We start from the raw sequence: 57021 nt of genomic DNA, 5'->3' as shown, positions 1-57021 counted from the left end.
CCGACCTTATCAACTCAGGCGGTCAACCGTGAATCACCCGAGGTAATACAATCGGATCAGTACGCCTTGAGTCACGGCTTTGCTTCTTCTTTTTTATCTGTTTCGTTATGAGGTTCTGCGTCAATTCGAGCCTGTTTCTGTGCAGTCAGTAGGCTGATGCAAAAGGGTTATCTGGCAGCAGAAATTAACATACGGGCTAGACGTTCTTTGTACAAAGGGCACAGGCCTGGATCACTCATTGCCTGCCACGTTACAGCGGCAGGCAGATCTGGATTTATTTTTTCAATAAACGTGGCAGTTGATTATCAAGCTCAAGAACACAGGCATCCATCATCTTTTGCGTTTCCTGGGTCACTTTAGCGTAATTGTTGGCCTTCCAGTCACTGAGCGGTGCTGTCGCCGGTTTCGGTGCACACTCTGATACCACATAGGCGCTGAGAATATTGCCGCCTTCCGGACGTTTATAGAACAGCACGCGGTAAGTTAAATCGTAGTTGCTGTTATTGGCCGACATATCGCTATAAACCAGTGACCATTGCGCCGCGGCAATGAACAGCGGCTGTGTATAAGCATATCCGTTGCCATTTTTATCGAGCCAGCTTTTTATTTTCACTACGGCTTTTGGGGTAAAATAGTGCGCCGTAGGTTCGGGCAGCGCATCAACAGAGGTGCCTTTATAACTGTTTTTGTCAAAAGAGCCGGTGCTGATTCCCCCACCTAACACTGCCGTTAGCACAGACATTCCCACACCCGCACCGGTACTCACCGGTGTGACTTCGCGCAGTTTTACGTCTGAGTAATGATTGTTATTCATATCCACTGGCGCATAAATCGTCTCAACAGTCAGCGTGCTGCCGTTATCGGCCTTAACGACCTGAGCATTATTTTTACCTGCGCATCCCACCAGAAAGACTAATGACAACGTACCCGTTATTAATAACTTGCTCATATTTATCGCATTCCCTTTACGTAAAAAGCCCTTGTTTCCGATTGTCTCTTTAAGGATTTCCAACCGGATTCCAGCTTCTATAACGGGTAAAAGAGAAAAAGCTTTAGGATTTTTTCATTAATTTTTGATGAATACTCATGGCTTAGTGTCGGTCAAGCATGATGGTGCGCGGGAACCTTCAGGCAGCTGACGGGTACCTGTGGTTCAGCAAGCGCCCACGGATGCCCTCACAGAAGAGGCCTGAATATCACCCTTTCCATCACTGAATGGCGGTTTACCACGTCACCGGCTTGCCAAAGCGATCCAGATACTCCAGCCCCGGTCGGCCCCGCTTGTGCTCGATGACGTTCACGATATCAGGCAGGGTTTCCTCAAGGCTAAAGGCCCCCTGTTCACCGCCTAGAGCCGTGCGAATCCAGCCCGGTGCCAGCAGTAATAAAGCCCGGTCCGGATGAGAGCGCGCCTGCCGTGCCGCATAGCTTCGCATATATTGATTCAGCGCGGCTTTAGAGCCGCGATACACTTCTCTTCCCCCTTTCACATTATCCCCCACGCTACCTTGACCGGATGACATGACGCCAATCAGTCCGTTGGCTCTGACTCGATCCTGACAGGTTTCAACAACCCGCATTGGCGAAAGCGCATTCGTTACCATGACGTGAATAAAATCTTCGGTACTGACCTCTCCAATCGTCTCACTCTGGTTGGGATTCGCCGTGCCGGCATTCACAAAAAGCGCGTCATAGCAACGATGCTGCAACCGCGATTTAAGCTGAGCGATTTGATCGGTATCGTTGATGTCCAGTTGTTCAATGGTAAGTGCATGCGGATAACGTGCAGACAAATCCTGCATAGCCTCGGGATGGCTGTTACGCACCGTTGCCGTCACTTCCCAGCCGCGGCTGAGCAGCTCACTGGTCATGGCCAACCCGATACCTCGTGAGGCACCTATTAATAACATTTTGGGCTTGTCGGCCTGCGATGAATAAAGCGTCATAAGAGTTACTCCTGCTGGTTGCGGAAATAACGACTTTAATGCGCAAAGAACAGTTGAGCCAGACGCACAGGATGCAATAATAGATTGCGTCTGATGCAAGGGTCTGACTTTATGCCTGATATTGATCTGAATTTACTCACTGCGCTGGATGCTTTGCTGACAGAGTGCAGCGTGACACGCGCAGCGAAGCGGTTGGGGCTCAGTACCTCCGCCATGAGCCGCACGCTAGGCCGCTTACGCCTGGCGACCGGCGATCCGCTTCTGGTTCAGGCCGGGCATAATATGGTTCCAACGCCCTATGCCACTGAACTGGCCACGCGCGTCCATGAGACGACTATGGACGCGTTCGCCCTGCTGCGCCCCGCAGATAAACGCCTCGATCTTTCTACAACCGCGCGCAGCATCGTCATACGGGCGAATGAAGGATTTATCGATTTAACCGCCGCCGCGCTGCTTAACGAGCTTCGCCAGACCGCGCCCAGGCTACGACTCATTTTCGTCAATAAATCAGATAAAGCGCCGCAGGCGTTGCGTGAAGGCAAGATTGATCTTGAAATTGGTGTGCTGGGTACGGATGCGCCGGAACTCAAAACCAGGCTGCTATTCAGCGACCACTTTGTGGGCATCTGCCGACGCGATCATCCGCTGCTGGATAACCCAGGCGTGACGGCAGAGCGTTACGCCAGCTTTTCGCATATCGTCATGTCCAGAAATAATGCCCGCTCTGGGCCTGTTGACGCCGCGCTTGATGCGCTTCAACTGCGCCGGGACATTCTGATGTCCGTTCCGACTTACAGCAGCGCCATCAATATTGTTTGCCAGACAGACCTCATTGGGCTGGTACCCTCATCCGCGCTGGTCGGGCCCAACCGGCGCGCCGACCTGGTGCATTTCGATCTGCCTGTGGCTACACCGGTGATAAAGGTGCTGGCTATCTGGCATCCAAGACTGCACGCGGACCCGGTGCACCGCTGGCTTCGTGATACGATCGTCGCCGTTTGCCGCCGGGAACAGGGTAAAACCAAATGAATAGCGCGATGTGATACCGGGTCGACACAGAGACTCGCGATCTTGCAAGCCGGTATCAGACTTTTTTCCTTTCCGGGCTGACGCTTATAGCGCCCCATTCGCCTGGAGGGTGAAAATTCGTTATCATCAGCGCCTGTTCACGCCCCAGGCACACTGATGTCTACGATTGTTGATACTTTTATTGCCCCGCCGTGCCATGAGGAGATACGCATTCTCTATCAGGACGACCATCTGGTGCTGATCGACAAGCCCAGTGGGCTGTTGAGCCTGTCAGGCAAAAACCCCCAAAACCTGGACTCGGTACACTATCGCCTGGTGACGATCTTCCCCGGCTGCACACTGGTGCACCGGCTGGATTTTGGCACCTCCGGGTTGATGGTTGTGGCGCGTAACAAAACCATTAACGCGGCGCTCAGCCAGCAATTCAGCGCGCGCACGGTGGCTAAGCACTACAGCGCCCTGCTGTGCGGGCATTTACCGGATGAAGAAGGCATCATTGATGCTCCCATCGCGAAAGACCCAGCCCGGTTTCCACGGATGTCTATTTGCGCCGAATGGGGCAAGCCTGCCCGTTCCCGTTATCGGGTTGTTGAGCGTTTTAACCTTAAACGGGATGACGCCAGAGTGATTCCCCTGACGCGCGTGACGCTGATCCCAGAAACCGGTCGCACTCATCAGTTACGTATTCACTGCCAACTGCTGGGCCATCCGATTTTAGGCTGTGACCTCTACGGGGGGCTTTTGCTGCCGGGCATGGAACAGACGCCAAGGTTAATGCTTCATGCCAGTGAACTGCAGTTTATTCATCCCGTTACCGGTGAGCCCTTTCACATCGTCAGCCCCAGCCCGTTTTAACGCAACGCCTTTACATTGGCGCCAGGAACACGGCTGACATTGTTGTGCCGGGCCGCTCCAGCCCGCAAACGCCTCTTCTTGTCACGGCTCAAGGCACCAGTTTACTTCAGGTGCAGGTTGTTCAGAAAGTCGGTAATAGCCGCAGCGATCGCCAGACCGTGCGTTTCCAGCGCAAAGTGTCCGGTATCATAGAAGCGAATCTCCGCATCGGGCAGATCCCGTTTCCACGCCTCGGCACCAGCCGGCAGGAAGAAAGGATCGTTTTTTCCCCACACCGCCAGCAAGGGGGGCTGAAACTGACGGAAGTAGTTCTGAAAGACCGGATACAGCGCCACGTTTGATGCGTAATCCAGCAGCAAATCGAGTTGAATCTCCGCGTTACCTGGCCGAAGAATGTGCAAACCCTCAAGCGTGTAACCATCCGGTGAGACACGACTTTTATCGGGCACGCCCTCAAGATATTGCCATTTGATCGAAGCTGGCGTTGGGAAGTCTCTCAGCGCGTCACGGTTTTCCTGGCTGGGCTCCTGCCAGTAGCGCTGGATCGGTTTCCAGCCCTCACCCAGTCCTTCCTCATAGGCGTTACCGTTTTGAGAAATAATGGCCGTAATCCGTTCCGGATGACTGACGGCAAGCCGCCAGCCGACGGGGGCGCCATAGTCATGAACCATCAGCGCATAGCGCTCCAGCTTAAGCTGTTGCGTTAACTGTTCAATAGTGATTGCCAGCTGGCTGAAGGCGTAAACGTATTCGCCTCGTGCCGGAGATTCCGTGAAGCCAAACGCAGGCAGGTCGGGTGCAATCACGTGGTAGTGCCCGGCAAGATGCGGGATCAGGTCTCTGAACATAAATGAGGATCCCGCGAAGCCATGTAACAGCAGTATTGTCGGCCTGTTGGGATCGCCCGCTTCGCGGTAAAACACATTGACGTCGCCAACCTGTTCGTAGCGGTATTTTACGCCATCCCGTTGCTGTGCATCGTTAACGTCTTGCGTACGCAAACTGTCTGTCGTCGTAATGGATTTTGAAGCCGCCATGATGTTTCCTTATGATGTAACCGTTAAAGTTATTATTTGAAGGTTACGATCTGTTTTGCTAACCTGTCAAATATGTTTTTAACAGTTACAGGTAGCTATGAATCCCGATCTCAACACCCACGACTTCCTTTTCCTGGCGGATAACCTCGCACTGGACTTTATCAATAGTGAATACGGCGTGGACGAGCAGCGACATGACTGTTTCAGCGACGATCGACGCGTGATGCTCTGGCTGGAGATGGCAGGGATCTTGCCGGATGGCGCGCCTTTGCAGGCACCTGATGGGCTGTTACATGAAGCGCGGGCGCTGCGCGACAGTGCACGTGCACTAGTCGATGCTGCGATGAATGGCTTATCTGCGGATCTGACTGTTCTTAACAGGCTCTATAAGGACGGGCGCCCGACGAAGCGACTGGCGTGGGATGATGACGCGCAGCGATACCAGATCGCGGTTAGCCACGAGGAGATAAGCACAGCCATCCTGCTTTGGCCGGTGGTCAACGCACTGGTCGAGCTTGTTGTCAGTGACAGCTTTACGTACGTGCGCCAGTGTGAAGCACATGACTGTATCCTGCTTTTCCATGACCTCAGTAAATCGCACCGCCGCCGCTGGTGCAGCATGGCGACCTGTGGCAATCGCATGAAAGTCGCGGCGTTTCGATCCCGAAAGCGATCGGATCAGGTTTGATTATGGCTGCAAACGGCACGAGCCCTGCGGCGAGAGTGCGCAGCACTTTGCAGCAAGGCTCAGCGGTTATCCCGCCTGATTGCAATCATTACCACATCAAATCATCGGGTACTTTGAAATCGGCATAGGGATCGTCTTCATCCTGGGCTTCCTGACTCAGCGCACTGTTTAAGACAATACTGTTGGCATCACGTTGGGCAATTTTATCAGCAACGCTCGCGGGAATAATGGCGTAATGGCTCTCTTCGCTGTTATCCACCTGCAAACGTGCGATCGCCAGACGGCCGTTGATAAGTTGTGCCTGGGTGGGCTTATCCACCATGATTTTTTTAATCAGGTTGTTATCTGTGAAGTTAAAACCGATATCACCTCGGGAAATATCGATTTTGTTCATGTCAATCAGCTGCTTCACCTGCGCCTTGTACTCTTTTGAAAGCACAGCCTGCCGTTGTTGTTCATTGAGCTGCTTGTCACGCTCTTGCTGGGCTTTTTTGTTCTCTTCTACAGCTTCGCGCGCCTCGCGGGCCTGAACACGCGATTTTTTGGCCGTTCTCTGGACCTTGTCCATTTTCTTACTGGTGACTAATCCTGCTTTTAACAGCTGCTCTTGTAAGGTGAGTTTTGCCATCTTGTTCTCTGAATCTGATGAGGAATGGGCGGGATTATACCTGAGGCGATAGCAGATTGCAGACGCTGATGTGGTGCGCACTTAAGATTCGAGCGGACGTTGTATGTGCTAAGTCGTGAGGTTCCCCACGTCGGGTCCGGTATCCGTCAGTCGCTCATCCCAGGGTTAGCGTCCTGCAGATGCTGGCTGAGAGGGAGCCGGTGGTTCGCTAACGCAATCTCGGCTATGCGGAACAGAGACGACGTTGAAGGAAGTCTGTAAGCTCATCAAGAGGCGCACTGGAATATAACAAAACTGTTAGTCACAGGCGGGAAGGCGCGAAGAGAGATAAAAAGAAGGCATAAACGCCGCCAGCGCCCTGTCAGGCGAGGCACTGGCAGACAGGTCTGATGATGTCAGACCTTGAGCATTTTTACCGTGGCATCAATGTCTATCTCATCTTCAGAGAAGATTAAGGTTGCGCCCTGAAAGGTGGTGATGGCCAGTTTTTTCAACGTACGCATCTCATCGGCCTGGGCTGCGGATTTAGGTTTGATATTGTTCATCAAGATGCCCACAGACAGCACCGTATTTTCTTTATCAATACGGCTGCTGGCAGGCACTTCCTCGCTGAAGACCACATAAGACTTGATGGCAGTGAGCTTGATTCGCTCACCCGCGATAAAAATGTATTTGCTTTCGGGCAGGACTTTCACCGCAAAGGCCGACAGCCCTTTATTGTTGGTGGTGGGTTCAAACGTCACCGCCGCATCTTTCTTAATCAGATCAGGGTTGGCGACCTTAATCACGTGAAAATACCGGTTATCACCGTTTTCATCTTTGATAAAGCCAAAGCCTTTATCCTGAAACCAGGTTGTGATTGTTCCATTCATCGCCATTACCGCCTACCTAATCGTTTATCTACTCAATTTTTTCAGCGCGCAGTGTAAAACACAATGCGGGTGCAAACTACGTCTTTGGGCTAAGTGTGGCCGATAAATTTCTGCTCTGCACCTAAGCGTTACGGGCAGAGAAGTCGGGAAGACCATGAGGGCGTGGCTGGCGGCAGATAAATAATGCCGCCCTCCGCTGTGAATTGAGCAAAAACCACTCCGTTACCGGGTCAATAAGAAATTATCTGTTCGGTCACAGCGATATACTTCTTTAAAACAAATCAAAGAGGTTAATTGCATGATTTATCAGCCAAAATTTATCAGCTTCGACTGCTACGGAACGCTCATAAACTTTGAAATGGGGCCGACCGCTAAGGGGCTTTTTGCCGACCGGATTGCAGAACAGCGAATGCCTGCGTTTCTGGACAGCTTCCGTTTCTACCGGCTTGATGAAGTGCTGGGTGACTGGAAGCCGTTTTTTCAGGTCGTTGAAAACGCTATTCAGCGGGCCTGTAAAGCGCATGATGTGGAGTACCGCGATTCTGATGCACTCACTCTCTATAACGCGGTGCCGACCTGGCAGCCACATCCTCACGTTGTGGAAACGCTGGAATTGATCTCTCAACATATTCCGTTAGTGATTTTGTCGAATTCCATGGTGGATCTTATTCCCCACAGCGTCGCCCATCTTAAAGCGCCTTTTCATGCGGTCTACACCGCTGAAGCGGCTCAGGCTTATAAGCCGCGTGCACAGATTTTCGAATACATGTTTGACCAGTTGGGCTGCGGACCCGAGCAGATGATGCACTGCTCCTCCAGCTTCCGTTATGACCTGATGACGGCATCCGACCTTGGATTTATGGCCAAAGCGTTTATCGATCGTGGGCATGAACCCGCCTTAGAAGGTTATGGCGTTGATCGGCTCACCGACTTCCGCCAGCTTGCCGGCCTGCTTGGTCTTTAATGCGTCTCTGGGTGCGGAGAAACGAGGAAATATGATGCCTGATGAACAGAGGCCCAAGGCGGTCGCACTCAGCACAGCTGCGCCAGCGCTTTCGCTGCCGGCTATCCAATCTTTAGTGTCTGAAAAATATGGCATTGAGGGCACCGTCCTGCCGCTGGCCAGTGAGCGCGATCAGAACTGTTGCATCGAGCAGGCCGACGGCACGCGCTATGTGTTAAAGATCAGTAATCCCTCTGAAGCGCTGTCCATCGTGGATTTTCAGATTGCCGCGCTTAATCACATCGCCGAGTCCGCGCCCGGGCTGTCCACGCCGCGCATCGTGCGAACGCTAGAGGGCTCCCTGCGTGACAACGTCACTCTTGACGGAGGAGAAATAACGACCGTCAGAATGCTGACCTATCTAGACGGTATACAGGTTAAGGATACGGAGAGAACCCCAGCACAGCGTTGCGCGATGGGCACCTGCCTGGCCCGGCTTGACCTGGCTTTACAGGCATTCAGCCATCCCGCTGCCAGCCACGATCTTCTCTGGAACGTTTCAGCCGCGCATCGCCTGATGGATAAGCTGGAAGACCTTGTCGATCCCACCCGCCGCAGGCTGGCTGAAAAATTTATGACGCGTTTTATCACCCATATCCTGCCGCGCCTTCCGGCGCTGAGGGCACAGGTTATCCATAACGACTTCCATCTCTACAACGTGATGGTTGCGCCAGAGGCGCAGGATCGTATTACGGGCATTATCGATTTTGGCGACATGCTTTATGCCCCCCTGGTCGGCGAAGTCGCAACCGCGGCTGCCTTTCAGATGGCAGGCAGCGTCGATCCTTTTGCCGGCGCCGCCCAGTTTGTCGGCGCCTACCACCAGACGCTCCCGCTTACCGATCTGGAGCAGGCGGTCGTAACCGATCTGATGGCGACCCGTCATCTGATTACCGTTTTGATTACCGAGTGGCGCGCGGTTCGCTATCCACACAATCGCGCCTATATCATGCGGCACAATCCAGCCGCGTGGGAGGCGCTGTCTTTAATGGCGGATCTGTCTCGCGATACGGCACGTGACCGACTGCTGGCTAAACTCTGAAACCGGAGAATTGTATGAAAAGCACGACAGATCTCAATATGGTAAACGCCTATATCCCCGGCCAGGTCGACGTGGGGCCGGTCACCGCCGCGATGATTCAACGGCGCGATGCGCTGCTCGGCCCAGCCTATCGCCTGATGTACGAGCATCCCTTACATATCGTGCGCGGTGAAGGCGTGTGGCTCATCGATCCTGAGGGCCGTCGCTATCTGGATATTTATAATAATGTCACCTCGCTCGGGCACTGCCATCCTGCCGTCACCGAGGCCATCTGTCAGCAGGTTCAGACGCTGGCAACAAATACCCGCTACCTGCACGACACCATTCTGGAACTGGCCGAACGCCTGCTGGCCACCGTGCCGGAAACCGCGCTTGCGCATCTGATGCTGACCTGCACAGGCAGTGAGGCCAATGACCTGGCTTACCGTATTGCCAAAGTTCGTACCGGGGGCACCGGCATTATTGTGACCGAGACGGCCTATCACGGCATCACGGACGCGGTTTCTCAGTTTTCGCCCTCTTTAGGCACGTCGGTGGATCTTGGCGCCCATGTGCGCCTGATTCCTGCCCCACGGCTTTATCATGCTGAGGGAGCCGATCTTAGCGAGCGCTTCACGCGCGACGTGGAAAACGCAATCGCCGACCTGCAGCGTCACGGCATCAAACCCGCCGCGCTGATCGTCGATTCCTTGTTCACCAGCGATGGCATCTTGCCTGGTCCGGTGGGCTTTATGAAAGGTGCAGTTGAAACCATCAAGCGGGCCGGTGGCGTGTTTATTGCCGATGAAGTTCAGCCCGGCTTTGGGCGCACAGGCGAGACAATGTGGGGCTTCCAGCGCCACGGCATTATGCCGGACATGGTGACGCTGGGCAAGCCGATGGGCAACGGTCAGCCGATTGCCGGTCTGCTGGCCACCGCTGATGTGCTGGCGGAGTTTGGTCAACGCTCACGGTATTTCAATACTTTTGCGGGCAATACCGTTTCCTGCGCAGCCGCACTGGCCGTTCTGAAAACCATTGAAAGGGATGGCCTGGTTGCCCATGCGCGCGATGTAGGCAAACAGCTGCTTGATGGCATAACCGCGCTGGGTAAAAAGCATGAGGCGATCGGTGATGTTCGCGGTGCCGGCCTCTTCGTTGGCGTGGAACTGGTTTCCGATCGTCTGTCGCGCACCCCGGATCGCTGGCTGACCAGTCAGGTGGTGAACAGAATGCGTCAAAAAGGCGTGCTGCTGAGCGCATGCGCAATGGGCCACAACGTGCTGAAAATTCGCCCACCGCTGGTCTTGACGGCAGATCAGGCGGGAATGATAATCGATGTCCTCGATCAGTCGCTGACAGAAGCGACGGCCGCCAGGGCTTCCCAGTCTGTTCTGAGGTAATCACCTGACCATGACGCACATTAAACCCCTCGATCGTACCGATATCAGAATACTTGAGCATCTTCAGCGCGAGGGGCGGTGTTCGATAGTGGAACTGGCTGAGGCGATCAGCCTCAGCCCCAGTCCCTGCCTGGCGCGCACCCGACGCCTGGAGCAGAGCGGAATTATTTCGGGTTACGCCGCCAGGGTTACGCTGAACAAACTGGGTAATAACCTGGTTGTGTTCTCCGAAATCACCCTGAACAGTCATTACCCGTCCGATTTTATCAAATTCGAATCCGGCGCCTGTAAGTACCGGGAGATTGTAGAGTGCTACAACATCAGCGGAGGCTATGACTATCTGTTAAAAATCATCGCCCCGAATCTTCACAGGTTTCAGGACCTGATGGATCGTTTGCTGGACGATGAGATCGGTATTGCCAAATTCGCCAGCCGGGTCGTTCTTCGGCAACCCTGGCAGTGGCGCGAAGAGCCACTGAGCGAGATTGCAACCGGGCAGGCAAGCTGGTCGTAGGGACTTATGGAGGCTGACGGCACGTCAAATCACAGGAAATGCGCCTGACCGTTACCCGCCTGTCGATAAGACCCGAGCTCAGACCAAAAGCGCGATTTGCCCCTCATCAGGGGCTGACATTTCTGTGAGGGGTGCCGACTGTACTGGACGGTTGTTCCCACTTCCCGGTCCGGCTTTGAAAACATCCTGTTTGTCCACGTGCCCCTGGTGTAAGCCGACTGCCAGGCACTGCGAAACAGCGCGCCAGCAGCAGAACGGCGTTGCGACCTGTCCATGTGGTAATGCGATCAAAGACATTGCCGTACGGTGCCCTGAAGCATCCAAAAACACCACCCTGCAACGCATCTTTTCTGGCTGCACGCCATGCATCACACCGTCTCACGAGGCTTAAGGCCAGCATCGCCAACGGGATCACCGCGCCCGGTTTCTACGCCGTTTTTGGCTGATAAGAGGCCCTGTTGGAAGAGGGAGTGCAGTGCTATAGTGCCCTTTACGCTCAGCGCAGCAGAGACTGACGTAAAGGCGCTGATCGGCTTTCTGCACCCTGTTAACCCCGGCTTTTCGACCGTAGCTGAGGGTGACTTTAGGGATGAGCCTGATGCAGCGGTATTATCCGCAATAAACCAGGCCGAACGTTAAGGCTTTGAGCGGTGAAAATGATCATGCGATATCAGATGGCTGTCTTGTTGTTTGCAGGAACAACCGCTGCGCTGGCAGCGCCCCCCGTTGCCAATGTCTGGCAGATCTATCAGGCTGAACTCGCTCGCCAGTGCCCAGCTAAACATCTTGAATGGCTCGCACCGGCTGACATTCGTGATGCGCTTGATGACTATCAATCCCATCTGAGTACCGGTTTACAAAGTGCGATGACGACCGCCGAACGTCACAGCTGCCGCGATGTGTCGGCAGGTGTGACATGTGACAATGTCGGTGACCTGGATATTGCCTGGAAAAACGACTTAATGCCCGCTGTTGCGGCCTCTTTTTGTCGCCGTTTTACGATGTGCCGAAAACAGTCGGACTGCGACAACCTTGCTGCACCTTAGCGCTCGCCTACCCGCCACCGACGCGAAACCTAAGCCCATGCCGGAATCCGCAGAAGCCTTGCGATCCTTTTTAAGACAATCAATAACTGCGCGCAACGGCGCAGACATCAACCGGCGGGGAAAATAGCGCCAGGGGCAGGCAAAAAAGGCCCACCACGCGTCATGCAGCGGCATGAGTTCGCCTGTCTTAACGTGAGGCAGCCGTCCGTTTTCGAACGTCGCGGTCACGCCCTAGCCTTTTAGGGTCAGATCGCTCGCACCAGATACACCGTTAACCCCAATAAACAGTCAGGCGTCCGGGCGCATCCATGCGAACCGTTTCTCCGTTGCGCGCGAACGTGGGGAAATCCTAGATTGATGCCGCCTGCCCCGGCACCGCCATTCAACGCGGGGCGCACTGAGGTCAGGCAAGGATGACAACGTGAGATAACCCAACCGGCTCAGACAAAACGCCATTCAAAGCCGTTTGCCGTTTTATTGATATAACCGGCGGAACTTCGGGCAAAGTGAGCGCTGAACCATAGCGCCTGATTCTCGACAGCCCATTCCATCGCCCAGCGGCGTTGAACTTCAGCCTGCTCTGCATTGGCACAAAAGCGTGAGGCCAGATGAGGCTGCCTGACCTGAAGCTCATTATGCATCAGGTCACCGCTGAATAAGGCATATTCCCCCGCACTGTGCAGGATAATCGACGCATGATCGTGGCTGTGCCCCGGCGTCGGGACAACGCGTAACACTTCTGCGAAATGCGGCGTTTGACTCACATCGAACGTCTCAAGTAAACCGGCATCGATCACCGGGTTAAAGCTGTCTTCTAAAACCGTTTTTCTTGCCGGATCGTTTTGCCAGCTTTTCAGGCCAATAGCGGAACAGTGATAGCGCGCATTTTTGAAAAATGGCGTCCACTTGCCTTCAACCTGATGAGTATTCCAGCCAACATGGTCGCCATGCAGATGGGTGAGCAAAACGATGTCCACCTCATCGGGATCAATGCCTGTCTCGCGAAAACGTTGTTCATAAGGCGTATCCAGTTGGTGGGAAAGCGGAGAGCCGGGACGCTCACGTCCATTACCACTCGCTGTATCAATGACAATGACGTTATCCGGCGTCCGGACAATCCAGCTATGCACCGAAAGCGCGATATTTTCAGGAGAAAGGCCGTCCAGCTGCTGGTCTGGATACAGCATGCTCACAGATAATGACGCCTCAAGTTCCGAAACCTTGAAGACGTCACAGTCACCCACGCGATAGTTCGATTTCTGTTTCACAGTAGCCCCTAAGACAGGATGAAATGATGCTTTTGATGAATATGATTGAATCGTATCAGCTGGAAGAGGTTATCCCTGCAAAAATCTCATCGCCCCGCCCTCTGTGCTAATCAGTCACCAGCCGGGCTATGTTTTCGCCCAAATCTAAAAGAAAGGCCTCTCGCGACGGATGTGAATCGGTTACCTGCGGAGGCAAGGTATTCATGAAGGTAAAATGCCCGGCCTCTTCCATCACACAGAGATAAGTCTGCGTGTAACCCTCCAGTGCCTGTTTAAGAAAGCAGGCCTGGGACGGGGGCGTCAGGCTGTCCTTTTCACCTGCCCAGATGTGAACAGGTACGTTCACCGCTGCCAGCGCAGACGGAACCTGGAAAAAATCGGCGGGCGGTGCCAGTAAAATAAGTCGATGCAACATCCGGTCGCCTGCGAAAACAACCGATTCCCCAGCGCTTGTCATCGCTACAGCCCCGGCATTCAGCAATAAAATCACGCTACCCAGGGAGTGGCCAACACCGGTAACCGACGCATAACCGCTACAAAATTCATTCTGAGCCCGCGCAAGCCGCTGGCAGCGTTCCAGTAATTCAGCTCTGGTGGGCACGGGTGAGGTCAACCGTTCAAAGTGTGGCGCGACAACGGAAACGCCATGGCGGGCAAAGGTCTGGAGAAGTTCAAGATGGCGCAGCGGACTGCCGCCCAGCCCCGCAGCAAAAAGGATACAGCGCGTCGCCCCCTTAACCTGCAATAAGGTGACGTCAAACGCCTCTTCCCCATGTTTGATCCGAGACGTTTCAGTAAGATCACTTTTGTCCATCAAAACGCATCCCGCTTAACCGATTGTCAAAAATATTAACAGGCTCTCGCCACCTTTACGCGTTGGATGCCGTTCTGCCACACAGTAAACCCCGGCTTCGTGAATTATGACTGGTCAGGACATTGGGATGAAACGTCATTGAGCCCCTCTGCATCCTGAGTAAATGATTTGAAGTGCTGGCGATCGTCAATTTTTACCACATAAATTGAATCAAAATCCGCTGACGGCCAGTCAGGTACAAGCCCCGCATCTCCGCCCGTTTTTTCAACAAGTGTCCGGGCAGCAATGACCAGATTTTTATGCTCCCAGGCGATCATGGTCAGCGGAACGCGTTTCTCATTGAGAAGGTCAGAGACCAGTTTACGGGGTTTATCCGCGTGAAAGCGCAGTATTACAGGCCTGGAAACCTGCACCGCCAGAGGGATCAGCGTGGAGAGTGGCCGCAGCGAACTCCCTGTTTTATCCTCTTTCGGTGCAGAGGCGTAAAGCGCATCCGGGTTTCCATAGCGGCTCAGCAACACTGCAGGAAGTTTCAAGGCCCGATTAAGACCTTTGCAGGTCAGTTGACCACTTGCGTTGTCGGGTTTTTCGCCATGACGAAAAAAAACATAGGTACTGTCGGCCTCAGCACTCAAGGGGACAAGGGCAGTACACGCAAACATTAATGCCAAAAATTTCTTCATCATGACGTCCTGTGAGTCATAAATTCGCCAGTAAGGGCCTGATTTCAGAGCAGTTCACTAACAACAGATAAACGGTCGATGAACGAATGAATCCGCTGACTGGCTGCACAAGTGCGCCAGACACAGGCACAATAGCGCTTATGCCCCGTCCGGCGCATCTGTATTCTGTGCGCTGTCACCCAAGCGAACCCGGTTGCGACCTGGCCTCCTGGCCGTTCATCTCCGAATCGGTCAGCGTCGCTCTGACATGCGGCAAACTCTGCGGATAATGTTGCTGAATAAACTCAATCATTTTCTCACGTACGTAACAGCGTAAATCCCAGGCCGTGGGAGAGTTCTGTGCGGTCATTAACAACCTGATGGTCATGGTTTTTTCGCTGGTATCGGTGACCTGGAGCACCTGCGTCTGCTGATCCCAAAGCCTCGTTTCACTGAGTACTTTTTCAAAATGCTGGCGGAGAGGTTCCAGCGGCATGGAATAATCCACGTAAAGAAAAACCGAGCCGAGTATTTGCGCGTTATTCCGCGTCCAGTTCTGAAAGGCATTTTCGGTAAAGTAGGTAATGGGCAGAACCAGTCGGCGCAGGTCCCAGATACGCACGACAACGTAGGTCAGATTGATCTCCTCAATCCAGCCCCACTCTTTTTCCACGACCACGGCATCGTCAATTTTTATCGGTTGCGTGAAGGCAATTTGGATTCCGGCAAACAGATTCACCAGCGACTTCTGCAGTGCAAAGCCAATGATGATTCCGGCTACGCCAGCACCCGCCAGAATCGTCGTGCCAAATTTACGCACACCCGGAAAGCTCAGCAGAATCATGGACAGACAGAATAACACCAGGATGACGATGGCGACCTTTTTGACATACATTAATTGCGTACGAATCTTGCGGGCGCGAAGGTTATTCGACAGATTAATGTCATAACGGATGAAGAGCATATCCTGCGCCACATTCGTCAACCGAATTAATACCGAGCAGACGGACAGGATGATAAAAATATTGGCGGTGGCGGTGATAAAATTCAGGGATTTTGGGGGGATATTAATATAATTCACCCCGATATTGATGAGCAGTAGGGGAATAAAAAGAAACAGGGATCCACGTAGATGCTTTTCAAGCGATTTGAACAGTTTTCTGTCGCGATTTTGCCAGTAGCGAATAAACACAAAAAGAACAAATCGGGACAGAAAGCCCACAATTAACGAAAAGATAACCAGTAAAACCGCAGGCACCCAAGTTGGCACCCCAGAGAACTCATCAAAGATCAACGACATCATTTTCCCTTCTCAAGCAATCGACAGCCTTCGGCTGTATGAAAGGTCACTAAAATCAGTAACCGCTGTTTTCTCGGTTATCTGCGAACGACGTGATTACGTATAGTAGTCTATGAAAAATTTGACCCACTGCCTCTTTAATCGGATAAAAACCGCGTAAGGCGGCCATTTTTAGCGGCGTTGTGTTCATAACCGACTGAAAATAAGACTTATTTACTTTCGGGCAAGTAAGATATCGCCATCGGTTTCACTCAACCGACATGCTCTGCTGGTAGCGTGGGAAATACGCGAAAGCGCAGCAAGGCCTGGCAGGCCTGGCTTCGGTGCAAAACATGCCGAGCGAGACAGGCACGATTGCCGCATAACCGCCACGTCAAAGACAAAGCCGTCATCTTGCAGAAGGCACGCACTCCTACCCGTCAGTTGAAAAAGGGGTTTTCCCGGGGGAAAGCATACTCCCGGCGCATCACTCACGCCTGCGGTGGGCGACGGGCAGAACGATGTCGCTTTGGCGGGGCATATTACGTTGAGCAGGTCCACTTAGAGTGCAGCGGACCTGGCAGAGCAGTGTTGTTATCCCTTTAACGCAGACGAACCTGCTCAAGGTCAGCCAGTAAGCCGGGCCCCTGTGGTTTCCAGTCCAGATCCCTGCGGGTGATTGCAGCCGAAGCAGACATGTCCTCTGCAACAAATTTGCTCAACGCGCCAAAGTGTGCTGATGCTTCACTCGCCCCAATGCGTACCACCGGCACATTAAGCACCTGTCCAATCGTTTCGGCAATGCTGCGCAGGGGAATACCTTCTTCTGCTACGGCATGATAGCGCCTGCCCGCCAGATTTTTTTCAAGGGCGAGGACATAAAGCCGTGCAGCATCACTGATATGTACTGCCGACCAGCGGTTCTGACCCTCGCCCACCCAGGCCGAGACGCCCTTTTGCCGGGCCGTTTCAATCAATGAGGTCACTAGCCCTTGTTTCAAGGGATTATGCACCTGAGAGAGCCGGATGACGGCAACATTGATCCCTTTTTCTAAGACCGCCATTGCGCCCCGTTCTGTCGCCTTACGCGGATTGCGGTGTTCAACGTTAACGTGGTTTTCAACTGCCAGGCTGCCAGGCCCTGCAGAGCCCAGCGCGACGGCGGACGTGACGATCAGCGGCCGCTGCGTTCCCGCCAGGGCTTCACCCAGCGCCTCAACCACCAGCCTGTCTTTTTCGCATTGGGCGACAAACGTGGAAAAATCATGATTAAACGCTGTGTGAATAACCCCGTCGCTTAGTGACGCGCCGCGCCGCAGGCATTGAAGATCGTTAATGTCGCCCAAAAAGGGTTCGACACCCGCAGCAGCCAGCACTTCCGCGCCTTTTTGGCTTCGGGTCAGCCCTGCAACCTGGTAGCCGGAGGCAATAAGCTGAGCGGCAACCGCGGTGCCGATAAATCCCGTCGCGCCGGTAAGAAAAATTCGCATCCTGTTCGTCCTTACTGTGAATCAGCCATCATTTAACAACCCGATGCAGCTAATTTAGACGGGAGGCGTAATACATTCTATGCTGGAACGTCGCTGTTTTATGTCCGATCGTCCGGAGCAGACTATGGACCCGCTATCACAGTTGTTATCGCTACTCAAAACTGAAAGTTACGTTTCAGGCGGTGTTGTTCTTGATCCTGCACAGGCAGTCCAGTGGCCCGCTCATGACGGGGTCAAATGCTATGCCGTCGTGTTTGGATCCTGCTGGCTGTCCGTTGAGGGACTGGCAGAGCCCGTCAGGCTCACCGCTGGAGAGTGTTATCTTTTACCTCCCGGCCCCCCTTTCAGACTGGCAACAGACTTAACGCAAAAACCGGTCGATTTTCAGACCGTCCGGACTGAAATGATTTCCGATATCGCAACCAAAACGCACGAAACGTCAGGTTGTTTTCTGGTAGGCGGGCATTTTTTACTGGCTGGCCGCGCTGCACGCCTGCTTTTGCATTCCTTATCACCCGTGGTGCATGTTCACAGAGACGCAGATAAAAAGGCGATGTATTGGGCACTTGAACGGATGGCTCAGGAAGTGCGCGACCCTCAGCCGGGCAGCGAGCTTATCGTGCAGCAACTGGCTTTTATGCTGGTCATACAGGCCCTGCGATTGCACGCCGATGACAGCACAACTCCCCGCACTGGCTGGCTCTTTGCTCTCCGCGATAAAAAGCTGAGCGCGGCGATAGCCTGTATGCACGATGCCCCCGGACAGGGCTGGACAGTGGAAACGCTCGCCACGCAAGTGGGAATGTCACGTTCGGCGTTCGCACAACACTTTAGCCAAACCGTGGGTATGGCTCCTGCTGCCTATCTCACCCAGTGGCGAATGCTGTTGGCCTGCGACCGCTTACAACAGACTGATGACTCTGTACTGCATATTGCCACCTCGCTGGGATACGAGTCAGAAAGTGCATTCAGAAAAGCCTTTAAGCGCGTCATCGGCTGCACACCTGGAAAATTCCCCGCAGGGTAACAGGTTCAAGCCTGCCCTGGCAGACGGCAACAGACGGGAATGTTGGACATGATGCGAGACGATCGCCGCGGTTGGCGATCGTCTCGCGGTTATTTGGCCGGGCAGACAGACGCTTCAAGTTTGCCCCGCCGATCCCACCGGCAGGCAAGCAGCCACAGCAGCGCCGTCACAATCCAGCCGATGATCCACGAGATGTCGTTGCCGGCAAAGATCCAGGTCAGCGAACCATGATAAAGCGGGTTATCGATAAACGGCAGTTGCACCAGCACGCCCAGAAAGTAGACCGAAATACCGGCCCCGTTCCAGCGCCCATAGCGCCCGTCTGGCTGCGACAGCGCCGGGATATCTACTTTGCCATGGGTGATGAGATAAAAATCAGTCAGGCTTATCGCGCTCCAGGGCACAAAGAAAGCCAGCAGAAACAGCAGGAAGTGCGTAAAGGATTTCAGGAAAGCCGGTTCACTCAGCAGGGCAATAACGCAGGCCAGCGTCACCATTGAGGTGACAAACATAACGCGCCCCGCCCGACTGAGCGAGGTTTGCTGGCGAAAACCCGACACAATGGTCGTCAGAGACATAAAACTGCCATAGGCATTTAACGTGGTGAACGTAATTTTGCCAAAGCAGATGGCGAAATAGATCACCATCGCCATGGTGGCGCTGCTGCCCAGACTCACAATATAGCCAACCTCATTGCCTGAAAAGGCCTTACCGGCGATCGCGGCAACGATCACGCCCAGGGTCATTGATGCCTGGGTGCCGGTCATGCTGCCAAAGAACACCGAGCAGAACAGCGTCCTTGCGGAAACATCGGCGGGAAGATAGCGCGAATAGTCAGAGACATAGGGGCAAAACGCAATTTGCCAGGAGGAAGACAGCGAGATCGCCAGCAGAAAGTTAGCCAGCGTAAAATGGCGATTCTGCCATACCGCCGATAAATCGTGAGTGGAGAGCAGCGTGATGAATAAATAGGCAAAGGCCAGGACGCCGATCACGCTCGCCAGTTTCCCCAGTTGATGAATCACACGATAGCCCAGCACCGCAATCACCACAATAAGGGCGCTAAACACCACCATTCCGGTCGCGTTGCTGACGTGAATAAGCTTCGCCAGCGCCTGTCCCGCCAGCACCGTACCACTGGCAGAAAAGCCGACGTACATTATACAGACCAGCACCAGGGGAATGACCGCACCGAATACACCAAACTGCATGCGGCTGGTGATCATCTGCGGTAACCCCAGGCGCGGGCCCTGAATGGCATGTAACGACATGATGCCCGCCCCGATGATTTGGCCGACCAGCAGCCCAACCAGCGACCACACCACATCGCCGCCCAGAACCACAGCCAGCGCGCCCGTGACAATGGCGGTGATTTGCAGATTACCGCCAAACCAGAGGGTAAACTGGCTGAAAGGCTGCCCGTGACGTTCGCGCGGCGGGATATAATCAATCGAACGGGTTTCTGACAGGCGCGGTTTCTCTGCGCCTGAATAATCTGCTGCAGGTGATTCAGCTGGCATAGTTTCCTCACTGGAACACAGCATACGCGGTGTGTTGAGACCTATTGTTGAACGGATGGATGCGTAAACGGTAGTACATGTATATACATGTAACGATACTGTCACGCGAGTTGAGAAGTTACAAGATGAGGCGTCATTGGAAAATGTGATGGTGCAGGCAAGCCTGACAGGTGACCACGCATCGCTTGCTAGCATGTCGGGCGTGAAAACGAACAATCGCGCTGGCTCCTGCCCTCAACCCGTCAGATTGACGTATTGAAGGCAAAGCCGAGTACAGGCGAAACGCGCCACATGCCTTACCAGGTGTTAAATCCACAACAGCCAACACGGTAAAATTGCGATATGAATCTCCGTCTGGCTCCGTTCACAAACTGACAGGAGCCCTTATAAGGAGTCAGCCTAAACATAACGTTTGCCCGTTAGCCGCCCACCCAGCACACCGCCTCTGCGTGACTGGCGTCCGTAACAGCCCGATGCTCAAAGTCGCTGCCTGGCCTTGAGTTGATGATCCCTTCAATCAATGGCCTTTGGGCGATACTGTTCGTTAAGCGCCTGAGCAATTGCCTCTGTTTCCGCATCAGGTATGCCGTTATCAAGCGCCGGTCTGAAGTGCATTTGAAACGCCTGAATGGTTTTTATAGTCTCCTCGTCCAGCACACCCGTTTGTGGAATAGCATCATATCCATAGGTTTTAAGTAGCACCTGCATTTTATGAACATTCACAGGTGCGGTTGGTAGACGACCGTTGAGATATTTTTTTATTTTCTCTGCTTCCGGCCAGGCCCCGATCCCCTGAGCAGCCAGTTGTTTCCAGGGAAACAGCTTACCGGGGTCTTGTTTTCGCAGGGGGGCGATATCACTATGACCGACTACGTTATCAGGGGTAATATTATAACGCTGGATAATACGCCTGGACAACGCGACAAGCGCCTTGATTTGTTTTTCATCGTAGGGATACCAGGTTTTATGTCCCAACATATTTTCTGAAAAACCACGATTAACAATCTCAATACCGACAGAAGAATCATTGAGATTGACACGCCCATTCCAGTTACTGACACCGGCGTGCCAGGCGCGCTTATCTTCATGGACCAGTTGATAGATGAGGGGTTTATCTGCTGTATTGTCAGGCGACTCAGGAATAAGGTAATGGGCGCTGACATTATTACCTGTAAGAAGTTTTAACGATGTCGCGTTATCAGCGGCCGTGTAATGAAAAACCAGGAAACGAATACGTTCGTTTTGGGCGAGTGAAGAATAATCATGGCTCAGCGTATAGTCTTGCCTGTTTGCTTTTGACGAAATGCTAGGGCTACAACCTGTAAGTGATAACAGTAAAAACAGGCTGGTAAGGATGCATCTTACATTCTTTTTAATTCCCATATCAATTAAATCCTTTTGCAACATTTACTTTATCCTGATCGCTCTTTTATTCTGACGGAGGATAGAAAATTCAATCTCGCTCCTCTGATAAGAAAGCCTGCTTTCCAAAAACCACATAATGAATTCATTATCATTCTTCACGCCGATTTTTTTCATCACTCTCCGTTTATAATAACTGACTGCTTTCTCCGGCAGATTCATCCATTCGGCTATTTGCCTTACTGTCATCCCGGTCATAAAAAACCAGGTAACCGCTACTTCATTTTCAGTAAATGTCAGACAACGTTTTGCATTATCCATAAAAGTCACAACCCCTCCACTGGAGCAATAATTTTTTATCTCTCCACAAATAACCAAAAAAAATATTTAATTAACAATTAACTTCAAATCCCAACCTGTCATTCATCATCCCAACGCCATATAAAAATGCCCCCTTCCCTAACCTGGTGGCATTCAGTGAACGACTAGCTAAGATAATTCCGGATTGTACGTACCGGATTAACATGCCCCGCTAAACCGGCATCATAATTTCTAAAAACGCCGCATTTAATTGATAGAAACCCTAAGCACGAAGCCACACAGAACAGATTTCCATTCTCAGAATATCGGATGTACTGTTTTTTATTAGCCTCTCGCTATTTTCATATTCAATAAAGCGTTCAGCTCAGAACATTGAGATAACAATTTTAGGACGTTACACAACCAGAAAGGGTATTATCTGCGCCTGTCTGTAACTCATCCCCCGCCAGTTACAGAAAGGCGCAGAATCCTCCGGCAATATCTTTCCCCCCTACAGCGGCCAAAAGCCCCCTTTTCCTCGCAACGTTTTGCCAGCACCGCCTCCAACGCCATAAACCTTCCCTGCACCTGCCCACATACATTGCGGAGAGGAAGGCATATCGCCGGCACAGTGCCGAGAGCGTTCGCCAAAATATTCAAACCACGTACACCCGATGGTTATTAATTGGATGAATCCTCGTTTTGCACTAACCCTCCCTCTCCTCAAGACTAAAAGAGGGACGGTTGGCGATGAACCAGAGAATAAGTTCCTTATTGTTTTTCACACCTAATTTACGCATCACCCTGCGTTTGTGGTAACGAATTTTCAGCACATCCATGCCTGTCCGGCACGCAATCTGCTGTAATTTCATTCCGGTCATGTAAAACCCTATTACGGCAATTTCTTTGTCCGTTAAAAAAACATTTTCTCCATGTTTCCCGATAACCCTAAGCACATGTTATCTCCATAGCGAATCAGTAAACCTCAAAGGCGCGCCTGCAATAAACTACAGGGTGACTTTGTTTGTTTTTAACTGATAATTATAATCACTGACGCTGGTGATGCTCAGATGCATACCCTTTGAAAGTGGATGAGAAGGTGTAGCGCACAACGTCTCCTGCGGAAGAACATAAGGCTTCGTAAAAGTGATTTTCGATCCGCCTTCATCTGTATTAACCAAAGGTGAGAAACGGAACACTTTAGCGCTGGGATTACTTATACAGAGATCGCCGCGGACTAACTGATATTGTACGCGCTGCCACATATCTTTTTGCTCGATATCTTTTCTGACGTTAACTACGACCGGCAGATCTTGCCCAATGAGAATTTTCACCTTTCCATCGCTGACCTCATCCTTAGGTGGTAATCCTGTAAATACGACGCGCGCGATATGCTCTTTTACATCCGGCGTATTGGTACGGTAAATTACCCGAATGCTCTGGATGTCGCCTGGACCTATTACAATAGCCTGAGGTTCAGTATACAGTGTGCCACCGGCAAGATTATCGTCTGGTAGACGCCGGATTTTGCTGTAAAGCAGCACACTTTTATCGCCATTATTCTTAATATCAATAGTCGACTCCTGCTTACCTGACTCGATCAACACCGCTGATGATGAAGGTAGAATTTCGGCACTGGCATCATGAATAAGACCTGTAAATATGAAAACACTCATAGAAACGTTACGAAGCATGGCAGTTGAAAATAACATTTTTAATACTCTCCTGTTGATTCAGACGACGAGATGAAAGTTTACATTGCATATTTAAATGCGTAGGTGACGACATACCTTCTGATTCCAGCTTTCCGATATCTTTTTCATCGATTAAAAGAATATCTTTGTCGATGAAACGGGCAATTAATTTTCCAGAACCGTCATAAAAAAGATCAATCTGATGAATGTCAGAAGGTTTGTGGCTCCATTTCAACAGCATTGAACGGTTATCCGCTATGCCAAATTTAAAGAACGGCACCGATCCACGAACAGCTGAAAAATCTCTGACGTTGTTTTTAATGATTACACCTGATGGCAGACCTTCCGGGCTAACGCGAATAAAATCATTTCGTCCTTCAGCGACAGGCGTAATTATGGCTTTTCCATCATGATTGGTGACCGCACTACTTTGTAATGAGGCGACATCAAGATAATGATGGACGCCTGTGTCGACCACCGCCCAGGTATTGCCAATACGGTTTGGTGAGAAAATAACGCCTTCTTTACTAATGGCAACAGCACCGGATAAATATGCCGCGGTGGTCTGCGATACGCCTCCGGCATCTCGTCCCTGGGAGAGCGAGACATCCGCAGTGGTGTAAGGTGTAATGACGGCATTATCCAGCGAGTAGCTTTCTGAACGACCCGCGCCCGACGTACGCATCTGGCTGGCAGTCACGGTATAGTTTTTAGATACCGGCGCACTGAGCGAATTCGACAGGCGCGCTCTGTTACCGTACGTGTAATACTGACTTCGCCAGTTAGCGCTGTGTTTGTTGAAACTTAGTGGAAGGCTCAAGAAAAGATTGAGGCTGATCTTATCTTTTTGCGTTTGTCCGGGGCTTAATGACATGTAGGAGACACCTACGCCCAACGAAGCTTTTCCCACAGGTAAGTTCAGACTGCCTGACAATGAATTGAAACCAGGCGCATCGTAGAAACGATAATGTGTTAACGAGATACTTCCTGTCACGCCATAGGAAAACTGCTGCGTCTGCGTTAAACCAATGCTGCTCCGCTGTGCATTGTAATTCCCGAGTCGTGCCTGGCCAATATAGCTAAAATGCCGGCTGTTACGACTAAAATTAAGGCTGGTATTTTTATAGCTGCCTGAAACATCCAAACTCAGGCCCTTCTGGTTTTTCTCATTTTGTACGCTTGTCAGGCTGGAGCGAAAGCGAAAATCTTTTTCGAAAGCCGTATTGCTGACCGTAAGCCCGCGATAGCCTGACGCAGTGACCATAGCGACCGATGGGGCGAAGATTGAATTTAGCGTTCTGGAGAAACCGGCGCCGCTTACCGTGCTTCTGCTGCCGCTAACGGTACGTCCCGTAAAAGCATAATAGCCCGCGTTACCATCCTGGTCAGAGGTGATTTGCGCGCGTGAGATGATGCGCGAGTCAACGATCTGCCCGTCTCGCTTAACCAATACCCTGACGTCATCACTAAAGCCAGCTACCGGAATATTACGCAGTTCCGCATGGCCTTTCTGAATGATTTGTTTCCAGAGAAGCAAGTTATTTTGCCAGAACTCGACAGTCAGCGTTTCTGCAGCTTCATAATTAAAGTTCACAAATGCCGTCGCGTTGCCGTTGGCGGAGGAGATGATGGCACCATCAATATAGCCAGTGCCAAACCCACCATCGCTAACGATTGTTCGTCCTGCGCGGACGCGAACATTTTGATAGTCTCGCTCAATATAGCCATCACGTATCGTGTTAACCGCCGTACGTGCGTTACGGCTGCTAAAGGAACTGTAGTAACCATGTGAGCGAATAATCGTATTGTTCATATTAATTCCGGCTTCATAATCTGTATTGATACTGTTGAGGGAGGTTTCTCCTCCTGAAAAGCGATAGGCATAGGTATTGTAATTTATAAATGCCCCGTTCCCGCCACTCAACCTTTGCTTCCCCTCTGGATTAATCAGATATTTTACAGGGACTAATAACCGTAAGGTATTATTAGCCCGATCAAATTTAGCCTGAATCTGTTTATCCAGATAAAAATATTTACTGCCATTTCTGGCTTTGTAGGGCGACCATGCTAACGCTTTTATTCCTGCTTTTAATTTTATGTCTTCCGAATAAACCGCTGCATTTTTAACCGAAAAAACCCTTCCTGATAAAATATATTTTCCATTGATGTAAATATCAGATTCCGTTTCTCGCTCTGGCATTACATGCTGATTAAGTGCATTATCAAGCTGCGCAGAAGTGATACCATTCGCAGCCATCAAATTAGAATCAAAATGTAGCGTTTCACTCCGCACTGGTGCTATAAAAATTAAAAAGAAAATAACAGTAACAACATAATATATTTTTTGCATGTCAAAATCAGGCACCTCATAGGGAGATGCCTGCTGTCGCTCTCAAAAAAATAAATTAGAAATAACGTACGTTAATCTGTGCAGTACCCTGCCAGTCAACCTGTTGTGCATTGGTTATCATATTTCCGGCGTTTAATTGCGGTTCGATGTCAAACACCCATGAAATAACTTTCCCTGAGGCTGGTGCACTAGTCGTTTCATCCCATGGTGTCCAGTCTTCCGTTTTCTTATAACTCCAATTGGCATTTAACACACGACCAAACGCAGTACCACTATGCGAACCACTATTCTGGTAACCGAAAGAGGTCGTATTGGTCACGCCGTCTACCGTTGATGAAACAGGGCTGATGGTAAAATTCCCCAATTTATTTCCCGTTACCGGATCCATCCCTAAACCAAAAATACGCGTACTATCTGCATGCCCACTTCTGTTATTGGTATTCACACCCACCATAGCACTGCTTTCATTGGGGTCGGTCGCCCAGAATGCCACTTTCTGCGCTGAGGGACAACTTACCTGTAATGTCACTTGTTTCGCTGCAAAGGTATTGACCGCGGTTTGATTAAGATCTTTGTGCTGAGTAATCCCCCAGTCAAGAGCCTCACCGCCTACAACATTTGCTGTACAGGCGTTCGGCGCAATGATGCCATGAACATTAATGTCGGTTCCCGCCATGGCTGAATGGCAAAATAATGCACTGGTGGTGAAACTCAACGCTAATACTGTTTTATTAAAAGACACGTTATTCTTCCTTATCTCTGTATAAAAAAATCGACACAAGCCGCTCAGGCTTAATGCGGTGAGAAATATAACGTTAAACATTGAAATCGCCATATGAATTAATCTCTTTTTTTATAAAATAATCTTTTGTTTTTTATTGTTAAAAATCAATAAGATAGACACATACCCTATGCCACATTTAAAGCAATGTTTTTTTGATTGATTTATAAATAAATTCAGAAAAGAACATACACATCAACTCCAAATATTTACTTATCACTGCGTGAAAACCCGTCTTTTAAAGATTGCAATGGACACCTGCCGGATTAGACTGCCCTTTCCAGTTCCTTTTCATACTTTTTTCTGTGTCGAAGCGTCAGTACACACAACGCCATGCCGTCACATCTGATTGACGCTGTTTCATTGCCCTACTAATCACGTTTAAAATAGACAAACGTTCAGCCTGACGCTGTCGTTAGTCACTCAATCTGAATGCATTACTTAAGATTTTTCATTCCTGACCATTTTCATTCCTTTAGTTCATTACTGGTTTACATTGACTCACAGCCATATCTTTTAGTCAGATAGTCGTACCAGAAAAGCTTACCGTTTTATCCTACCTTCCCGTTAAATCAGCAATATGTTTGAAAAAGAAAGTGCGGTGCAAACCGTGACGCTCTTAGAACATTGGGCCTCAGGCCTGGGTAGCGCACTTTTCGATACTTAACGTCAGGAGATCAGGAAACGACAGACATTCTGTCAGGTCGATGAGAGTGGTGTTTGTTACAGCGGGATATTGATTACATGATATCTACGATGCGTTGCTAAGCCATAATGTCGCAGGTATGGATAAATACAGCATGACACAGGTAAGTGAGGGCAGTTAAAAACATCATCAACGCCCCATTGAAATGCAATACCTTAACGTTAAACGAAGCAACGTAAGATTCTGTGATGCCCACCTTGAATTCTCGCGTGATTTACTTAAACCACGGCTGATGCGTGATCTCAGGCTGCAGTGACGATGAGTATCATTGAGGTAGAGGTTCTTTGAAAATGGAGGGTGTATTCGTTCCGCTCAGTCTGCAATCTGGGCTTAATCTGGTTGGTTTAACAACCCTGCACATTATTTTCTTGCAGATTTTATCCTCGCCCAACCCCCCTGGTCGCATGATGTCTGTCTGCGCGACCTGAGGATTGCGCGCATGCAGCTACGCCTACCTCTGATGTGGATAGCGCTGACGGCTTATTAAAGTATGTATGTGCGTTTTTCATATGAGTGCGTATGCTGACAACAACGTCTGTTTTGAATGATGCAGTGAACGGCAGCAAGCGCGTAAACCAATGAGAGTTCAAATGAATCTGACACCTGCCGTTGACCAGAACGCCTGACTGACAGGGCAAATGAGAATGTATATAATTACTATTAGAGAAATTTTTGAGAAGTTAATTGCGCGTTTTAACATCGTTATCTGCTGTCTTTCGCGTGCGACAGCGGGCTACATAAGAAGCCTAAACCCGCTTCAGGTTCCCTCTAAAAACATTACTATTTTTTATTAAATTAAATTTAAAATTATAAACAATAAAATCAATTACTTACAACTTAAATCATGTATTTTATATTCCACTTAAATTAAAAAAGCCAAAGGCATGCAAATAAAACTCTTTTATTTAATTTGATTTGGAAATTATTCAGCACTATGCTGATGTCGATTCAGATAACAAATTTTTATCTATTAATTCCTTTCAATAGATGGGTATTCATGTCCATTTCTTTTGGTACAGATGGAGAGCACTTTGAGCCGAAAGATTACACTTAATCACTTTCTGGTTTTTGAACCCGAGAAAAAAAGAATTACTGGCAGAGGCAATCCGGCGATCATTAGTGCTTCAGCATCACTATGCTTCGAGTTGCTCATTGAAAATGTCGGTGAGTTAGTCACTCATCAACAGTTTTTTGACTATGCATGGCGTCGTTTTGGCATGGAGCCGACCTCTACGTCCCTCTATCAGAATATATCCAGCCTCAGGCGCGCACTGAGTAAAGCCGGACTGCAGGAAGACATCATTCGAACGATGCCCCGGCGTGGTTTTATTCTGTCACCACAAACCGTGGTGATGAAAGAAAATACCGTTACAGCCTCTTCAGCAACTGTCTTGAGTGAGAAAAATTATGAACCTCTTTCGTCAGAAGAAAACACAGAATCGCACGAGGGAGCATCTCCAGCCGTGTTACAGCACGCAGATGTCGAGGATGATAAAGATGATAAGACGGTTTTACCCTCAACACGTCAACGTGATCACTCGCCATGGCTACCCACAACAGAAATGTTGTTAGCACGACTCTCTTTTAAAAATGTGTTTTTTACCGCCATCACTTTCGTTTCTTTTTGCTGTATTTTTATTTTTATCAAAGTCGAACCGCAATCGGCAGAGCCCGTTTTCGCTCACAGCATGGACTATAAAGGCTGCGTGATTTTTAATAACTCAGACGCCTGGCTCAATAGCGCTGAGTTAAAAAAACGCGTAGATGATTTGGATATCAATTGTAAAGACAGTCAATATATCTATATGACATCTTTTAAAAATGCTGACAGACTCTCTTACTTTCAATGCCAGCACCCCTTGCACGCTACAATTCGAGCAAACTGTCTCTCTCATTATTATGTTAAGAATTTCAATGATGAATAAAATTCTGGTTCTGACAGGGCTATGCTTTATCGCTCTTTTATTGTATCCATTTAGTGGAAACCGGGAACACCGTATATCATGTAAAGCGGATATTTCTTATCAGTGGCAAGATAGCACGCTAAATTTATTCATTTCTCAAAACATCCAGAATGGCAAAGGTATACTGGCTCTCTCTGGTACGCTTCATGAAAAAAATAAAGCCGATGGTTATTTAAGTAAAACCATATCTTTCTCCTATCGAGAACAGGGCTATTATTATCACCTTAACTCAGATTTGGTCATCAACTCGCCACAAATGACCATGAGCGTTCAGGATCAAAGAAAATGGTTACCTGATTTCTTTATTGAAAAAGGGAAGCCTCTGCTGCTGAAAATCAGGCCTTACGGTGATAAAGCCTGGCTTTTTTACTCTGAGACTACGCCACTTTTCGTCTGTGAAAGAAGTAGTTAGCTTTTTTAACGATTTTTCACCCTTGTCCACTGCACGACGCTGAGATCTCAATGTTGATAATCTTGACGTCGTGCAGTGCATTTTTTACGACGAAATCAGTTTACTTCTGGCAGAAACAACTCTGTTTCGCCCCTCATGCTTTGCCTGGTACAACCATTGGTCAACGGAAAGCAATGTTTCCTCAATATCGTTGTTATGGTGAGCTAAACTCTCCACGCCAGCTGATATTGTCATTTTTCCTATTTCGCTAAATTGCGCACATGCGATATGTTCACGGATACGATTTGCAATAGATTCAGCCTCTGAGATTTGTGTATTCGGAAAGAAAACAACAAATTCTTCGCCACCAAACCGACAAACAATATCGTTAGTGCGGCAGCCTTTTTTTAAAAACATCGCGACGGCAACTAACGTTTTATCACCGATATCATGCCCATAGTGATCATTAATGCGCTTAAAGTAATCGATATCGAAAGAGGCAAGACTATGTTCGTTTTTAGCAGAGAGGTAAGGCGCGGTAAGTTGCTCAAATCCACGTCGGTTATACAGTTTGGTCAGATGATCGGTTATTGCATCATCACGTAATATGGCCAACGTTTTATTAATTGTGTTCGAATAAGCCAAAAAAGATTTTTTCAGCCGGTCAGATTCTTTATACCACGTTTTTATACCCTTGATTTTGGGAGGCAAATCCTTCGTTGTAGTAGACCGGGTCAGGCCAGCGAGTCTTTCGAGCGGTTTGGAAATCTGCGTGGAAACAAAGATGCTCACACCGACCAATAGCAATGCTATCACCAGTCCATAAACCAACACATCTTTAGCGATAAGCGTGAGTGTCGTGCTGACCACGTCAGGCGAAACGCATACGAATACGTGCCAGTTGGTTTTGATAACGTCTGAATAGCCTAACAGGCAGTCGCGTTGTTCTAACGTTGTCTTTAATCCACCGCTGCTGGCCTGATTCAGCCGCGTCGTCAGGCTGGTAGTCAAAGGATTGTTTTTTCCTGTAAGCATCTCATCAGGTGAATAAATGACTTCTCCAGTATCTGAAACAATGCTGATCGTTGTTTTATCAGTGTAAAAATGATGGCTCATGAGGCGGCTTAAAATACTTTTTCTTTTCAGGTAGATAGATCCTGCAATATAACCCAGATACGCCCCCGAAGAGGAATAGATCGGGTTCGACAAAAAAATGAGATAGTTACCTGTGGAAGGTGTAAAGGGTTCTGATACGAACGCCCCCTTTTTTACCGCCATCAACTGCTCAGGGGCAACATTCAAAGACGTACCAACAGGCAGTAAACCTGGTGGAGAGGATGCCGCAACGTAACCGTCTGGCGTTAGCATCACGACTGAACTGAACATATCCGATTGCAGTCTTAATCTGTCAGCTTCTTGCTGTAGTGCCTGTTTGTCTTCAAAACGTTTAATCTGAGTGGCACTGTATGCAAGCTCTTTTTGTGCCGTTCTGAATGTACTGTCGGTCATATCAGCAAGCTTACGGGCATAGGCGGTGTTAGATTCAATAATTCTTTTTTCAGTCAGAACCTTAAGAACAACGCCCACCACCAATATCAGCATGAGTGCAGTAATGACTATGCAACCAACAGAATGCAGGCACAGAAGCCCTTTTAACGAGGGTTTATAGGTTTTATTCATTCCCACAGCAGGTCTCTGTTATTTGCCATCATTATTTCAAAGATATTAGCACTGCCTGGAAAAAACAAAGCGTTTCACGGCTAAACGTCACCCTCTTACTCTCGCTAATCAGCGACATCGCGCTGATAAAGGCGTAAATCCAGCGCTTGCCAGACTGGCAATCCGGTGACGCAGTTATACCGCTGGCACCCTCTTCTCCATCATTAACCTTATTCTGCCGTGAAAAAAGAGGCGGGCCGTCGTTAACGTCTTCTGAAACAGGCCAAATACGTACAGGACAGGCATTCATTGCAAATGCGTTATGACCTGCTAGCAATAATAAACCGACATAACGCAGAGGGAATGGACATGCTTTATCCGTGATTGAGAAAGCATGCAGGCTGGCATGATGTGATACAACGCATGCACCCACACGATGAATAATCCCTGTTCAGGCAATGCTTATTCACTCACGCTCTCTCACCTACCATTACCGATTATGGGTTGCGCCACCTGCTACTCAAAAAAGCGGCGCATCAGCGCCGCCCTTAGCTTATTGAATCAGCCGTTTCACCGGCGCGTTCCGTTGACGATCCCAAATTACCGTCAGCAGGCGCTGTAACGCGATAAACGCAAACAGCAAAATGCCAATAGCAATCTTGGTCCACCAGGAACTGAGCGTGCCGTCAAAGTTGATCCAGGTTTGAATAAGCCCCTGAATTAACACGCCGAACAAGGTGCCCAGCACCGTGCCTACGCCACCCGAGAGTAAGGTTCCGCCAATCACTACAGAGGCAATCGCATCCAGTTCCACGCCCAATCCAGCCAGGGCATAGCCCGCCGAGGTATAGATGGAAAACACAATGCCGGCCAGCGTCGCCAGGGTAGTCGACAGCATGTAGATCTTAATGGTGGTGGCGCGGGTTGAAACGCCCATGAGTTGCGCGGAGGTCAGGCTGCCGCCAATCGCATAAACCTGATTACCAAAGCGAGTGCGATGCGCCAGAATGATCCCGCCCGCCACCACCACCAGCATGATCAGCGCCAGCAAACTGAGCCGCCCGCCCCCCGGAACCTTCCATGCCATGCTGGACAGCGTGGCGTAAAGAGGATGATCGATCGGAATAGAATTCTCAGAGACCAGGTAACTGCAGCCGCGCAGAAAAAACATGCCCGCCAGGGTGATAATAAATGCGGGAATTTTCAGCGCATCAATCAGCCAGCCCATCATGGCACCAAACATCGCTCCCATACTCAGGATGAGGGCAAACGCCAGGACGGGGTTGAGGTGATAGTCACCGATAACCTTTGCCAAAAATACACCCGAAAACGCAATGACGGCCCCCACCGAAAGATCGATGCCGCCCGATAAAATCACAAAGGTCATACCGACAGCGATAATGCCGAGGAAGGCGTTATCCGTCAAAATGTTACAGATCACCCGCGTGGAAGCAAAGCCGGGAAACTGGCTCAGGCAAAACAGATAGCCCATGACGAACACCAGTAGGGTGATCATTAGAGGCAGATGACGTTTAATCATGATGGACGTCTCCGTTTAAACATCGCAATAAAGCGCGGGGATTGCAGAAGCAGAACGCACATGACCACTATCGCCTTCACCACCTGATTCAACTCTGGCGGAAAGCCAGAGAGTAGAATACCGGTGTTCATCGACTGAATAATCAGCGCACCTATCAATGACAGCACGATGTTAAACCGGCCGCCCATCAGGGATGCTCCGCCGATGACCACGGCGAGAATCGCATCCAGTTCCAGCCACAATCCGGCATTGTTAGCATCTGCGCCACGAATATCCGCCGCCACAATCAGGCCGGCTACCGCCGCGCAAAGGCCGCTGATGGCATAGGTGGACATCACCACCAGCCAGCCATTCACGCCTGCATTGCGCGCGGCGCGCAGGTTAATGCCCACGGCTTCGATAAACAGCCCCAGGGCGGTTTTACGCGCCAGTAGCCAGACCAGCAACGCAACCGCCACCGTTATCCAGACCGGCACCGGTAACAACCACAGCGCCCCATTCCCAAACCAGCCAAGGCTGTCATTATTAAAGGTTACGATTTGCCCCTGAGTAATAAGCTGAGCAATACCGCGTCCGGCGACCATTAAAATCAGCGTGGCAACAAACGGCTGGATACGGAGTAAGGCCACCAGAATGCCGTTCCATATGCCGCAGGCCAGACCGCTGGCCAGCGTCACCATAATGATAAAGGGTACACCGTGCCCGGCGACGGTCAGCGTAGCGGCGGTGGCGCCGGCAATCGCCATCACGGCGCCGACCGACAGGTCGATCCCGCCGGTGGCGATGACCAGCGTCATGCCGATGGCCAGTAAAGCAACGGGCGCGGCGCGGTTGATAATGTCGATCGGACTGCCAAACAGCCGTCCGTCCTGAAGATGAATCGCAAAAAAGTTATTCGCGACCAGGCTGTCAACTAACAGCACCAGCAACAGGGCAATAATCTGCGGCATGCCGGGCGGCAGCCTGAACTTGCGACGTTGAGGTTTGGTCGCGGTGACCGGGGATTCAAGCATGCTGCGTACCTCCGTCAGCAATAGCGTTAACGATTGCCGCCACTGAAAGCTGCTCCAGTGGAATTTCAGCCACCTGTTTCAGATCACGCATGATCAATACACGATCGGCGTAGCCGACCAGCTCTTCCAGCTCTGAAGAGATAACCAGCAGCGCCAGACCATCAGCACACAGCGACTCGATGAGGCGGATAATTTCCGCATGAGCGCCCACATCAATGCCGCGCGTCGGTTCATCCAGGATCAGGAACTGCGGTTTTGTCACCAGCCAGCGTGACAGCAGAACCTTTTGCTGATTGCCGCCCGATAACAGCTCAACGGGCTGCTCTGCATGCGGCGTGCGAATACCCAGACTTTTAATAAAACGTTCGGCAATCGCCTGCTGTTCCCGTTTTTTAATCGGCCGTAACCAGCCGCGCTGCGCCTGCAGGGCCAGAATAATGTTTTCCCGCACCGAGGCCGCACCAATGATACCGTCGGTTTTGCGGTCTTCCGGACAGAACCCCATGCCCAGGCGTGAGGCCTGTGCAGGCGTGCGAATGTGTTCAACTTTGCCTTTGATCTTTGCCGTACCGCGATCGGCGCGACGAATACCAAATAACACTTCGGCCGTTTCAGTGCGTCCGGACCCCAGCAGTCCGGCCAGCCCCACCACTTCGCCGGGCCTGACCTGCAGGCTGAAAGGCTCGATCGTGCCTTTCTTGCCGTAATCTTCAAAAGACACCACAGGCTGATTACTGCGTAGCGTGCTGCCCTGACGCTGCAGCGCGGTCGCCATCAGCTCACGGCCAATCATCAGTTTCACCAGATCAATCTGCGGCAGCGTTGCCGTGTCATGCGTGGCGATGAATTTACCATTGCGCAGTACGGTGATGCGGTCGGTGATGCGATAAACCTGATCCAGAAAATGCGTGACGAAAATCAGGCTCATGCCGCGATTTTTCAGCTGCGTCATGAGGGTAAACAGCATTTCAACCTCGCTGGCATCCAGGCTGGCAGTAGGTTCATCCAGAATCAGGACCTGCGCAGAAAGATCGACAGCCCGGCAGATGGCAATGATCTGCTGCATGGCGACTGAATAGTGGCCAAGGGGCCGGGTGACATCAAGGGCAAAACCGTAATTACGCATCAGGGCATCGGCATCGCGAACCATGCGCTTACGATCGATCATGCCAAAACGACGCGGTTCACGCCCGATATACAGGTTATCTGCCACCGACATGTTGGGCAGCAGGTTAACTTCCTGATAAACCGTACCGATACCGATATCCTGGGCTTCGGCGGTGCTGTGCGGCGAAATCGCCTGGCCGTTTAGCGTTACTGTGCCGCTGTCCCGGGTGTAAACGCCGGTCAGGACTTTTATGAGTGTGGATTTTCCGGCGCCGTTTTCACCTAACAGCGCCATGATCTCGCCTTTACGCAGGCTGAAAGACACATCGTCCAGCGCTTTGACGCCCGGGAAGCCTTTACTGACGCCGCTGATGGCTAAAAGAGGTTGTTCGTTGTGTGTGGTCATGCTGTCAACTCCGCCCTACATCATGGAAAACCGCCCCGAAGGGCGGCCTGCGGCTTAGTAACCCATGTTCTTTTTCTTATCTAACTCGGCCTGCGCGTCAGCAGGTAAAAAGAGTTTTGATTGCGTTCTGATAATTTTTGGCGGCAGCGTGCCGTCTTTTTTGAATTTTTCCAGCGCGTCAAACGCCGGGCCTGCCATGTTTGGCGTTAATTCCACGTTTGCGTTGGCTTCGCCTGCCAGCATGGCTTTATAGATATCAGGTACACCGTCAATCGAACCGGTCAGGATGTCTTTACCCGGTTTCAGGCCGGCCTCTTTGATGGCCTGAATGGCACCGATGGCCATGTCATCGTTATGGGCGTAAACCATGCAAATGTTTTTGCCGTTATTCTCTGCTTTGATAAAGCTTTCCATGACTTCTTTACCTTTACTGCGGGTGAAGTCGCCAGACTGAGAACGGATGATTTTGATATTAGGATGACCGCTAATCGCTTCGGCAAAGCCTTTTTTGCGGTCGATGGCGACGCTGGCGCCTACCGTGCCTTGAAGTTCAACGACGTTACACTTCTTGTCGCCCACCGTTTTCACCAGCCAGTCACCGATAAGCTTACCTTCCAGCACGTTATCTGCCGTTACGACAGCCTGGTACAGCGAGTTGTCTTTCACCACAATGGCGCGATCCAGCAGGTAAACCGGGATTTTCGCGTCTTTAGCTTCTTCTAATACCGGCTCCCAGCCCGTCTGAACCACTGGTGCGATAAAGATGGCATCAACGCCCTGCGCAATAAATGAACGCACGGCCTTGATTTGGTTCTCTTGTTTTTGTTGTCCATCGGCAATCTTCAGATTGATGCCGCGTTTTTTGGCTTCGCTTTTTGCCACATTGGTTTCAGCCGAGCGCCAGCCGGATTCCGAACCTACCTGTGAGAATCCCACTGTCATTTCCGCCGCTAACACTGAGCCACTTAATGCGGCGCTGACCAGCGTGGTCAGGAGTAAACGTTTCCACATAGTTTTTATTCCTCTGAAGGGCGTTTGCTGTATAGGGTAAAGTGCCCATTAAGACTGACGTAAAAAAAAGTAAATTAGGGCGACACGCTTCACAAAATCGAGCGATTTAAAGGAGTTACGCGTTTCATGAGGGGGCATTTCATCAGGGGTTATGGACAAAACGCCTGTGTGTTTTTTCAACATATGATAAATAAATGTAATAAACAGAATCGTTTAAGTGTGGCCCAGTTGAAAACGATTACAGGGAGGCGTACAGAATGAGTTACGGCAATTATTCGGCGACAAAAAGTGCATTTTGTGATTTCCAGCACATCCCTACAGGGCCCTGTATATCGAATGAAACGATTCCGCTATAAGCCTTTGTTGAGGGTTTACTGACGTTCTCTTCATCTGACGCGGGAAACGGGAATTAATGGCAGTCGATTCGTACATATAAACAAATAAAAAGTTACCTGGTCTGATCAACCCAAACAACATACGCCCTGTACAGCACCTGACCTGATAACGGCGGCGACGTTTACTGTGCAAGAAAATGATGAAAAGGGTTGTTTAGCGATCAATCTCTCGTGATTGTCTGATTTTTGCTTTTTTTAAGTGGCAGAACTGGACACGGCCGGGTGTCTCCCTATACTTGGCATTCTTTCCCATCCATCCGTTACGATAAAAATGACTGCGCACGATTATCTTTTAAAATTCCGTAAAGTGAATAACCTCGACAGTCTGGAAAAACTCTACGACCATCTGAATTATTCCCTTTCTGACAACACCGATATCATCAATATGTACCGGGCTGCAGATCATCGTCGCGCAGAGCTGGTATCCGGTGGTCGTCTGTTTGATCTGGGCTGCGTACCTAAATCGGTATGGCGCTACGTGGTATAATTCTAAGCTTCAGAATATTGTCTGAAAGCGCTTAGCCATAATGTTTCCCTTCTGTCTTAACATGCTATTCTGAGCCGCTTCTGACATTGAGACAGGATTAACCGCAATGAACACACAGGATGCCGCACCCCGAATTGGTGGCTGGCTTTTAGTGCCGCTGGCATGGTTGCTGATGACGCTGCTCACCACGGCGCTGGTGATGGCCATGTATCTGACACCGCTGTTTGATACACAATGGCGCGCCACCCTGTTTAATCACAGTTCGCTCGTCACCACCTACTGGGCCATTTCGCTTTTCACCGCCACCGCGCTGTGGGCTTACAGCATGTGGGTTGTGTGGATTTTCTTTAAGCGCTCTTCCCGGCTGCCCCGCCACTATATTGTCTGGTTGCTGATTACCGTGCTGCTGGCCCTGAAAACGTTTGCTTTTACGCCGGTTTCTGACGCCCGGGCGATTCAGACGTTACTGCTGTCTCTGGCGGCAGCGGCAATTTTTGTGCCTTATTTCAAGCGTTCAGCACGGGTAAAAGCGACGTTTACTCAGCGGTGAGGCCAAAATTATCGCTAACAGTTTAATCCTGAGTGCGGTTGTCCGTAGACAATGTTGTGTCACAGTTGTGATACAGCGTTTTATCAATGATAATAAGCCGCTTTCTGGTATTCAGGCGAAAAAATGACCGATTATCTCCTTCTCTTTGTGGGTACTGTGCTGGTGAATAACTTCGTTTTGGTGAAGTTCCTCGGCCTGTGTCCCTTTATGGGCGTTTCCAAAAAGCTGGAAACGGCGATTGGCATGGGCCTCGCCACCACATTTGTTATCACACTGGCCTCTATTTGTGCATGGCTGGTGAACCATCTTATTCTGGTGCCATTGGACTTAGTGTACCTGCGCACCATGGCCTATATTCTGGTGATCGCCGTGGTTGTGCAGTTCACCGAAATGGTGGTGCGCAAAACCAGCCCGTCGCTTTACCGACTGTTGGGTATTTTCCTGCCGCTGATTACCACCAACTGCGCGGTGCTGGGCGTTCCCTTGTTGAGTGTTAACCTCAACCACACCTTCCTGCAGGCGGCGCTGTATGGATTCAGCGCCTCGCTGGGCTTCTCGCTTGTCATGGTGCTGTTTGCCGGTATGCGTGAGCGCCTGGTTCTGGCAAACGTGCCTGCCCCGTTCAAAGGAAACTCGATTGCGCTGATCACCGCAGGCCTGATGGCACTGGCGTTTATGGGCTTTACCGGTTTGGTGAAATTCTGATGAGTGCGATTTGGATAGCGGTTGCGGTATTAAGCGCCCTGAGCCTTGTGTTTGGCGCCCTGCTGGGTTACGCCTCACGACGCTTTGAGGTTGAAGAAGATCCCATTGTTGAGCAGATCGACGCTGTTCTTCCGCAAAGCCAGTGCGGCCAGTGCGGTTATCCTGGCTGTCGTCCTTATGCCGATGCGGTGGGCAATAACGGTGAAGCCATCAACAAATGTGCGCCCGGTGGCGAACAGACCATGCTGAAGCTGGCAGCTCTGCTCAACGTTGAGCCGCAGCCGGTTGATGGCGACGAAGAAGCCAAAGCACCCGTGCGCACCGTGGCATGGATAGATGAAGCGAACTGTATTGGCTGCACGAAATGTATTCAGGCCTGCCCGGTTGATGCCATCGTTGGCGCAACACGCGCCATGCACACCGTGCTGAGCGACGTGTGTACGGGCTGCGACCTGTGTGTCGCGCCTTGTCCTACCGATTGTATTGAGATGCGTCCGGTTGCCACCACCACGGCCAACTGGAAATGGGATCTTGAAACCATTCCTGTTCGGGTGATCCCGGTAGAGAGTCATGCTTAATCTGCTAAATTTTTTTAAAAAAGAGAAAACCTGGGATTTTCAGGGCGGCATTCATCCGCCTGAAATGAAAACCCAGTCTAACGGTACGCCGCTGGCCGAGCTGCCGCTGCCGCACCGGTTTATTATTCCGCTGAAACAGCATATTGGTCATGAAGGTGAGATCTGCGTATCGCCGGGCGATCGCGTACTGCGCGGTCAGCCACTGACGTTTGGCCAGGGCAGAATGCTGCCGGTGCACGCACCGACGTCCGGCGTCATCGAGGATATTGCCCAGCACATGACGGCTCACCCTTCGGGCCTGTCAGAGCTGTGTATTTTCCTGACGCCGGATGGTGAGGACCGCTGGATGCCGCTGGAACCGCTGCCGGACTACCGTCAGCATGAACGAGCCGTCATCCTGAAACGCATTCACGATGCCGGCATCGCCGGCCTGGGCGGCGCAGGCTTCCCGACCGCCACTAAGCTGAAAGGCGGCCTGCGGGGCGTTAAAACGCTGATTATCAATGCCGCCGAGTGTGAGCCCTATATCACCGCTGACGATCGGCTGATGCAGGATTACGCAGCCGAAGTGCTGGAAGGCAGCCGGATTCTGGCCTGGGTCTTACAGGCAGATCGCGTTTTAATTGGCATCGAAGATAACAAACCTGAAGCCATCGCCGCTCTGAAGCAGGCGCTGGGCGGTGAGCGCGATCTCCAGATTCGCGTCATTCCCACCAAGTATCCTTCGGGCGGTGCCAAACAGCTCACCAAAATTCTTACCGGTATGGAAGTGCCGCACGGCGGACGCTCGACGGACATTGGCGTGCTGATGCAAAACGTCGGCACGGCCTGGGCGGTTAAGCGCGCCATCATTAATGGCGAGCCCATCACCGAGCGCGTGGTCACGCTGACAGGTGAAGCCATCGCCCAGCCACGTAATGTGTGGAGCCGGTTGGGTACGCCAATCAGTCATCTGCTTCATCAGGTCGGTTTTCATCCCTCGCCACGCCAGATGGTGATTATGGGCGGCCCGCTGATGGGCTTTACCCTGCCGTCACTGGATGTCCCGGTGGTTAAAATCACCAACTGTATTCTGGCACCGTCCAGCACGGAAATGGGCAACGACGAGCAGGAGCAGTCCTGTATTCGCTGCTCTGCCTGTGCTGATGCCTGCCCGGCTAAGCTGCTGCCGCAGCAGCTTTACTGGTACAGCAAGGGCGGCGATCATGATAAAGCCCGTGCGCACCATATTGATGACTGTATTGAATGCGGTGCCTGCGCCTATGTTTGTCCCAGCAACATCCCGCTGGTGCAGTATTACCGCCAGGAAAAAGCCGAGTTGCGGGCTATCGATCTGGAAGCCAAACGGACGCTGGAAGCGAAAGCACGGTTTGAAGCGCGTCAGGCACGACTCGAACGGGAAAAACAGGCACGTGAAGCACGCCATGCAGAGGCGAAGCAGCGCGTAGCGCGCAGCGACAGTGCTGAACTGGCTGCGGCTCAGGCACGTGCGAAAGCAAAATCTGGTGGAAACGAAGAGGCCGTCGCCGAGGCTCGCCATGCTCAGGCTCGCTTGCGCCAGGCTGAAGCCCAGTCGGAAACCCAGGCACTGAGCCGCCAGACGACCGATCCACGCAAAGCGGCGGTTGAAGCCGCTATTGCGCGTGCTAAAGCAAAAAAATCAGCCGTTCCGGACGCGTCTGAAGAGGTGGCGGAGGATCCACGCAAGGCCGCCGTAGCCGCCGCCGTGGAACGTGCCAGAGCGAAGAAAGCCGCGCAGGCCGCCAGCGCTGAAGGTACTGAGGATGTGCAGCCCGCCCCGCCGGAGGATCCACGCAAGGCCGCCGTGGCCGCCGCCGTGGAACGTGCCAGAGCGAAGAAAGCCGCGCAGGCCGCCAGCGCTGAAGGTACTGAGGATGTGCAGCCCGCCCCGCCGGAGGATCCACGCAAGGCCGCCGTGGCCGCCGCCGTGGAACGTGCCAGAGCGAAGAAAGCCGCGCAGGCCGCCAGCGCTGAAGGTACTGAGGATGTGCAGCCCGCCCCGCCGGAGGATCCACGCAAGGCCGCCGTGGCCGCCGCCGTGGAACGTGCCAGAGCGAAGAAAGCCGCGCAGGCCGCCAGCGCTGAAGGTACTGAGGATGTGCAGCCCGCCCCGCCGGAGGATCCACGCAAGGCCGCCGTGGCCGCCGCCGTGGAGCGTGCCAAAGCGAAGAAAGCCGCCGCCGCCCTGGCTCGCGCGGAGGACGCTTCCCGCGATGCTGCACTGGCTGCAACAGAGGCGCACCGTGACGTCGAGCAGGCGGAAATGGCGCAAGAACAAGCCAATAATGCGAATGCTGAAGCCGAACAGGCGCCGGAACTTGAGCACCCTACTGACGCGCGCAAAGCCGCTATTGCGGCTGCTATCGAACGTGCCAAAGCGCGTAAAGCGCAATCGACATTGACACCTGAGGACTAAATGGCTTTTCGTATAGCAAGTTCACCTTATACCCACAACCGGCGCAGCACCGGCAACATCATGATGCTGGTGGTGCTGGCTGCACTGCCGGGCTTTGCAGCGCAGTGTTATTTCTTTGGCGTGGGCACGCTGTTGCAGGTGATTCTGGCCTCGGTAACGGCGTTGCTTACCGAAGCGGCCATCCTGCGTTTACGCAAAAGCCCGGTTGCTGCCAATCTTGCGGATAATTCAGCCCTCTTGACGGCCATTCTGCTGGGAATCAGCATCCCCTCTCTGGCGCCCTGGTGGCTGGTAGTGATCGGTACAGTCTTTGCGATTGTGATCGCCAAGCAGCTTTACGGTGGACTGGGACAAAATCCCTTTAATCCGGCGATGGTAGGCTATGTGGTGCTACTGATCTCGTTTCCGGTACAGATGACCAGTTGGATGCCGCCGGACGCGTTACAGATGATTAAACCGGGGATGCTCGATTCACTCAGTATGATTTTTACCGGCCATACTCTTGCGGGCGACACGATGCAGCAGCTGCAGCTCGGTGCCGATGGCGTCAGCCAGGCCACGCCGCTCGATACATTCAAAACCGGCCTGCGCGCGGGCCACAGCGCCGCGCAACTTCTGGCACAGCCCATTTACAGTGGTGTGCTCGCGGGTCTCGGCTGGCAGTGGGTTAACCTGGGTTATCTGGTGGGCGGTCTGTTCCTGTTATGGAAAAACGCCATTCGCTGGCATATCCCGGCTGCCATTTTGCTGTCGCTGGCCTTCTGCGCAACGCTGGGCTGGCTGTTCTCGCCCGCTACGCTCAACAGCCCAGTGATTCATCTGTTCTCAGGTGCCACTATGCTTGGGGCATTTTTTATTGCTACCGATCCGGTCACCGCTTCGACGACCGACCGTGGTCGTTTACTCTACGGTGCGCTGATTGGGCTGCTGATCTGGTTAATTCGCAGCTTCGGCGGATATCCGGACGGCGTTGCTTTCGCTGTATTGCTGGCTAATATATGCGTACCGCTGATTGACTATTACACTCAGCCGCGTGTTTACGGCCATCAAAAGGATTAAATGATGCTGGACACGATACGCAAAAATGGCGTGACGCTGGCGCTGTTTGCCGCCATTACGACCGGCGTGACGGCTATAGTGAATACGGTCACTAAGCCAACCGTTGAGCATCAGACGCAACTGCAGCAGAAAAATTTGCTGGACCAGGTGGTGCCGACCGATATGTACGACAACCACATTCAGCAGGAATGTTACGTTGTCACTAATGCGGCGCTGGGTAACACCAATCCTCACCATCTTTATCTGGCACGTAAAGGCAACCAGCCTGTTGCCGCGGCGCTGGAAACGACGGCACCGGACGGCTATTCCGGCGCGATACAGATGCTGGTCGGGGCTGACTTTAACGGTAAGGTGCTGGGCGTCCGCGTGATTGAACATCATGAAACGCCCGGTTTAGGCGATAAAATAGAACTGCGCATTTCTGACTGGATTAACAGCTTTAATGGCAAAGTGGTAACAGGTCCGGATGATAAAGCGTTTGCCGTTAAAAAAGACGGTGGCGAATTCGATCAGTTCACTGGCGCCACGATTACCCCACGAGCCGTCGTGAATGCCACCAAACGTACGGCATTATTAATTGAATCCCTGAAAGGGAAACTCTCTTCGTTACCCGAATGTGGAGACGCAAATGAGTGAAGCTAAAAACCTGCTGGTAGGCGGGCTGTGGAAAAATAACTCGGCGCTGGTACAGCTGCTGGGCCTGTGTCCGCTGCTGGCGGTGACCGCCACCGCCACCAATGCGTTGGGGCTGGGGCTGGCCACCACGCTGGTGCTGACCCTGACCAACAGCTTTATTTCCGCCTCGCGCCGTTGGGTGCCCTCGGAGATTCGCATCCCCATTTACGTGATGATCATCGCGTCCGTGGTGAGCTGTGTACAGATGCTGATTAATGCTTATGCCTATGGCCTGTATCAGTCGTTGGGCATTTTTATTCCGCTTATCGTGACCAACTGTATCGTGGTAGGCCGTGCCGAGGCCGTCGCATCGAAAAGCAGCATCCCTCTTGCAGCCCTTGATGGTTTTGCCATTGGGATGGGCGCAACCTGCGCAATGGTGGTGTTGGGTTCCCTCCGTGAAATTATTGGCAGCGGGACGCTGTTTAACGGTGCAGACCAGCTGTTAGGCCCGTGGGCAAAAGCATTAAAAATTGAGGTGATTCATCTGGATTCACCGATGCTGCTGGCGATGTTACCACCAGGCGCCTTTATTGGTCTGGGCATGATGCTGGCGGGTAAATACCTGATCGATCAAAAAATGAAGCAGCGTGCTGTGCGCCGTGCTGAAGAGCAGGCGCTGGCTGCACCGCAAGGCAATACCGGAAAAGCCGTGTGAACCAGACAAAGCGTACCGAGATCCTCAGCCGTTTGCAGCAGGCTAATCCTCATCCTACGACCGAGCTGCAGTTTAGCTCGCCGTTTGAATTATTGATTGCGGTTCTGCTCTCTGCCCAGGCCACCGACGTCAGCGTGAATAAAGCCACCGCAAAGCTCTACCCGGTCGCGAATACGCCCGCTGCGATGCTGGCGCTGGGCGTGGACGGTGTGAAGGAATACATTAAAACGATCGGACTGTTCAACAGCAAGGCTGAGAATGTCATCAAAACCTGCCGCATTCTGCTGGAACAACACGGCGGAGTGGTGCCCGAAGATCGTGCAGCCCTGGAAGCGCTGCCCGGTGTGGGCCGTAAAACGGCAAACGTGGTGCTCAACACCGCCTTTGGCTGGCCCACCATCGCAGTGGATACCCATATTTTTCGCGTCTGCAACCGGACAAATTTCGCCCCCGGCAAGAATGTCGAGCAGGTCGAAGAAAAACTGTTAAAGGTTGTGCCTAAGGCATTCAAAGTGGACTGCCACCACTGGCTGATTCTGCACGGTCGCTATACCTGTGTGGCCCGTAAGCCGCGCTGTGGCGCCTGTCTGATTGAGGACCTGTGCGAATACCCGGATAAAGTGGAATAACGCGAAGGTGTTGTCTGATAAAGCCTGTGAACACACAGGCTTTTTATTTTCTGATCTAACGCTGATCCAGAGCCGCCTGCATCCAGGCAATCACCAGCGGAGAATCCTTATCCTGTAAGGCTGCACGCTCGGACTGGAAGAGCGTGGCGACGTAAAAAGGATGATCGGTCAGTTCTATGCCGCGTACATCGCCATTGAGATCCCAGGCGGTGATACGCAAATTGTTGCCTTCCAGCGCTGCACTGAAGTCCGGGTTAACGCCAAAGTTGCAGTGATAGCCTTCATCGCTGGAGAGGCTGTCGTAGGCGGTGGCAATACGTGAACCGGGTTCAAATGTCACCTCACCGCGCTGCTCCACCAGCGAGCAACTTAACGGCGCAATCACCATCCGCCCTTCATCGCTGGTTTCTGCATGATTCGCATCATGCCAGCCCAGTACGTGACGTGCATAGTCGATAACGGCATACTGAAAACCGCCACAGGAACCCAGAAAAGGTTTTTCCCCTTCCCGTACCCAGCGCAGCATACTGAAGACGCCCTCATCATTTTTATAGGGACTTCCCGGCACCAGCCATACGGCATGGCTTTGCCTGATGGCGGTTAAATCGCCCAGCTCAGGTGTTGGGATCCACTCAGGTTCAATATCGATAGCAAGATGGGCAGCGGCACGGGAAAGCGCCAGGGGAATAGCCTGATGCGCAACGGCTTCCGGACGATAGTCGCCGACTAACGCGAGACGTAAAGGTAACGGCATAGCAAAATTCCTCTTAACGAAATAAGGATGCTACGGCAGGGGGCAACGGATGTCGAGTCCCGAAGTGCGGCTCTGTCGTGTCTCCCACCCGATACAGCGAAGCGCTACGGGCACGCCGTACCCAGATAAGCTTTTTTCTCTGCCTGAATTAACAGGCAAAAATGTGACCTTAATCAATCTTTTTACGCCTTTGGTGGAGATTAACGTCATAATACGCAGACTATTTCATCAAATCGGCGTCAAAACCTGCTTTATAGCCAGATTGTCCTGAGAAAATATCACTTTCCGTTGTAAAGCTCGGCGTAACGCCGCTTTAGTAGTTAATGTCATTATTAACACTCCTGCAACCCCACCGCGACGTCATTACTTCACATAAACGCTTAAAATCAGAATTAAATTCCAACTAATAATATTTATTTAGGTTTTAACGCCACACGATCGCTTTCCGGCAGAAGGTAGAAAACGCTTGCCCTGTCGCCTTTATTCAGCCAAATTAGTCGCCGTTTTTCCCATCTAATAAAAATCTGGCCCATGGTCTGATCACATGGCGCGGACTTAATTCCTGTCGCGACACAGGATATGAAATAACAGAGGTACAAGTGTCAACTGCAAACAAACACACCGACGAGGCCGTCAGCCTTAACGCGTTCAAACAGCCCAAAGCGTTTTACCTGATCTTTTCTATCGAATTATGGGAACGTTTTGGTTACTACGGCCTGCAGGCCATTATGGCGGTTTACCTGGTGAGACAACTGGGGATGTCGGAGTCCGACTCTATTACCCTGTTCTCCTCATTTAGCGCCCTGGTATATGGCCTTGTCGCCATCGGTGGCTGGCTGGGTGACAAAGTCCTCGGGACCAAACGCGTCATCGTTCTTGGCGTGCTGGTTCTGGCAATAGGTTATGCCCTGGTGGCCTTCTCGGGCCACAACGTCAGCATCGTTTATGTTGGTATGGCGACCATTGCCGTGGGAAGTGGCTTGTTTAAAGCTAACCCCTCTTCGCTGCTCTCGACGTGCTATGACAAAGACGATCCCCGTATTGATGGGGCCTTCACCATGTTCTACATGTCCATCAATATCGGTTCGCTGTTTTCAATGATGCTGACTCCGTGGTTAGCGGAGAAGTACGGCTACAACGTGGCGTTTTCGCTCTCGGTTGTCGGCCTGGTCATCACGCTGCTTAACTTCCTGTTCTGCAAACGCCTGGTGAAAGACTTCGGCTCTAAACCGGACTTTGCCCCACTACAGTTCGGCAAACTGTTGATGACCCTGGTGGGAATCGTCGTCCTGGTCGCCCTGGCAAACTGGATGCTGCACCACCAGTCAATCGCCCGCATGCTGTTAGGCGTGATAGCGTTAGGTATCTTTGTCATCTTTGCCAAAGAAGCCTTTGCCCTTCACGGCGCAGCCCGTCGTCGTATGATTGTTGCGTTCCTGCTGATGGTGGAAGCCATCGTGTTCTTCGTGCTCTATATGCAGATGCCAACGTCGCTTAACTTCTTTGCGATTCGCAACGTTGAGCACAGCATTTTGGGTATCACCTTTGCCCCTGAGCAATTCCAGGCGCTGAACCCGTTCTGGATCATGCTTGCCAGCCCGATTCTCGCCGCCGTCTACAACAAGCTGGGCGATAAACTGCCCATGCCGCACAAGTTCGCCATCGGTATGGTGCTGTGTTCCGCAGCCTTCCTGGTGTTACCGGTCGGCGCGAAGTTTGCCAGCGATGCGGGGATTGTGTCTGTTAACTGGCTGATTCTCAGCTATGGCCTGCAGAGCATTGGTGAACTGATGATTTCCGGTCTTGGCCTGGCGATGGTGGCGCAGCTGGTTCCGCAGCGTCTTATGGGTTTTATCATGGGTTCATGGTTCCTGACGACGGCGGGCGCTGCGGTCATTGCCGGTAAAGTGGCAAACCTGATGGCCGTTCCTGAAAACGTTACCGATCCGCTGATCTCCCTGGCCACCTACGGCAGAGTTTTCCAGCAGATTGGTATCGCGACGGCGGTCATCGCCGTGCTGATGCTGATTACCGCCCCTCTGCTGAACCGCATGACTCAAGATACGGCAGCAGACAAAGCCTGACTGACGTCATGACTTTTCACGAAAACCGGGCCTGCCCGGTTTTTTTTGTTTTTGTCGCCGATCAATGCCTCGCACATTCCTGCGCCTTATTACTGGCAATTCCGCGCCATGAGATTACTATGCAAACACGATTCGCAACATGGTGGCCTCATTATGAAACTGTTTTGTAAAGCTGGTGCCTGTTCCCTTTCACCGCATATCGTCATGCGTGAATGTGGTCTGGACTTTACGCAGGTTAATGTTGATCTGCAGACTAAGCTCACCGAGCGCGGTGAAGATTTTCGCCAGATCAACCCCAAAGGTCAGGTGCCGGCCCTGCAGCTGAGCGATGGGAATGTATTAACGGAAGGCGCGGCGATTGTGCAGTATCTGGCCGATCTTAAACCCGATCGTCACCTCCTGGCCCCGGTGGGGAGCCTGACGCGTTATCACACCATTGAGTGGCTCGGCTATATCAGCAGCGAGTTACACAAAAGCTTCTCTCCCCTGTTTCGCAACGATGCGCCTGAGGAGTACAAAGCGTTGGTGCGCCGCCAGCTGGAGGCGAAATTTGCCTGGGTAAACGATGAGCTTAAAGACAAACAGTGGCTGATGGGCGTGCACTTCAGCGTCGCGGATGCCTATTTATTTGTGGTTACCCGCTGGGCAAAAGCGCTGAACCTGGATTTGGCCGCGCGGGACCACCTGCAACACTGGTTTGAACGCGTTGCAGAGCGGCCGTCGGTTCAGGCCGCGCTCAAAGCGGAAGGACTTAACTGATACGATGAGGGCCGTAACCGGCCCTTTTTTACAGCTTCTCAGCGGGGAAGACGTGCGTCGGTCGGACAATGGCATCCTGAGCGGCAACCAGTTGCAGTTCATACTCGCCCATCTCATGCGTTTTCAGCATCACTTCATAGACCGCAGCAGTGACGTGTTCCAGCGCCGCCTGCAGCGACAGCCCGTGCAGCAGATCGACCAGCAACAAGCCACTGGTCAGATCGCCCACGCCCACCGGTTGACGAACGCCAAAATCCACCAGCGGACGGCTGATGTGCCAGGCTTCACCGGCGGTCACCAGCAGCATCTCAAACCGATCGCTGCGGCGCCCTGCGCGCGCCAGGTGCTTAATCAGCACGACTTTCGGCCCCTGGCTAATCAGCATACGTGCCGCGTCAACCGCCGTTTCTACGCTGGTTACGCTGCGTTCGCTGAGCATTTCCAGCTCCAGCAGGTTGGGGGCGATGATATCGCTGGCGGGAAGCGCCAGTTTGCAGTGGAACTCCGCCACGCCGGGTGCAACGATGCAGCCCTTTTCCGGGTGCCCCATAACCGGATCGCAGAAATACCAGGCTTCCGGGTTCGCGGCTTTTACCTGGCGCACGATTTCCAGAATGTTTTCGCCCTGCTCGGCCGAGCCCAGATAACCGCTGAGTACCGCATCACAGGTTTTCAGGCGGTCAATATCGGCAATGCCTTTGACGATATCGGTTAAGTGCGTGGCCGGCATCACGGTACCGGTCCAGTGGCCATATTGCGTATGGTTAGAAAACTGCACGGTATTCAGCGGCCAGACGTTCACACCCATACGGCGCATCGGGAACTCTGCCGCCGCGTTGCCCGCGTGACCAAACACCACGTGCGACTGAATTGCTAAAACGTTTTTCACTTTTTTGCCCTGTAGTGCCTTGCCATAAAAAAGGGCCGGAAACCGGCCCTGAAAGGTTACTGCCAGTTAATCAGGCAGTAATGCTTTTTACCGCGACGCAGCAGCGTGAAGCGGTTGAACAGCTTATCGCTGTCACTGAAACGGTACTCAGCATCAGACTGCTTTTCACCGTTCAGCGACACGGCATTCGAACCAATCATGGTGCGAGCCTGACCACGTGAAGGCACCAGCTCAGCTTTGACCAGAGCCTGTTGCAGATCGTCTTCGGCACTTAGCGTGATGGTCGGCATACCATCCTGCGCCAACTGTTCGAAGTCGGCCTCTGTCATATCGCTCAGCGCGCCAGAGAACAGGCTCTCGGTGATTCGTTTCGCGGCAGCCAGCCCCTCTTCGCCGTGCACCAGGCGCGTGACCTGCTCGGCCAGCACGTACTGCGCGCGCGGCGCGGTTCCGCTGTTTTTATCTTCTTCTTCCAGGGCATGAATCTCTTCAATGCTCAGGAAAGTGAAGAACTTCAGGAAGCGGTAAACATCCGCATCTGCGGTGTTGATCCAGAACTGGTAGAACTTATAAGGACTGGTTTTCTTCGCATCCAGCCAGACCGCGCCGCCTTCGGTTTTACCGAACTTGGTGCCGTCCGATTTGGTGATCAGCGGAACGGTCAGACCAAATACCTGGTTCTGGTGCAGACGACGCGTCAGATCGATACCGGAGGTGATGTTACCCCACTGGTCAGATCCGCCAATCTGCAGGGACACGCCGTGCAGCGCATTCAGACAGGCGAAGTCGTAACCCTGCAGCAGGTTATAGGAGAATTCGGTGAACGAGATCCCCTGGTCGTCACGGTTTAGGCGCTGTTTAACGGCTTCCTTGTTGATCATCTGGTTAACAGAGAAGTGTTTACCGATGTCACGCAGGAAAGTCAGCACGTTCATATTGCCAAACCAGTCATAGTTATTGGCCGCAATCGCGCTGTTGGCGCCACAGTCAAAGTCCAGGAAGGGTGCGACCTGCGTCCGGATTTTTTCTACCCACTCACCGACGGTTTCGCTGGTGTTGAGTTTACGCTCTGCAGCTTTGAAACTGGGATCGCCAATTAAGCCCGTGGCGCCGCCTACCAGCGCAACCGGCTTGTGCCCGGCATCCTGAAAACGTTTGAGGCAGAGCAGTGGAACCAGATGGCCCAAATGCAAGCTGTCAGCAGTGGGGTCAAAGCCGCAATAGAGCGAAATTGGCCCTTGCGCCAGTTTCTCTACTAACGCGTCTTCGTCCGTCACCTGGGCGATCAGGCCCCTCTCTTGCAATTGTTGTATCAGGTTACTGCTGGTCATCACTGACTCCAAATTGATCAGGCTGCACCTATGCTGGTACACAGCTTTCCGCTGAGTTGCGGAAGGAAAAATTAAGGGCTATAGCATAAAGCGCTGACGCCTTCTGTGCCAGCGCTGATGAGGGGGAAAACGCAGTTTTACGGCGCGAGTCGGTCAATTTTCCAGCCGTCGTTATCTCGCTGATAGAGGAAACGATCGTGAAGACGATGTTCGCCCCCCTGCCAGAACTCCATCGTATTAAATTTCACCCGATAACCGCCCCAGAAACTGGGCAGCGGCACGTCACCCTGTTGAAATTTTTGCTTCAGCTCCAGAAACTTGCCTTCCAGAACGCCGCGGGCAGAGATCCGGCTCGACTGTCGGGAAACCCAGGCGCCAATCTGGCTGTCACGGGGACGGCTGCTGAAATATTTCAATACCTCCAGCGGCGACAGCTTCTCGACTTCGCCCAACACCATCACCTGACGCTCTAAAAAGTGCCAGGGAAAATGGAGGGAAATACGCGGGTTGTGACCCAGCTGCTGTGCTTTACGGCTGCCGAGGTTGGTGTAAAACACCATGCCCTGCTCATCGTAGTGCTTGAGCAGCACGATACGTTGATAAGGCTGCCCTTGCTCGTCCACCGTGGCCACCGTCATGGCGGTGGGATCGGGCAGTTGCGCCTCACAGGCCTGCTTTAGCCAGCTTTCGAACAGCGCCAGCGGATTATCGGGTAGATCCTTGCGACGCAGCCCACCTCGCGTATATTCACGGCGCAGATGGGCAATAGTTTGTAGCATGTCACTGTCACTCATGATGCACATTCACTCCGGTAACGTTAACGGGCAGGTTGCAACTCGCAATCGTTTACAACGATCTTATCATTGCGCTCAATAAAGGCGCCGTTTCCTTTGGACCAGAAAACATAGTGACCGTCGCTGTAGCGAGCGCCGGAAGCGGAAACCGTTTGTGTCAGGGTCAGCGGCTTGCCGTCCATGATAAAGCTTACCTGCTGTTTGGCATTATCCAGCGTCACGGTGAGCGGCAATGTGCCACAGCGGTAGTGTAACGTTTCTGGCGCGGGCGACGACTTGTGCATCAGGCTACAGCCCGACAGCACTAACACAGCAGCCACGGTTAATCCTTTTAACATCAGCGATTCTCCTGTACGGAAAGCAGGGCATGGGGCGTTCTGCTTGATTAGGTGTCATTGACCTTCGCCGGAGAGCCACGCGGGCGCACCGACCTGTCAGGGCAATTTAACCGATGATAGCCTGGGCATCAGCAAAAGTGTTTAAATAAGGCAGTGGAATAAAGACGAATACGGCGGGCGCGTTCCGCCACCCTGCAGGAGACGCAGGGCGGCAGGTAGAGGGTCAGCAGCGGCATGCTGCCTACGCGAAGTGCCCCTCACTGGGCCGGCAGTGACGCTGAGCAGTGACGCTGCCGGGTGAGATTAGTTACCGCGATAGGTTGAATAGCCGTAGGGACTCAGCAGTAACGGAATATGGTAATGAGGCTCGCTGCTTTCCATGTGGAATATCACCGGAATTTCCGGGAAAAAGGATTTGTGCTGAACTTTCTGGTAATAATCGCCTGTTTTAAAGACGACTTTGTAATCGCCTGTTTCAACTTTTTTCCCTGCGGGAAACAGCGCACTAATTCTGCCGTTTTTATCGGTAACACCGGAGGAAAGTTTTACCCACTTATCCTGCTCTTTATGTTCAAGGTCAACGGAAATACCCGGCGTTGGCGTGCCCGACTCCAGATTTAATACATGAACGCTCAGGGGATTTTTCATGCTGTCTGATTGTGCTGCATAAGCACTCACTGAACCCATTAATAACGCTGCGACTGCACTCATTTGCCATTTCATTGTCGATTCCTTTATTTAGTTAACCTGTTACCAAGGTTACAGAGCGCCCGATGAAATACCTAACGACAGGCGTTAAATGTGAATTTTCTGAGAGACAGGATGCTTTCCTGCTCTGTTTTAGCTATTCGCGCTATTTTCTTTTCATCATTTATGTCGTTTCGCGCTTTGGCCTGCAAAAATCTCAAAAGCGTCTATGCTGTTTAATTCAAGGTCCACTTCAAGGAGATGAAATGCATACTAAATCCTTCTCAGCCGCCGTTTTACTTGCTCTGTCCCTGGCAACGTTAGTAGGTTGCTCTTCAAACCAATCTATTAAAACATCAGACGGCCGCACGATAGTGACCGACGGTAAGCCTCAAATTGACAGCGATACGGGGCTGGTTTCTTATCGTGATGCACAAACAGGCAAAACCGAACAAATTAATCGCGATCAGATCAGCAACATGAGTGAACTTGATAACTAATTAATTCCATCATGGATATAAGGTGAAGACTATGAAGAAGACGCTGATTTTACCGCTGGCCGTTTTGATCGGCATGGCCGCATTAAGTGGCTGTACTCGTACCAGCTATGCCATTCACACTAACGATGGCCGTACCATTATTAGTGACGGCAAACCTTCTGAATCTGACGCCGGTTTACTGGGCTACACCGATGCAAACGGTGTGAAACAGCAGATTAATAAAACCGACGTTAAAGCCGTTTCAGAAGTTCCAAACTAATAAATGTGCCGCCCCGAACAGGGCGGCTTTTTTTATTGCCCGCAGCCCTGTTCTGTTTCCCCTCGCCTTATCGTCTCCCCTGCTCGTTAATACGCCGCTCACGCTCCGGTTTATTCTGATGTCAGAATCGAATGTAAACAGGGTGACGTCAGACCCGTTCTGTTTTCTGCTATCTGCTATCTGCTATCTGCTTCCAGCTTAAGGTGACTTTTCATCTTGCGTCTGACTTTTCGCCGGTCTGGCGATCTTTTTTTAACGCTTTTAGGGCCTCATAACAGGTTTATTTTACCTGCTACGATCCGAATAGTGCCGCAATTTCGGCCTTTAACTGTCAAGCACCTATCTTAATTTCAGGCCAATGACCGCGTATCTAGTGCTTTAATCACTTCAATTTCTTTCTGGAAAACCTCTCTGATTGCGCTTTTTCCCTGCTTTTTAAGAGCTTAGCGCGCTTATCACAAAGTTCACTTTTTTCACGGCTTTATTTGATAGGTAATGCCTAATGAAATTAAGCTTTCACTATGCATTTCTTTTACTAAACTAATTACTGGGTCGACGACATTCTCACTCACTCAGGAGGTGCATATGTATTTTCACGATGAAGCTACCGGCCATAAGATTATTGGTGAAGCTGCGTTGAACCTGGCCCTACAGGATGAGGAGATAACTGTGGTTTCGCTGATCCGTCAGCTGAGCGTTATGGCGGACAATGAAATCGACGACGAGCGGGTCATTCAAATCGCGGATGCCCGTAAATGGCTGAAGAGCTTTATTAACGTCGCGACACGGGAGCGGGCAGAGCTCAACTGGATGGCCGTTACTGGCCAGGTGCCTGCCAACCTGACCGAACACTAACCCTCCGGTCAGGGGTTATCCCTCTACGCGGGCGCGCTGTGCGTCCGCATTACCCCAGTCCGGCCCTGCTCTCTTCTTTGTTTTCCATTGTCAACGAGCTGTTGCAGCCTGCTTTTTCCCTCTCCGCCAGCAACCGTTCATTTTTACATCGAAATAGCTGTACAAGTTTTATTTTATTGTATAACTTTATGCTACTTTCAACTGACGACTTTTGGACCACTGCGAGAGCACCTATGCAACACAATCATCGCCTACCTCAGAGCGCCGACGATATCTCACGTTATTTTTCTGCGGCGAACCTGCCTTCACAGCAAGAGCTGCTGGGACAGATCGTTGTTGATATTTTACGCGCAGGTCAGAACGTAAACCGTAAATCTATCTGTACTAAACTGCTGCGCCGCCTTGAGCTGTCGGCAAGTCAGGAAGAAGAGCGTCTTTGTCGTGAATTGATTGGGTTGCTGTTTGGGCGGTGACACGGCAACTGACTGCCGTTATTCGGGCGGGTCATCTTTGTCAGAGCAGTAGCGGCATAACCGCTGTTACTGCTTCTGGTGCTGTTACTGTTTCTGTTGTTTCTACTACTTTTACTGTTTCTGTTGCTTCCGCTGCTTTGCAGAACCCTGTCCGGCAAATGATCCTCACACGCTAGTGAAGTTTATGCGCCAGGATGCGGATGGCCTGTTCGCAAGTCAGCCTGGTCTTTTCGCACGCCGTCTGAAGACTTTGCTGGTGCAGCGCGCTGATAATGTCCTGTACCGTCACCGCTTCTCCGGGCTGAAGAATACCTGACACAATCCTTCCTAAAAGCGCGTGTATTTCTTCACCGATCTCTGTCCTGTTTTGTTTCACGCATTTTCCTCAAACTTTACTTTTCATTTAATATTCATCCGCTTATCAAAATGGCGCTTTTCCATTCGTCCTGTTAGCGCATCAGATCTCATGCGTTAGCTGTCATCTTCGCGCTATAATTTAGGAAATATTCGCTTCCTAAATAGACAAATGTTAATCCAGTATTTTCAAGGCCAGGGCGATGGTCGCTTGCTCATTGGCAACATCGGCGACCTTGCCCGTGACGCGCATGCCAAATGCGATACGCAAAATCAGGCCTGCGGCCGTTTCAATATCAAGATCGGCGGATATTGAGCCATCGTGCTGCCCTTCTTCCAGTAATGACATCAGAAAGTGCTTATTGCGGTTGATCACCTGGGCAACCAACTGCGACAGCTCTGCGTCGAGCACCTGTAGCTCAATGGCACTGCCGACCACGAGACAGCCGGTGCGCCCTTCACCACCACGAGAGGAGTCCAGATAAAACTGCAACAGCTCGCTTAGCTTCGCGCGGCCGGTGGCGTATTGAGCCAGCCGCTCCCGCAAATCCGCATTGCGAACGGCGATATAGCGCTGAAAGACCAGCAAAAACAATGAACGCTTATCCTGGAAAGCCTTGTAGATGCTGCCGACAGAGAGGTTCATTGCTTCACCGAGATCGGCCAGCGATGCGGCATGATAGCCTTTTTGCCGAAACACAATCATTGCCTTGTCCAGAGCCTGTTCCATATTGAACTCTCTGGGCCGACCGCGTTCTCTGTGTTTACAGGCTGTAGATAGCTGGCTGTTCATGACGACCAATGTGAAAGGCGACATCTTCGGCACTGGCCGAAAACGATATGCACCCGTGATTGTATCTCAGGCGTGGATCACAAGTATACCCCGAATCCCAGCCCTGATGCAGAAGCCTGCACGAAGGCATTGCAGGCGACCGCTCAGGGCGCAGGTGCGAGCCTTTAGCGGTTAGCGTTAAGTAATGCTTCTGCAGCCAGTTTACCCAACGCATTGGCGGCAAACGGGCTGTCGCCGGTTAATACCCGACGGTCTTTATGTACGGTGCCTTTGATATCACTGTTGACCAGCGTGAGCCCCATTGCCTGAAGCTTCTCGCCAAAATACCAGGTTAAATGCCCCGGCATATAGCCGATATCGGGCGTTTGCTTATCCGCTGAATCCGGGAATGCGCAGATAGCGTAGCCGTTAAGCGGGTTTTCCCCTTTACCCAGCGCAAGAAACGCTGCCGGGCCATGGCATAGCGATATCAGATGACGATCGTTTGCCAGCGTCCAGCGAATCGCCTCTGCGACCGCCTCACTTTCTGGCAGCCCAATCAACGCACCGTGCCCCCCCGGAATAAACACACCGGCATAGTCTGAATGAGGCGTAAGTGATGCCACCACGTCGCTTAGCGTTAAAGGTGAACGGAACAGCGCCAGGCAATGGTTGTAAAATCCGACCACCACCTCATCCTGTTGGGGCATTGCCCAGTGTTCAAACTTCACCATCTGTCCGGACAGCGTGGCCACGTCAAACTGAAAGCCGGCCTGATACAGGTGGTACAGCGGCAGCAGGGTTTCAATGGGATGATTCCCGGTTGAAAACAGCGTGTCGTTATCCAGCGGCAGATAGCGCTCGTCAGCGCAGATGACCAGAATTTTTTTGTGCCCTGAGTACGGTTGCGCGTATTCAGCATCGCTCAGATCGGATTTAGGGCTGGTGAACTGGTCAAGAGAATAGGCTGACGGGAAAAACGCGTTATGTTCAGCCTGATCGGCCACTGGAGATTTACTGAGTTCTGACATGACAATGTTCTCCTTAAGGGCGAATGAATACCTGTTTCATCCTAGACCAGAAAGCCTGGTTTACGCAGAGCGGCAGCACAAAACGGACCCTTTATGAGAGCATTCCGTCTTATGACCGCGCCTGAAACCGATGTCACGACGGCCGCCGTCACTTCACCACGGGCAAATCGCTGAGGCGGGTGGTGTAAGCCGGCGACAGCATCTCGCGCTTCATGGCCCAGCGTTTTTCCGTCCCCTGCCCGGCAAACCACATCTTTCCTTTGCCCTCTTTGTGAATCAAATCGATCACCTGCATCAGATCGTTACGGCCGGGGTTAACCGAGCGTTCGTCGAACAGATCCAGCTGCGTTACGCCATGGTCGAAAAAATCACTCAGGACAATGCCGGCCTTGATATAGCGATGCCCTTCTATCCAGATATAGTCGAGCATCTCGGTCGCCACCCGGATGATGTCGCGCGTATCGTGAGACGGCGTCAGGAGTTGCCCCGTGGCCTGATTACCGTAAAAATTTTCGCCGGGCGCGTGTGGACTGGTGCGCAAAAACACACCGATTTGTCTGCAGTACTGTTTTTCTTTGCGGA

At 51.7% G+C, this 57021-nt stretch carries 59 protein-coding genes (1 of these 59 only partly in view); 26 read left to right on the top strand and 33 right to left on the bottom strand.

Annotation, left to right across the window (positions count from 1 at the left end):
• Nucleotides 1-274: 274 nt before the first annotated feature.
• Nucleotides 275-1012, bottom strand: a complete 738-nt coding sequence (locus EL29_RS06705) for a hypothetical protein (protein ID WP_013025699.1) — start codon at nt 1010-1012, stop codon at nt 275-277.
• 211 nt (nt 1013-1223) lie between these two features.
• Nucleotides 1224-1946 (bottom strand): SDR family oxidoreductase, encoded by a 723-nt coding sequence (locus EL29_RS06700; RefSeq protein WP_028715102.1) that lies wholly within the window; start codon nt 1944-1946, stop codon nt 1224-1226.
• Nucleotides 1947-2039: 93 nt separating this feature from the next.
• On the opposite strand from EL29_RS06700, the gene EL29_RS06695 reads away from it, so the two are divergent.
• Nucleotides 2040-2975 carry a LysR family transcriptional regulator gene (locus tag EL29_RS06695; RefSeq protein ID WP_014605897.1) on the top strand — a complete coding sequence of 312 codons (936 nt, stop codon included), beginning with the start codon at nt 2040-2042 and terminating at the stop codon, nt 2973-2975.
• A 156-nt stretch (nt 2976-3131) separates the two neighbouring features.
• Entirely contained in the window at nt 3132-3830 is a 699-nt protein-coding gene (locus EL29_RS06690) for an RluA family pseudouridine synthase (protein ID WP_014605898.1), read from the top strand.
• A gap of 101 nt (nt 3831-3931) precedes the next feature.
• On the opposite strand, the gene EL29_RS06685 is transcribed toward EL29_RS06690, so the two are convergent.
• Nucleotides 3932-4867 carry an alpha/beta fold hydrolase gene (locus EL29_RS06685; RefSeq protein WP_014593644.1) on the bottom strand — a complete coding sequence of 312 codons (936 nt, stop codon included), beginning with the start codon at nt 4865-4867 and terminating at the stop codon, nt 3932-3934.
• Nucleotides 4868-4964: 97 nt separating this feature from the next.
• Between EL29_RS06685 and EL29_RS06680 the strand changes: the two genes are divergently transcribed.
• Nucleotides 4965-5555 (top strand): CGNR zinc finger domain-containing protein, encoded by a 591-nt coding sequence (locus EL29_RS06680; RefSeq protein ID WP_024471574.1) that lies wholly within the window; start codon nt 4965-4967, stop codon nt 5553-5555.
• Nucleotides 5556-5643: 88 nt separating this feature from the next.
• Here the strand turns inward: EL29_RS06680 and EL29_RS06675 are convergent, their stop codons facing one another.
• Both EL29_RS06675 and EL29_RS06670 read right to left on the bottom strand, forming a co-directional pair.
• Complete coding sequence (locus EL29_RS06675) at nt 5644-6183, bottom strand: DUF2058 domain-containing protein (protein WP_014593642.1); 540 nt, start codon at nt 6181-6183, stop codon at nt 5644-5646.
• Nucleotides 6184-6578: 395 nt separating this feature from the next.
• A complete protein-coding gene (locus EL29_RS06670) occupies nt 6579-7061 on the bottom strand; it encodes a cold-shock protein (RefSeq protein WP_013025692.1) in 483 nt (160 codons plus the stop codon).
• Nucleotides 7062-7353: 292 nt separating this feature from the next.
• Here EL29_RS06670 and EL29_RS06665 point away from each other — a divergent pair, with 292 nt between their 5' ends.
• The 5 genes from EL29_RS06665 (at nt 7354) to EL29_RS06645 (ending at nt 12042) form a co-directional block, all read left to right on the top strand.
• Nucleotides 7354-8019, top strand: a complete 666-nt coding sequence (locus EL29_RS06665; RefSeq protein WP_014593641.1) for a haloacid dehalogenase type II — start codon at nt 7354-7356, stop codon at nt 8017-8019.
• A gap of 31 nt (nt 8020-8050) precedes the next feature.
• Nucleotides 8051-9100 (top strand): phosphotransferase, encoded by a 1050-nt coding sequence (locus EL29_RS06660; RefSeq protein WP_231963280.1) that lies wholly within the window; start codon nt 8051-8053, stop codon nt 9098-9100.
• A 14-nt stretch (nt 9101-9114) separates the two neighbouring features.
• Nucleotides 9115-10482 carry an aspartate aminotransferase family protein gene (locus EL29_RS06655; RefSeq protein ID WP_028715100.1) on the top strand — a complete coding sequence of 456 codons (1368 nt, stop codon included), beginning with the start codon at nt 9115-9117 and terminating at the stop codon, nt 10480-10482.
• A 10-nt stretch (nt 10483-10492) separates the two neighbouring features.
• Nucleotides 10493-10996 carry an Lrp/AsnC family transcriptional regulator gene (locus EL29_RS06650; protein ID WP_013025688.1) on the top strand — a complete coding sequence of 168 codons (504 nt, stop codon included), beginning with the start codon at nt 10493-10495 and terminating at the stop codon, nt 10994-10996.
• Between the two features lie 662 nt (nt 10997-11658).
• Entirely contained in the window at nt 11659-12042 is a 384-nt protein-coding gene (locus EL29_RS06645) for a hypothetical protein (protein ID WP_015700368.1), read from the top strand.
• A gap of 440 nt (nt 12043-12482) precedes the next feature.
• On the opposite strand, the gene EL29_RS06640 is transcribed toward EL29_RS06645, so the two are convergent.
• The 5 genes from EL29_RS06640 to EL29_RS06620 all read right to left on the bottom strand — a co-directional run bounded on the left by EL29_RS06640 (nt 12483) and on the right by EL29_RS06620 (nt 17555).
• Nucleotides 12483-13310: an MBL fold metallo-hydrolase gene (locus tag EL29_RS06640; protein WP_013025685.1), complete on the bottom strand. Its 828-nt coding sequence runs from the start codon at nt 13308-13310 to the stop codon at nt 12483-12485.
• A gap of 106 nt (nt 13311-13416) precedes the next feature.
• Nucleotides 13417-14124, bottom strand: a complete 708-nt coding sequence (locus EL29_RS06635) for an alpha/beta hydrolase (protein ID WP_019105268.1) — start codon at nt 14122-14124, stop codon at nt 13417-13419.
• Between the two features lie 104 nt (nt 14125-14228).
• Nucleotides 14229-14810 carry a histidine phosphatase family protein gene (locus tag EL29_RS06630; RefSeq protein ID WP_014593637.1) on the bottom strand — a complete coding sequence of 194 codons (582 nt, stop codon included), beginning with the start codon at nt 14808-14810 and terminating at the stop codon, nt 14229-14231.
• A gap of 172 nt (nt 14811-14982) precedes the next feature.
• Entirely contained in the window at nt 14983-16086 is a 1104-nt protein-coding gene (locus tag EL29_RS06625) for a mechanosensitive ion channel family protein (protein ID WP_015700371.1), read from the bottom strand.
• A 581-nt stretch (nt 16087-16667) separates the two neighbouring features.
• Nucleotides 16668-17555 carry an SDR family oxidoreductase gene (locus tag EL29_RS06620; protein WP_014593635.1) on the bottom strand — a complete coding sequence of 296 codons (888 nt, stop codon included), beginning with the start codon at nt 17553-17555 and terminating at the stop codon, nt 16668-16670.
• 124 nt (nt 17556-17679) lie between these two features.
• Between EL29_RS06620 and EL29_RS06615 the strand changes: the two genes are divergently transcribed.
• Nucleotides 17680-18582, top strand: a complete 903-nt coding sequence (locus EL29_RS06615) for an AraC family transcriptional regulator (protein WP_421930406.1) — start codon at nt 17680-17682, stop codon at nt 18580-18582.
• An 89-nt stretch (nt 18583-18671) separates the two neighbouring features.
• Here EL29_RS06615 and EL29_RS06610 read toward each other — a convergent pair whose 3' ends face one another.
• The 7 genes from EL29_RS06610 to EL29_RS06580 form a co-directional block, all read right to left on the bottom strand.
• Nucleotides 18672-20102, bottom strand: a complete 1431-nt coding sequence (locus tag EL29_RS06610; protein WP_028715097.1) for a purine-cytosine permease family protein — start codon at nt 20100-20102, stop codon at nt 18672-18674.
• Between the two features lie 513 nt (nt 20103-20615).
• A complete protein-coding gene (locus tag EL29_RS06605; protein WP_459542266.1) occupies nt 20616-21485 on the bottom strand; it encodes an N-acetylmuramoyl-L-alanine amidase in 870 nt (289 codons plus the stop codon).
• A gap of 24 nt (nt 21486-21509) precedes the next feature.
• Nucleotides 21510-21785: a helix-turn-helix transcriptional regulator gene (locus EL29_RS06600; RefSeq protein ID WP_028715095.1), complete on the bottom strand. Its 276-nt coding sequence runs from the start codon at nt 21783-21785 to the stop codon at nt 21510-21512.
• Between the two features lie 686 nt (nt 21786-22471).
• Complete coding sequence (locus EL29_RS06595) at nt 22472-22720, bottom strand: helix-turn-helix transcriptional regulator (protein WP_013025676.1); 249 nt, start codon at nt 22718-22720, stop codon at nt 22472-22474.
• A gap of 51 nt (nt 22721-22771) precedes the next feature.
• Nucleotides 22772-23476 carry a fimbria/pilus periplasmic chaperone gene (locus tag EL29_RS06590; protein ID WP_013025675.1) on the bottom strand — a complete coding sequence of 235 codons (705 nt, stop codon included), beginning with the start codon at nt 23474-23476 and terminating at the stop codon, nt 22772-22774.
• Nucleotides 23448-25808 (bottom strand): fimbria/pilus outer membrane usher protein, encoded by a 2361-nt coding sequence (locus EL29_RS06585; RefSeq protein WP_028715094.1) that lies wholly within the window; start codon nt 25806-25808, stop codon nt 23448-23450. The genes EL29_RS06590 and EL29_RS06585 overlap by 29 nt, the downstream gene beginning before the upstream one ends.
• A gap of 55 nt (nt 25809-25863) precedes the next feature.
• Nucleotides 25864-26643, bottom strand: coding sequence for a DUF1120 domain-containing protein (locus EL29_RS06580; protein WP_013025673.1), 780 nt, complete (start codon nt 26641-26643; stop codon nt 25864-25866).
• A 1671-nt stretch (nt 26644-28314) separates the two neighbouring features.
• Between EL29_RS06580 and EL29_RS06575 the strand changes: the two genes are divergently transcribed.
• Both EL29_RS06575 and EL29_RS06570 read left to right on the top strand, forming a co-directional pair.
• Nucleotides 28315-29220: a winged helix-turn-helix domain-containing protein gene (locus tag EL29_RS06575; RefSeq protein WP_014593630.1), complete on the top strand. Its 906-nt coding sequence runs from the start codon at nt 28315-28317 to the stop codon at nt 29218-29220.
• Nucleotides 29210-29671 carry a YqeJ family protein gene (locus EL29_RS06570; protein WP_014605915.1) on the top strand — a complete coding sequence of 154 codons (462 nt, stop codon included), beginning with the start codon at nt 29210-29212 and terminating at the stop codon, nt 29669-29671. The genes EL29_RS06575 and EL29_RS06570 overlap by 11 nt, the downstream gene beginning before the upstream one ends.
• Before the next feature lie 84 nt (nt 29672-29755).
• Here EL29_RS06570 and EL29_RS06565 read toward each other — a convergent pair whose 3' ends face one another.
• The 6 genes from EL29_RS06565 to ytfQ all read right to left on the bottom strand — a co-directional run bounded on the left by EL29_RS06565 (nt 29756) and on the right by ytfQ (nt 36386).
• Nucleotides 29756-31336: a sensor domain-containing diguanylate cyclase gene (locus tag EL29_RS06565; RefSeq protein WP_028715093.1), complete on the bottom strand. Its 1581-nt coding sequence runs from the start codon at nt 31334-31336 to the stop codon at nt 29756-29758.
• A gap of 25 nt (nt 31337-31361) precedes the next feature.
• Nucleotides 31362-31742: a hypothetical protein gene (locus EL29_RS06560; RefSeq protein WP_024471565.1), complete on the bottom strand. Its 381-nt coding sequence runs from the start codon at nt 31740-31742 to the stop codon at nt 31362-31364.
• A gap of 120 nt (nt 31743-31862) precedes the next feature.
• Nucleotides 31863-32849 (bottom strand): galactofuranose ABC transporter, permease protein YjfF, encoded by a 987-nt coding sequence (yjfF, locus tag EL29_RS06555; RefSeq protein ID WP_014593627.1) that lies wholly within the window; start codon nt 32847-32849, stop codon nt 31863-31865.
• Nucleotides 32846-33862 carry a galactofuranose ABC transporter, ATP-binding protein YtfT gene (gene ytfT / locus EL29_RS06550; protein WP_014593626.1) on the bottom strand — a complete coding sequence of 339 codons (1017 nt, stop codon included), beginning with the start codon at nt 33860-33862 and terminating at the stop codon, nt 32846-32848. The genes yjfF and ytfT overlap by 4 nt, the downstream gene beginning before the upstream one ends.
• On the bottom strand, nt 33855-35375 hold the full coding sequence (locus tag EL29_RS06545; RefSeq protein WP_022622728.1) for a sugar ABC transporter ATP-binding protein: 1521 nt from the start codon (nt 35373-35375) through the stop codon (nt 33855-33857). The genes ytfT and EL29_RS06545 overlap by 8 nt, the downstream gene beginning before the upstream one ends.
• Nucleotides 35376-35429: 54 nt before the next feature.
• Nucleotides 35430-36386 carry a galactofuranose ABC transporter, galactofuranose-binding protein YtfQ gene (gene ytfQ / locus EL29_RS06540; RefSeq protein WP_013025666.1) on the bottom strand — a complete coding sequence of 319 codons (957 nt, stop codon included), beginning with the start codon at nt 36384-36386 and terminating at the stop codon, nt 35430-35432.
• A gap of 666 nt (nt 36387-37052) precedes the next feature.
• Here ytfQ and ydgT point away from each other — a divergent pair.
• The 9 genes from ydgT to nth all read left to right on the top strand — a co-directional run bounded on the left by ydgT (nt 37053) and on the right by nth (nt 44559).
• Nucleotides 37053-37268 (top strand): transcription modulator YdgT, encoded by a 216-nt coding sequence (gene ydgT, locus EL29_RS06535; RefSeq protein ID WP_014605919.1) that lies wholly within the window; start codon nt 37053-37055, stop codon nt 37266-37268.
• A gap of 106 nt (nt 37269-37374) precedes the next feature.
• Nucleotides 37375-37818 (top strand): DUF2569 domain-containing protein, encoded by a 444-nt coding sequence (locus tag EL29_RS06530; protein WP_013025664.1) that lies wholly within the window; start codon nt 37375-37377, stop codon nt 37816-37818.
• A 123-nt stretch (nt 37819-37941) separates the two neighbouring features.
• Nucleotides 37942-38523 carry an electron transport complex subunit RsxA gene (gene rsxA, locus EL29_RS06525; protein ID WP_013025663.1) on the top strand — a complete coding sequence of 194 codons (582 nt, stop codon included), beginning with the start codon at nt 37942-37944 and terminating at the stop codon, nt 38521-38523.
• Nucleotides 38523-39101, top strand: coding sequence for an electron transport complex subunit RsxB (gene rsxB, locus EL29_RS06520; RefSeq protein WP_028715092.1), 579 nt, complete (start codon nt 38523-38525; stop codon nt 39099-39101). Before rsxA ends, rsxB begins: the two co-directional genes overlap by 1 nt.
• Nucleotides 39094-41538 (top strand): electron transport complex subunit RsxC, encoded by a 2445-nt coding sequence (rsxC, locus tag EL29_RS06515; RefSeq protein WP_029571417.1) that lies wholly within the window; start codon nt 39094-39096, stop codon nt 41536-41538. Before rsxB ends, rsxC begins: the two co-directional genes overlap by 8 nt.
• The gene (rsxD, locus tag EL29_RS06510; protein ID WP_013025660.1) at nt 41539-42597 is read left to right on the top strand and encodes an electron transport complex subunit RsxD; all 1059 of its coding nucleotides are present in this window, start codon (nt 41539-41541) and stop codon (nt 42595-42597) included.
• Between the two features lie 3 nt (nt 42598-42600).
• Nucleotides 42601-43233, top strand: a complete 633-nt coding sequence (gene rsxG / locus EL29_RS06505; RefSeq protein WP_172796946.1) for an electron transport complex subunit RsxG — start codon at nt 42601-42603, stop codon at nt 43231-43233.
• Nucleotides 43226-43930, top strand: coding sequence for an electron transport complex subunit E (gene rsxE / locus EL29_RS06500; RefSeq protein ID WP_014605923.1), 705 nt, complete (start codon nt 43226-43228; stop codon nt 43928-43930). Before rsxG ends, rsxE begins: the two co-directional genes overlap by 8 nt.
• On the top strand, nt 43927-44559 hold the full coding sequence (gene nth / locus EL29_RS06495) for an endonuclease III (protein ID WP_013025657.1): 633 nt from the start codon (nt 43927-43929) through the stop codon (nt 44557-44559). Before rsxE ends, nth begins: the two co-directional genes overlap by 4 nt.
• A 55-nt stretch (nt 44560-44614) precedes the next feature.
• Here nth and EL29_RS06490 read toward each other — a convergent pair whose 3' ends face one another.
• On the bottom strand, nt 44615-45313 hold the full coding sequence (locus tag EL29_RS06490) for a CTP synthase C-terminal region-related (seleno)protein (RefSeq protein WP_014605924.1): 699 nt from the start codon (nt 45311-45313) through the stop codon (nt 44615-44617).
• 599 nt (nt 45314-45912) lie between these two features.
• On the opposite strand from EL29_RS06490, the gene dtpA reads away from it, so the two are divergent.
• Both dtpA and gstA read left to right on the top strand, forming a co-directional pair.
• Nucleotides 45913-47397 carry a dipeptide/tripeptide permease DtpA gene (gene dtpA, locus EL29_RS06485; RefSeq protein ID WP_028715090.1) on the top strand — a complete coding sequence of 495 codons (1485 nt, stop codon included), beginning with the start codon at nt 45913-45915 and terminating at the stop codon, nt 47395-47397.
• Nucleotides 47398-47550: 153 nt separating this feature from the next.
• Entirely contained in the window at nt 47551-48156 is a 606-nt protein-coding gene (gene gstA, locus EL29_RS06480) for a glutathione transferase GstA (RefSeq protein ID WP_014605926.1), read from the top strand.
• Nucleotides 48157-48184: 28 nt separating this feature from the next.
• On the opposite strand, the gene pdxY is transcribed toward gstA, so the two are convergent.
• The 5 genes from pdxY to uraH form a co-directional block, all read right to left on the bottom strand.
• The gene (pdxY, locus tag EL29_RS06475) at nt 48185-49045 is read right to left on the bottom strand and encodes a pyridoxal kinase PdxY (RefSeq protein ID WP_013025653.1); all 861 of its coding nucleotides are present in this window, start codon (nt 49043-49045) and stop codon (nt 48185-48187) included.
• Nucleotides 49046-49101: 56 nt separating this feature from the next.
• The gene (gene tyrS, locus EL29_RS06470) at nt 49102-50376 is read right to left on the bottom strand and encodes a tyrosine--tRNA ligase (protein ID WP_014605927.1); all 1275 of its coding nucleotides are present in this window, start codon (nt 50374-50376) and stop codon (nt 49102-49104) included.
• A gap of 137 nt (nt 50377-50513) precedes the next feature.
• Entirely contained in the window at nt 50514-51170 is a 657-nt protein-coding gene (gene pdxH / locus EL29_RS06465) for a pyridoxamine 5'-phosphate oxidase (protein WP_015700385.1), read from the bottom strand.
• Nucleotides 51171-51193: 23 nt separating this feature from the next.
• Nucleotides 51194-51508, bottom strand: a complete 315-nt coding sequence (locus EL29_RS06460) for an MliC family protein (RefSeq protein WP_013025650.1) — start codon at nt 51506-51508, stop codon at nt 51194-51196.
• 303 nt (nt 51509-51811) lie between these two features.
• Nucleotides 51812-52231: a hydroxyisourate hydrolase gene (gene uraH, locus EL29_RS06455; protein ID WP_028715089.1), complete on the bottom strand. Its 420-nt coding sequence runs from the start codon at nt 52229-52231 to the stop codon at nt 51812-51814.
• Between the two features lie 230 nt (nt 52232-52461).
• Here uraH and EL29_RS06450 point away from each other — a divergent pair, with 230 nt between their 5' ends.
• The 4 genes from EL29_RS06450 to ycgZ all read left to right on the top strand — a co-directional run bounded on the left by EL29_RS06450 (nt 52462) and on the right by ycgZ (nt 54282).
• The gene (locus tag EL29_RS06450; RefSeq protein ID WP_014605928.1) at nt 52462-52695 is read left to right on the top strand and encodes a YgdI/YgdR family lipoprotein; all 234 of its coding nucleotides are present in this window, start codon (nt 52462-52464) and stop codon (nt 52693-52695) included.
• A gap of 31 nt (nt 52696-52726) precedes the next feature.
• Nucleotides 52727-52954, top strand: a complete 228-nt coding sequence (locus EL29_RS06445; RefSeq protein ID WP_014605929.1) for a YgdI/YgdR family lipoprotein — start codon at nt 52727-52729, stop codon at nt 52952-52954.
• A 585-nt stretch (nt 52955-53539) separates the two neighbouring features.
• On the top strand, nt 53540-53809 hold the full coding sequence (locus EL29_RS06440) for a hypothetical protein (RefSeq protein ID WP_028715088.1): 270 nt from the start codon (nt 53540-53542) through the stop codon (nt 53807-53809).
• Between the two features lie 233 nt (nt 53810-54042).
• Nucleotides 54043-54282: a regulatory protein YcgZ gene (ycgZ, locus tag EL29_RS06435; RefSeq protein ID WP_014605931.1), complete on the top strand. Its 240-nt coding sequence runs from the start codon at nt 54043-54045 to the stop codon at nt 54280-54282.
• Between the two features lie 172 nt (nt 54283-54454).
• Here ycgZ and EL29_RS06430 read toward each other — a convergent pair whose 3' ends face one another.
• The 4 genes from EL29_RS06430 to EL29_RS06415 form a co-directional block, all read right to left on the bottom strand.
• Nucleotides 54455-54658 carry a hypothetical protein gene (locus tag EL29_RS06430; protein ID WP_013025644.1) on the bottom strand — a complete coding sequence of 68 codons (204 nt, stop codon included), beginning with the start codon at nt 54656-54658 and terminating at the stop codon, nt 54455-54457.
• 153 nt (nt 54659-54811) lie between these two features.
• On the bottom strand, nt 54812-55453 hold the full coding sequence (locus EL29_RS06425) for a TetR/AcrR family transcriptional regulator (protein WP_014593623.1): 642 nt from the start codon (nt 55451-55453) through the stop codon (nt 54812-54814).
• Between the two features lie 140 nt (nt 55454-55593).
• Nucleotides 55594-56439: a glyoxalase III HchA gene (hchA, locus tag EL29_RS06420; RefSeq protein WP_015700389.1), complete on the bottom strand. Its 846-nt coding sequence runs from the start codon at nt 56437-56439 to the stop codon at nt 55594-55596.
• Nucleotides 56440-56587: 148 nt separating this feature from the next.
• A protein-coding gene (locus EL29_RS06415) for a translesion error-prone DNA polymerase V subunit UmuC (RefSeq protein WP_015700390.1) crosses the window boundary here: on the bottom strand, nt 56588-57021 show its final stretch. The gene runs 829 nt beyond the window's last position; only the last 434 of its 1263 coding nucleotides appear in the window; its start codon lies beyond the right edge, outside the window; the stop codon is at nt 56588-56590.

Source organism: Pantoea ananatis LMG 2665 (genome assembly GCF_000710035.2).
In the GTDB taxonomy this organism is placed as follows: Bacteria; Pseudomonadota; Gammaproteobacteria; order Enterobacterales; family Enterobacteriaceae; genus Pantoea; species Pantoea ananatis.
The sequence above is the reverse complement of the archived record's forward strand: the minus strand, read 5'-3'. Positions and strand labels throughout refer to the sequence as shown.

Excerpts from the sequence above, each read along its gene's own strand:
- EL29_RS06700 (WP_028715102.1), bottom strand. The coding sequence starts at position 1,946 with ATGACGCTTTATTCATCGCAGGCCGACAAGCCCAAAATGTTATTAATA.
- EL29_RS06695 (WP_014605897.1), top strand. The coding sequence starts at position 2,040 with ATGCAAGGGTCTGACTTTATGCCTGATATTGATCTGAATTTACTCACT.
- EL29_RS06690 (WP_014605898.1), top strand. The coding sequence starts at position 3,132 with ATGTCTACGATTGTTGATACTTTTATTGCCCCGCCGTGCCATGAGGAG.
- EL29_RS06685 (WP_014593644.1), bottom strand. The coding sequence starts at position 4,867 with ATGGCGGCTTCAAAATCCATTACGACGACAGACAGTTTGCGTACGCAA.
- EL29_RS06680 (WP_024471574.1), top strand. The coding sequence starts at position 4,965 with ATGAATCCCGATCTCAACACCCACGACTTCCTTTTCCTGGCGGATAAC.
- EL29_RS06675 (WP_014593642.1), bottom strand. The coding sequence starts at position 6,183 with ATGGCAAAACTCACCTTACAAGAGCAGCTGTTAAAAGCAGGATTAGTC.
- EL29_RS06670 (WP_013025692.1), bottom strand. The coding sequence starts at position 7,061 with ATGGCGATGAATGGAACAATCACAACCTGGTTTCAGGATAAAGGCTTT.
- EL29_RS06665 (WP_014593641.1), top strand. The coding sequence starts at position 7,354 with ATGATTTATCAGCCAAAATTTATCAGCTTCGACTGCTACGGAACGCTC.
- EL29_RS06660 (WP_231963280.1), top strand. The coding sequence starts at position 8,051 with ATGATGCCTGATGAACAGAGGCCCAAGGCGGTCGCACTCAGCACAGCT.
- EL29_RS06655 (WP_028715100.1), top strand. The coding sequence starts at position 9,115 with ATGAAAAGCACGACAGATCTCAATATGGTAAACGCCTATATCCCCGGC.
- EL29_RS06650 (WP_013025688.1), top strand. The coding sequence starts at position 10,493 with ATGACGCACATTAAACCCCTCGATCGTACCGATATCAGAATACTTGAG.
- EL29_RS06645 (WP_015700368.1), top strand. The coding sequence starts at position 11,659 with ATGCGATATCAGATGGCTGTCTTGTTGTTTGCAGGAACAACCGCTGCG.
- EL29_RS06635 (WP_019105268.1), bottom strand. The coding sequence starts at position 14,124 with ATGGACAAAAGTGATCTTACTGAAACGTCTCGGATCAAACATGGGGAA.
- EL29_RS06630 (WP_014593637.1), bottom strand. The coding sequence starts at position 14,810 with ATGATGAAGAAATTTTTGGCATTAATGTTTGCGTGTACTGCCCTTGTC.
- EL29_RS06625 (WP_015700371.1), bottom strand. The coding sequence starts at position 16,086 with ATGTCGTTGATCTTTGATGAGTTCTCTGGGGTGCCAACTTGGGTGCCT.
- EL29_RS06620 (WP_014593635.1), bottom strand. The coding sequence starts at position 17,555 with ATGCGAATTTTTCTTACCGGCGCGACGGGATTTATCGGCACCGCGGTT.
- EL29_RS06615 (WP_421930406.1), top strand. The coding sequence starts at position 17,680 with ATGGACCCGCTATCACAGTTGTTATCGCTACTCAAAACTGAAAGTTAC.
- EL29_RS06610 (WP_028715097.1), bottom strand. The coding sequence starts at position 20,102 with ATGCCAGCTGAATCACCTGCAGCAGATTATTCAGGCGCAGAGAAACCG.
- EL29_RS06605 (WP_459542266.1), bottom strand. The coding sequence starts at position 21,485 with ATGGGAATTAAAAAGAATGTAAGATGCATCCTTACCAGCCTGTTTTTA.
- EL29_RS06600 (WP_028715095.1), bottom strand. The coding sequence starts at position 21,785 with ATGGATAATGCAAAACGTTGTCTGACATTTACTGAAAATGAAGTAGCG.
- EL29_RS06590 (WP_013025675.1), bottom strand. The coding sequence starts at position 23,476 with ATGTTATTTTCAACTGCCATGCTTCGTAACGTTTCTATGAGTGTTTTC.
- EL29_RS06585 (WP_028715094.1), bottom strand. The coding sequence starts at position 25,808 with ATGCAAAAAATATATTATGTTGTTACTGTTATTTTCTTTTTAATTTTT.
- EL29_RS06580 (WP_013025673.1), bottom strand. The coding sequence starts at position 26,643 with ATGGCGATTTCAATGTTTAACGTTATATTTCTCACCGCATTAAGCCTG.
- EL29_RS06575 (WP_014593630.1), top strand. The coding sequence starts at position 28,315 with ATGGAGAGCACTTTGAGCCGAAAGATTACACTTAATCACTTTCTGGTT.
- EL29_RS06570 (WP_014605915.1), top strand. The coding sequence starts at position 29,210 with ATGATGAATAAAATTCTGGTTCTGACAGGGCTATGCTTTATCGCTCTT.
- yjfF (WP_014593627.1), bottom strand. The coding sequence starts at position 32,849 with ATGATTAAACGTCATCTGCCTCTAATGATCACCCTACTGGTGTTCGTC.
- ytfT (WP_014593626.1), bottom strand. The coding sequence starts at position 33,862 with ATGCTTGAATCCCCGGTCACCGCGACCAAACCTCAACGTCGCAAGTTC.
- EL29_RS06545 (WP_022622728.1), bottom strand. The coding sequence starts at position 35,375 with ATGACCACACACAACGAACAACCTCTTTTAGCCATCAGCGGCGTCAGT.
- ytfQ (WP_013025666.1), bottom strand. The coding sequence starts at position 36,386 with ATGTGGAAACGTTTACTCCTGACCACGCTGGTCAGCGCCGCATTAAGT.
- ydgT (WP_014605919.1), top strand. The coding sequence starts at position 37,053 with ATGACTGCGCACGATTATCTTTTAAAATTCCGTAAAGTGAATAACCTC.
- EL29_RS06530 (WP_013025664.1), top strand. The coding sequence starts at position 37,375 with ATGAACACACAGGATGCCGCACCCCGAATTGGTGGCTGGCTTTTAGTG.
- rsxA (WP_013025663.1), top strand. The coding sequence starts at position 37,942 with ATGACCGATTATCTCCTTCTCTTTGTGGGTACTGTGCTGGTGAATAAC.
- rsxB (WP_028715092.1), top strand. The coding sequence starts at position 38,523 with ATGAGTGCGATTTGGATAGCGGTTGCGGTATTAAGCGCCCTGAGCCTT.
- rsxC (WP_029571417.1), top strand. The coding sequence starts at position 39,094 with ATGCTTAATCTGCTAAATTTTTTTAAAAAAGAGAAAACCTGGGATTTT.
- rsxD (WP_013025660.1), top strand. The coding sequence starts at position 41,539 with ATGGCTTTTCGTATAGCAAGTTCACCTTATACCCACAACCGGCGCAGC.
- rsxG (WP_172796946.1), top strand. The coding sequence starts at position 42,601 with ATGCTGGACACGATACGCAAAAATGGCGTGACGCTGGCGCTGTTTGCC.
- rsxE (WP_014605923.1), top strand. The coding sequence starts at position 43,226 with ATGAGTGAAGCTAAAAACCTGCTGGTAGGCGGGCTGTGGAAAAATAAC.
- EL29_RS06490 (WP_014605924.1), bottom strand. The coding sequence starts at position 45,313 with ATGCCGTTACCTTTACGTCTCGCGTTAGTCGGCGACTATCGTCCGGAA.
- gstA (WP_014605926.1), top strand. The coding sequence starts at position 47,551 with ATGAAACTGTTTTGTAAAGCTGGTGCCTGTTCCCTTTCACCGCATATC.
- tyrS (WP_014605927.1), bottom strand. The coding sequence starts at position 50,376 with ATGACCAGCAGTAACCTGATACAACAATTGCAAGAGAGGGGCCTGATC.
- pdxH (WP_015700385.1), bottom strand. The coding sequence starts at position 51,170 with ATGAGTGACAGTGACATGCTACAAACTATTGCCCATCTGCGCCGTGAA.
- EL29_RS06460 (WP_013025650.1), bottom strand. The coding sequence starts at position 51,508 with ATGTTAAAAGGATTAACCGTGGCTGCTGTGTTAGTGCTGTCGGGCTGT.
- uraH (WP_028715089.1), bottom strand. The coding sequence starts at position 52,231 with ATGAAATGGCAAATGAGTGCAGTCGCAGCGTTATTAATGGGTTCAGTG.
- EL29_RS06450 (WP_014605928.1), top strand. The coding sequence starts at position 52,462 with ATGCATACTAAATCCTTCTCAGCCGCCGTTTTACTTGCTCTGTCCCTG.
- EL29_RS06445 (WP_014605929.1), top strand. The coding sequence starts at position 52,727 with ATGAAGAAGACGCTGATTTTACCGCTGGCCGTTTTGATCGGCATGGCC.
- EL29_RS06440 (WP_028715088.1), top strand. The coding sequence starts at position 53,540 with ATGTATTTTCACGATGAAGCTACCGGCCATAAGATTATTGGTGAAGCT.
- ycgZ (WP_014605931.1), top strand. The coding sequence starts at position 54,043 with ATGCAACACAATCATCGCCTACCTCAGAGCGCCGACGATATCTCACGT.
- EL29_RS06425 (WP_014593623.1), bottom strand. The coding sequence starts at position 55,453 with ATGTCGCCTTTCACATTGGTCGTCATGAACAGCCAGCTATCTACAGCC.
- hchA (WP_015700389.1), bottom strand. The coding sequence starts at position 56,439 with ATGTCAGAACTCAGTAAATCTCCAGTGGCCGATCAGGCTGAACATAAC.